The following is a 57,671-nucleotide window of genomic DNA, read 5'->3' as shown; positions in this document are numbered from 1 at the left end:
TATTTGTAGTCAAAACTTCGTTTATGCGCTTAGCACTCATTTCTAACAAGGGCATTTGTGGTTTTAAAATACCGGCGTTATTTATTAGTACATCAAGTTGGCTAAATTCTTTATCAATAAAATCAAACAACGCCAAAACATCTGCCTCTTTCGATACATCTGCTTTTATAACTTGAGCTCTAACGCCAAAGCTTCTTACTTGATCGGCTACTAGCTTCGCACTAGCTAAATCAGCTTTATAATTAATGCAAACATCATAACCATGCTTTGCAAAATATAGTGCGGTAGCTGCGCCAATACCTCGGCTAGAGCCTGTGATAAGTACAACGGGGGAGCGATTCATTAAAGCTATTATTCTTTTAAAGCTGCAACTACTGAAATTTCAACAAGTAGTGCATCACGTGCCATTTTAGCTTCTACGCAGGCACGTGCAGGCGCATAACCCTCGGGTACCCATGCATCCCATACTGCATTCATATCAGCAAAGTATTCCATGCTCTTCACATAAATAGTCGCGCTAAGCATATGTTCTTTTGAACTCCCTGCTTCATCAAGCAGCGCCTCTACTTTATCAAGCATAGTTTGAGTTTGCTCTTTAATACCTTTTTGCGCGTCGGCGCATACCTGCCCACATAAATACACAGTGCCGTTGTGTTTTACTATGCGGCTCATGCGCGCACCTGTTTGTAAGCGTTCTATCGTCATATTACTTTTCTCAATTATTTATATTAAAGGTTTTCTGGGGCATTTATACTTATATAACTACTACGCTGGGTTTGCTCATCATAACTAATAACAGCAACAGCACCTGTATTAAAAATTGGCATATTACCAGGGCTTAATTGGTCCACTAAATAACTTACAATAGGCATGTGTGCCACTATAAGCCATGTGTTGCATTGGGGATGAGTAGCAATAAGCGTTTCAAGATAGTCAGCAGCAATTTGAGGTTTGCCTTCGGGGATAATATCGGATGTGGTTTCGCTAAATTTAAATACGTTATTTTTAGCCACACCTGCAGCTGTTTGCTGTGCACGAATGTAAGGACTAACTAACAGTGCATCAGGGCAATGTGCTTTACTGAGCCAAAGGCCCATTTTTTCAGCTTCATCGTGCCCTGCTTGGGTTAAATTTCTACCTGCATCATCAGCCTGCATGGGTGTTGCTTCGCCGTGGCGCATTATTAGGATTGTTTTCATAAAAAATCAACCGATTAAAGAATATAAAACAGTAGCCAGTTTGCCCATTTGTCAGCTATATTAACAACATAAATCTATTTATTTCTAAATAATTCTTTCATGAGATTCAGGTAAATCTTTAAGCTGTATTTCGCTTTCCTGAAGCCATCATCTGTTGTTAACAAGTAAACGTTTAGTTTCAGGAGCATCATTTGAATATCAGCCGCAATGATAACAGAGCATACCGCGCCTTTACACTGGACAATGGTCTAAAAGTACTATTAGTGCAAGATAAAGATTCTACAAAAGCGGCAGCATCAATGGCAGTTAACGCCGGGCATTTTGACGATCCTCTTGATAGGCAAGGCCTAGCACACTTTTTAGAGCACATGCTTTTTTTAGGCACTGACCAATACCCAGATTCAGGCAGTTTTAATAATTTTGTTTCACAAGCTGGCGGGAACACTAATGCGTGGACTGGCACTGAGCATACCTGTTACTTTTTTGATATTAATAACCAAGAATTTGAACAGGCGCTTACCCAATTTAGCCGTTTTTTTATTGCGCCACTTTTAAATTCAGCCGAAACAGAAAAAGAACGCAACGCAATTGAAGCCGAGTTTAAACTAAAAATAAAAGACGATGGTCGCCGTATTTATCAAGCCCACAAAGAAACGGTAAATCCAGCTCATCCATTTGCTAAATTTTCTGTAGGAAACCTACAAACCTTAGCTGACAGAGAGCGCTGTATTAGTGATGAGCTTCGCGACTTTTTTAATAGTCAGTACCAAGCTCAGTGGATGACTTTAGTTATTTGCGCAAACGAAACATTAGACACACTACAAAGCTGGGCACAAACTTACTTTGGCGCAATTAAGGGTAATAAAAACCTCAAAAAGCCAGAGATCAGTGAGCCACTCTATCGCAAACAAGACATAGGAAAAATACTTCATATTGAGCCGCATAAGCATATGCAAAAACTTATCATAAGTTTTGCTATGCCTAATATTGACGACTTTTATCGCCACAAAACAGTAAGTTTTATTGCCCATTTACTTGGCTATGAAGGCGCGGGTTCTCTTTATTCTATTTTAAAAGAGCAAGGCTGGATAAACGCGCTTTCTGCTGGCGGTGGTATTAATGGCAGCAACTTTAAAGACTTTAATATTAGCTTAGCGCTTACCGATGAAGGTATTGAATACTTCGAAGACATTATTGAAATGGTGTTTGAATATATTTGCTTAATTAACGATAACACCGAAAAATTGCCGCGTTTATATCAAGATAAAAAAAATCTATTACAAATAGCATTCGATAACCAAGAAAAGTCACGCTTGATTGATTGGGTCAGTAATTTAAGCATTAATATGCAGCATTACGATGAAGCAAACTACGTGCAAGGCGACTATTTAATGGAAGGCTTTAAAAAAGCGACCCACGAAATGGCCATGCAATGGTTAACGCCACATAATATGCGCATCGTACTTATACATCCAGATGTAGAGCCTGAACATAAAACCGCATGGTACAACACACCATATAAAGTAGAACATATTTCACCTAGTTGGCTTGATGCACTTAGCGAGATAAATAAACCGCTGAGCGAAATGCTGCTGCCTACCGCTAATCCTTATTTAACAAAAGAAGTGGTGTTATTTGATGTCATAAAACCACAAACAAAACCCGAGTTATTAGTAAAAGAACCTGGTTTTGACTTTTGGTTTAAACAAGACAACACATTTCGTGTTGCTAAAGGTCATTTTTATTTGGCCATGGATTCTGATTTTGCCGTAAAAGATGTAAAGCATATGGCACTCACCCGCTTATTTACAGATTTATTTATGGATAGCGTAGGCGAGCAATTTTATCCTGCAGAACTTGCGGGGCTTAGCTATCACTTAACCTCGCATCAAGGTGGATTAACTCTACATACCGCAGGGCTTTCATCTAGCCAGTTAGAGCTTGTTGATCAATTAATAGATGCTTTATTTAATGTAGAAATTTGTGCAAAACGCTTTGCTGAATATAAAAAACAACTTGTAAGGCATTGGCGCAATAGCAACCAAAACAAACCAGTCAGTGAGTTGTTTAGTATTTTAGGCGCAAAAATAATGCCTTGGAACCCTCAACCTGGGGAGCTTGCATCGGCATTAAAAAACACTTGTTTTCAGCAATTTAATGAGTTCAGAACAGACTTTTTTAAAGCACTACATGTTGAATCATTTTTACATGGTAACTGGCAGCAAAGTGATGCATTAGCCTTTCAAAAAAAGGTCGCCGAACACCTAAAAAACGCAGCCACAATTGAAGATTTAAGACGCCCTCTTTTTGAAATTAAAAAAGTAACTCGCTACGAGTTAGAACTTCCTTGTAGCGACCATGCCATGGTAGTTTACTATCAAGCGCAAACGGATTGCGTGGCCGAAAAAGTAAAAATGATGGCGTTAAATCATTTAATTAATCAAGATTACTTTAACGAGTTACGAACAACACAACAGCTAGGTTATTTAGTTGGCGCAGGTTATGCACCTTTTAATACTCGTGCTGGAATAGCATTTTATGTGCAGTCACCTAAGTTTGATGCAAAAACATTATTGCATCGCCATAACAGCTTTATTAAAAAATACCTTGATAACATTGATGCACTTGATGAAAACGATTGGCAACAGCAAAAACATGGCCTTAGTACTCATATTGCAGAAAAAGATAAAAACTTGCGCCTGCGCTCACAACGGTTATGGCTTGCTATTGGTAACAGAGATCATGAATTTCATATGCAGCAGCGACTTTTAGATGCCCTAAACGCACTAACACTAAGAGAAGTAAAAGTTTATGCACTAAGCCTATTTGATGATAATAGACCAAGATATGAGCTTTTAAGCTCGGCGAAAGTCAGTAAATCTCAAAATATGCCCGTTTACTCTCAATCTCTTTGACTCTAGGTTTAGCTTGTTTTAAATTATCATTTGTAAATTAGAAGTAATCAAAAAATGATAAAAACAATAATAAAACTAAGCATGCTTGTAGTACTTGCTTACTCATTTGAGCTTTTTGCCTTTGAGTCATCACTTAATTACAACTCAGACAATATACTTATACTAGCAAGCGCCATTATAGCGCTTGCTTTGCCCTACCTGTTATTTGTAATCCACAAACTTAGACGTTCACGCCGCCAACTTCGACTTTCGGAAAAACGCCTTAAAAGTACTGTAGAAGGTAGCGGCGATACACTTTGGGACTGGAACATAAAAACAGGCGAAGTTATTCGTATTAACGATAAGTATTTAATGGACTCAACTACGTTAATGGGGTTTCCACCAAATAAAGGCCTTATCCATCCTCACGATATTAATAACGTTGAGCACTTGCTAAAAGTGCACTTTGCAGAGCAGTCTGCTTTTTTTGAAGCCACCTACCGAATCAAAGATACTTTTGGTCGTTGGCACTGGGTGCTCGACCGCGGAAAAATAATTGAAAAAGACGCCAACTTATCACCCCTTAGAATGACAGGTACCGTTCGCGATATATCACAGTTAAAATCAACTGAAGAGCGCTTAAACCTTTTTGCAAAATGTGTTGAGTCGCTTACTGACGCCTTAGCAATTTACGATAAAAACTTTAAACTGGTTGATATAAACCCTAGCTTTTTAACCTTGTTTGGTGGCGTACGCGAACAATACTTAGGAAAAGATTTTAGCCTATCTGGGTATGAGCCAAGCTACACAAACAGAATTATTGAAATAGTAAAAGAGCGCGAACATATTCAACAAGAAGTGAAGCTTCGTAATAGTGAGCGTATTTTATTACCGATAGAAATATCCATAGATGAAATTAAAAACGATCAAAATCAAATAACTAATTATGTCGTTGTATATTCAGATTTAACAGAGCGTAAAAAAGCAGAATCGCAATTACATAACTTATCGAATCGAGATCGCACAACCAGTCTGCCTAACCGAAATTTATTTTTTACTGATTTGCATAAACTAGTAAAACTCAATTCGCATCACGCCTTGCTTGTATTCGATTTAGATAACTTTAAAAAAATAAATGACTCGTTAGGACATCAGCTAGGTGACAGCTTATTAGCTAAACTAGCAATGCGCTTAAATAAACTAACCCGCGAAAATGATGTGTTTTATCGTTTAGGCGGCGATGAGTTTGCTCTGGTAATGTCTGACACTAACGACATACATGTAATTACACGCATGGCTAAACAGTTTTTAGCAGCCATTGCTACACCATTTAAAATGGCAGGCCACGAACTGGCAATCACCTCAAGTGTAGGTATTGTATTATTCCCAGAAGACGGTAATACACCTGAACTGCTTTTAAAAAATGCAGATACCGCGATGTATCATGCTAAAAAGAAAGGTAACAGCTACTTATTTTTTAACGACACGATGAACCGTCAAGCCGTTAAACGACTGCAAATTGAAAACCTCATGCGCTTTGGTTTAAAAGAAGACCATTTTGAAGTGTACTACCAACCAAAAATGAATATTCGCACAGGCAAGCTAACCGGAATGGAAGCATTAGTGCGCTTTATTACACCCAAAAAAGGCATTATTAGTCCGGGAGTTTTTATACCTATCGCCGAGGAAACGGGCCAAATAATTGAAATTGGTGAGGTGGTATTAAACAAAGCCTGCAGAGACGTAAAAGAATGGCTAGATAACGGTTTATTTAGCGGCCGAGTAGCTGTCAACTTATCAGCAAAGCAATTTAGCCTCCCCGATTTAACCTCTCGTATTGACGTTATTTTGCAAAAAAATGAATTACCTTCTTACTTTTTAGAGCTTGAAATAACAGAAGGTACTGTAATGGATGACCCTAAAGAAGCCATTGCAATTATGCGTTCGTTAAGTGCCCGAGGTATTCATTTAGCAATGGATGATTTTGGTACTGGTTATTCATCATTAGCGTATTTAAAGCAATTTCCGCTTAATACACTTAAAGTAGATAAAGCATTTATAGATGACATGACCAACGAACGTGGCCGTAATATGGTCGACTCAATAGTCACTATTGCGCATAACCTTGATTTACATGTAGTGGCTGAAGGTGTAGAACAAGCCCATCAAATTGATATACTCAAAAAGCTTAATTGCGAAACAGTACAAGGTTATTACTATTCTAAGCCACTATCAAAAAGTGAATTTACTGAATTTTTAAAGCAGCAACAAACTAAAGCGGCCCCAAGTTTAATTAGAAAAAATAAAAATGTGGCGTCGATAAATTAAGGACGCCATATACACGCATTTATTCCTACATTTCTAACTAAAGCGCGACGATAATGTAGATTAAACAAGCACCAGGCTACAGGTCCAAGTAAACCGCCTAAAATCAGCCATCGCTTAATTGGCATGCCTTTTTTAATGGTTTCTAAATACATTAAAGCTATAAATGCACTGCTTAGTAAAACTATAAACAAAGCTACCCCTTAAAGTTGCTCAAAAATACGGCGCTTATTCTAACGCTAACGTGATTAAATTTAAAGCAACAAATCCCCGCGCACAAAAAAGCCGAATCTGTTAAATACAGATTCGGCTTTTAAAATTATAATTTACGCGTTACTTTTCAGCACGACCCATAAATTTGTGTTCAACAGTATTAATACGGATACGGTCACCTGTTGAAATATGCTCTGGCACAGAAATATTTAAGCCAGTAGACATACGTGCAGGTTTTGAACGAGCACTTGCAGATGCACCTTTAATAGATGGGTCTGTTTCTTCAACAACAAGTTCAACACTTGACGGTAAATCAAGTCCTACTGGCGCGCCATCAATAACAATGACGTGTACGCCTTGCGTTTCTTCATTAACAAATAAAATCTCTTCGCTAATAGCATCTTTGTTTAAGTTGTAAGGCGTGTAATCTTCATTATCCATGAACACATACTCGTCGCCATCAATGTACGATAGCATTACTTCACGGCGTGTTAAATCAGCCAGCGTTAGCATGTCACTGTCTTTGAATGTTTCGTCAACTTTGCCACCGGTTACCACATCGTATAAACGCATACGGTATAAACTACCACCAGCACGACCTTGCGGCACAGAGCGCACAATATCTTTTACAACTAAAACGCGGCCATTGAAGTCAATAGCAGTACCTTTTTTAACATCACTCGCCTTTGGCATGTGTGAATTCCTATTATTTTTTGATTGGCAGAAACATACCACGAACTGGATTTTGTTCAACTAAAATTACGTTGGTTTTACGCTACATGTTGTATTAGCTTGTAAAATTTTAATTTATACTAAAATACATATAATCAAATGTGAAAAAAACTGCTATGGTAGCTTTACCGAGTATGACTTCAAGGAATGGATCATGGACCAGAAAAAAGTACATGAGTATTTAGTTAAAAAACCACTTGTTCAGGTTACAAAACCATTTGCGCAAGAGGTTGATGTATATAAAGTGAATCATAAAATGTTTGCGACTCTTGCTATTGTCAATGACGGTCAAACTAATGATGATGGTGAGGTTATTTGGTGGCTTAACTTAAAATGCGATCCTGATGAAGCAATATCATTGCGTGATACTTTCCCGGCAGTGATCCCTGGTTACCATATGAATAAACGCTTATGGAACACAGTAATTTTAGACGGCACAATTGCACAAAGTGAAATTGAGAGAATGATTGATAACTCATTTAATTTAGTCGTAGAAAACATGCCAGAAAAAGACCGCAAAGCTATCGCACTTCACTTGTAGCACTTTTTGGGCTAGGCTACTAGCCCATTAAAACCTTACACCTTAAGCGTATAAATTAAATCGTCGTATAACTTTTCGCCTATTGTATGTACTTTAAAAAGTGTATCGGTATGGGTTAAGCCGCACTTACTAAGCACCTTTTCAGAACCAATATTGCCACGCGTTACGACTGCTTTAAACTGCCTAATACCACATTCTTTCCAAGCCCAATCAATCACAGCTCTTAACGACTCTGTCGCGTAGCCTTTATTAAAATACTCTGGCAATAATAAATAACCGAGCTCTGCGGTTTCTCCGTCATAGGCAAAGCCTGTAACACCCACTGGTTGTTTTGTTTTATTATTAATAATGAGTAAGCACAGTGGATGGCGTGATTTAGTATTCCACTTAGGTAAGCGTACCTCAAAGCGGTTTCTTATCAGTGACTCCATTGGCATATCAAAACAATACTTAAGGACTTGAGGATCGCGATGAAGCGCTAGAAAAAGAGGCCAATCAGACTCTTCTATTTGGTACATGCTCAATCTTTGTGTAAATAATGTCATTAAGCTCCTCATTTAAATATTAAAAATCATAAAAAAACCGCATCTAAATGCGGTTTTTATAAACAGTAGAAACTTTATTCTTTTGTTTCAATCTCTTTAGTAACTTCAGGCTCAGTGACACTTTGCTCTTGTGGCTCAGTGCTTTGTACTTCAGGAGCTACAACCTCAACAGTTGCTGCATTATAAAAAGTAGTACCAGAGCTTGCCATTGTTACCAGTGACTCACAAGGAGCAAAATTAGCATCGCTGTTAGCCAATGTAGACATATCAGAGCTTATTTTACTTGCGCCTAATTTATCCATATAGCTAAACGGGCCACCTAAAAATGGTGGGAAACCAATACCAAATATTGCACCAATGTCGCCATCACGAGGGCTTGCAATAATACCATCATCTAAACAGCGTACTGCTTCGTTAAGCATTTTTGATACACATCGCTTAGCAATTTCGCTTTTGTTTAAACGTGGAGCAGGGGTAACACCCAATAGTTCGTAAACTGACTCATCAACCTTTTTGCCTTTTTTATCGTATTCATAAAAACCACGACCCGACTTACGGCCGAGGCGTTTTGAATCAATCATACGCACAAATGCATCAGGACCTTTAAAACGCTCACCTAATTCTTTTTCAAGAATTGGAGCAATTTTAGAGCCAATATCAATCCCTACTTCATCAAGTAGAGCCAGCGGTCCTACCGGAAAGCCAAACTCAACTAGGGCTGCATCAATCTTTTCAATTGGCTCACCCGCAAGCATTAAGTTAGCAGCTTCATTTAAGTAAGGCGCTAAAATACGATTTACGTAAAAACCGGCCATGTCTTTTACAACAATTGGCGTTTTACCTTGCTTACGTGCAAAGTTAACAACGCGAGCAATAGTCTCTTTAGATGTACCTTCGTGTGGAATAATTTCCACTAATGGCATTTTTTCTACTGGTGAAAAGTAATGTAATCCAATTACATTTTCAGGACGTGCTGCCTGCGCTGCAATTTGCGAAATTGGTAATGATGACGTGTTACTAGCAAAAATTGTATTTTCTTGGCATTGCTGCTCTACGTCGGCAACCATACCTTGCTTAAGCGCAAGATCTTCAAACACCGCTTCTATTACTAAATCAATGTGTTTAAAGCCACTGTAGTCTGTTGTACCTGTAATACGGTTCATTGTTAACTGCATATCAGCTTTAGACATAATACGGCGCTTAAGGCGCTTGTCTAAAATTTTGTAGGTGTAGCTCATTGCATTACTAATGCCCTGCTCTGCTACATCTTTAATACGTACCGGTACTTTAGCTTTAACAGCACTTACGTGCGCAATACCTGCGCCCATTAGTCCACCACCTAAAACAGCAGTTTTGCTAATTGCGGGGGCGTCATCATTGCGCCACTCTTTTTTCATTTCAGTGGTTGCAAAGAAAATACCGCGAAGCGCTTTCGATTCGTCACTCATTACAAGTGTTGCAAAGCTTTCAGCTTCTGTTTTATACGCTTTTAGCTCATCAAGCTCTACACTAGCACGCACAGCTTTAATAATAGCGAGTGGTGCTGGGTAGTGCCCGCCCGTTTTTTTAAGTACGTTTTCTTTGGCTTTTTTAAATATAAAGTTACGACCAAACGGGTTTGACTCTAATAATTTACTAATATTGTCGAGCTTTGGCTCTTTTGCTTGTGGCTTTTTCTTAGTCGCAAATTCTTTTGCAACTTTTAGCAGCACACTGTGTGGTACACAGTCATCAAGCACGCCTGCTTTTTTAGCTTGCTTAGGGCGAATTTGTTTACCTGTTAGCATCCACTCAAGTGCTTTTTGAATACCAACAATTTTAGTTAAGCGCTGCGTACCGCCGCCACCTGGTAGTAAACCTAGTTGCACTTCTGGTAAGCCAATTTTTGTTAAATCGCTGTCGGTACCAACACGGTAGTCACACGCTAAAGCAAACTCTAAACCACCACCTAATGCAGCGCCATGAATCGCGCTTACTGTTGTGTATGGCAGTTTTGTCATATCAAAAAATGCTTGATGACATAGTTCGCTAATAGCTAAAGCATCATCACGCTTTTGAACGCTATCGAGCATTTTTACATCGGCGCCCGCGATAAAGTTATCGCTTTTTCCGCTTATAAATACCATGCCTTTTACATTTTGCGACTTAGCGTCTTCTAATAATGCTTTTAAGTCATCGGCAAAACTACTGCGCAGGGTATTCATTTTCTCCCCTGGCACATCAATCGTTACTACGGCAATTTTGTTTTCATCTACCGCTAAATTAAATACTGAATCAGTCATTACGCGCTCTCCAATACAAAGGCTGCACCTAAACCACCAGCAGCACACGCTGTTGTTAATGCCAAACCGCCACCACGACGTTTAAGCTCGTGTAAGCTTTGCGTAATTAAGCGTGCACCTGTTGCTGCAAATGGGTGACCATATGCTAAAGAGCCGCCGTTAACGTTAAACTTATCCATGTTAATTTCGCCAATTGCTTTGCTGCGACCTAAATGCTCTTGTGCAAATTTGTCTGAGGCAAACATTTTCATATTGGCAAGTGTTTGCGATGCAAACGCTTCGTGCATTTCAATTAAATCTAAATCAGCAAGCGTAATACCCGCTCTATCTAGTGCAATAGGCGTTGAATGAGCTGGGCCCATTAACATGTCTTTTTCTACGCCAATTGCCGAAAATGCAAAGCTACGTACGTAACCTAGTATTTCATAGCCAAGTGCTTTTGCTTTGCTTTCGCTCATCATAAGTACGGCCGCTGCACCATCAGTCAATGGTGTTGCATTTGCAGCGGTAACAGTACCGTGCTGACGGTCAAAAACAGGTTTAAGCTTGGCGTAGCCTTCAACCGTTGAGTTTTTACGAATGTTGTTGTCTTCTGAAATAAAGCTTTTATATGGCGGTAAATGCGCCGTCATTACTTCATCTTTTAACTTACCATCAGCCCATGCTTGCGTTGCAAGTGAGTGAGAACGATGCGCTAATGCATCTTGATCTTCACGGCTAATATTATGTGTTTTAGCCATTTGCTCAGCAGTTTGCCCCATTGAAAGGCCTGTTGAGTACTCTGCAACTGCAGGAGGCACTGGTAATAAATCTTTTAAGCGCAGTTTTGAAAATATTTTTAAACGTTGACCAAGCGTACGCGCTTTATTTAAATCAACTAAGCTGCCTGCTAGCTTTTTACTAACACCAATCGGTAGTACTGATGACGAATCTGCGCCGCCTGCAATACCTACACTTACAGATCCCGCCATAATAGACTCAGCTACATTAGCAATAGCCTGAAAGCTGGTAGCGCATGCGCGCGATACAGAATATGCATCAACCGATACAGGCATACCTGTGCCCAATACAATTTCACGTGCAATATTTGGCGCTTCTGGCATTTGTACTACTTGACCAAATACAAGTTGATCAATTTCTGACTTATTGAAATTTAATCGTTCAAGCATTTCGTTAACCACCAATTTACCCATATCAAGTGCTGGTACATGGTGAAACGCTGTTGCTTGTTTTGCAAAAGGTGTACGTAAGCCGCTAACTATGGCAATACGGTCGCCCTTTGGTGTTTTTAGTATGTTTTGCTCAGACATTTATGCTCTCCCGCTGACAGGTCTGACCTGTTTGTTTTCCTCGATTCTAAACAACCCGTGCCCTAAAGCCAATAGATAAACACAAATTTATATAAACAGTGTTTAATTACGACTATCACAATAGGCTTTTTTAGACGCATTTACAAAGTTTTGTGGTACGCTAAAAATCGTTAAAAAATAACGAACTATTTTAAAAAATACAGTCTAACTCTTGAGTTACCCAATTATAAACCTTATAAATAGGTCAGTATTTATCACCTAACACTATTAGGTACAAACCCAGCTGACGAGGACAGTCCACTTATTATGGCAGCTAACGCATTTTCACAATTAAAAACGTACTTAGATACACAAATCATTGGCCAGCCAGAGCTTACACAAGCGCTACTTATTGCTATTTTAGCTGATGGTCACTTATTAGTAGAAGGCCCTCCTGGGCTTGCAAAAACACGTGCAGTTAATGCACTTGCTAAAGGCATTGAAGGCTCATTTCAGCGCGTACAGTTTACGCCAGATTTATTACCAGCTGATGTAACAGGTACCGATATTTACCGCCAACAAACTAGCGAGTTTGTATTTGAAAAAGGCCCTCTTTTTCACAACCTAATTTTAGCTGACGAAATTAACCGCGCACCAGCCAAAGTACAATCAGCACTATTAGAAGCCATGGCAGAGCGACAAGTTACCGTGGGTAAAAATACCTATCCGCTTAGCGAACTGTTCTTAGTTATGGCAACACAAAACCCGCTAGAGCAAGAAGGGACTTACCCGTTACCAGAAGCCCAGCTGGATCGCTTTTTACTGCACCTAAGTATTGGCTACCCTGGCGCAGAGCATGAGCTTGATATACTGCGTTTAACACGCGGCGAAGCGCTTAACGAGCAACAACCAGTAATGCAAAAAATTAGTCAAAGCGACTTATTTGCAGCTCGTAAAGAAATATTAGGCCTTTATTTAGCAGAGCCGCTTGAGCAATATTTAGTACAACTTATTATTGCCACTCGTGAAGGCGCTAAATTAGATGCGCAACTAGGTAGCTGGATTGAGTTCGGTGCAAGTCCGCGTGCAACAATAGCACTTGATAAATGTGCTCGTGCTCATGCATGGCTTCAAGGCCGTGACTTTGTAGCACCTGATGACATTCAAGCTGTTGTGCATAACGTACTGCGTCATCGCATTATCTTAAGTTACGAAGCCCAAGCCGATGGCATTACTAAAGATCAAGTAATAAGCCGTATAGTTGAACTTGTAGCCGTACCATAAGTTATGCAAAAACAATTAGAAACCCAAGCATGGCTCAAACAGAGCCATAGCCACGGTGTTAATTTAGCACTCAAAGAGCTGATGTATTACAAAGCCAAAGCGCAATTGCTTGAACTTGCCCCTAAGGTAAAAATAAAAAATACCTTAACAGGGCAATACCTTGCACCGCACAAAGGCCGAGGAATGGAATTTGCCGAAGTGCGACATTATCAGCAAGGTGACGATATTCGCTCTATTGATTGGCGAGTTACTGCGCGTACCGGCGAGACTCACACAAAGCTCTTTCAAGAAGAAAAAGAGCGTCCTGTATTTGTATTTACTGATTTTTCTAACTCAATGCTGTTTGGCTCAAAGTTACTGTTAAAGTCGGTGCAAGCTGCGCATATAAGCGCTCTTGTTGCATGGTCGGCGTGTCAGCGCGGCGATAGAATTGGCGGTATTGTGTTTAATCAGCACTCGCATTTAGAGCTAAAACCCAGCGCCCGTGAAAAAGCCGTGCTTAAGCTTTGTCATAATTTATGCGATAACCACCAGCAAGCGCTTAACAATATTGATAAAACAGCCACTAACAACTTTAGCGATAACCTAAAGCGCCTTAACCATTTAGCAAAACCAGGCAGCTTAGTGTATTTAGTGTCTGATTTTAATGCTCTGGATGATGCGAGCTTTAAGCAACTTGAAATATTAAGCCGCCACTGCGAGCTGATTGGTTGCCACATAAGCGATCCGTTTGAGCATCAGTTACCTGCGTTTAAGCAAGCCGTTATCGTTAATGCAAATGGTCAAGACTTTGCCCTACCATTAATGGATAACAGCTTTAGAGAACGTTTTGCTAAAAATGCTGAGCAAGCATTTAGCGCGCGCTTTAATCGCCTAACTAAATCGGGTCTTAATTTAATATCATTCAATGCAGCAACACCGCTTGAGCTGCAATTAGTGAGAAAATAACCATGCAAACCAATCCACTCGATGGCCTGCACGATATAATAGCGCCAAGCCAAGTTAATTGGTGGCCACTCGCCCCTGCTTGGTGGGTTATTATTGCACTGCTGTTTTTAGCACTGTGCGCAGCTATTTATATATTTTATAAAAAACATAAATTTAAAAAGCCTAAACGCTACGCAATACAATTGAGTCAAAGTGAGCAAAACCCTCAGCAACTGCATATTATTTTAAAACGTTTAGTGATTGAATATTACGACAAGCGACTTGCTGCGCAATCTACCTCTAAATGGTGCACAACACTTAATACACTCACCGGTTTAAGCTTTACAGAACAAGAAATACTAAGCTTGTATAACCCCAGTCAAAAAGATACAACACTGTGCGAAAAATTTCGCCAAGGTATTAAGCAATTTAAAATAAAGGAGTCAGTAAATGTTTGAATTTAGCTGGCCATGGTTATTTTTATTACTACCCTTGCCTTTATTACTTTTACTATTAAAACCCGCAGCAAGTAATGCCAGTACGCGTTTACGTATACCCAGTTTTGCAAAGCACAATTTAACCAGCCAAAGCATCGAGCCACACGCACGACGTTTAAATCCCCTCGAGTGGGTAATTTGGTTATTACTTGTTACTGCTGCTGCCAATCCAACATGGTTAGATGAGCCAATTTCATTACCAAATGAAGGACGCGATATAATGTTAGCAGTTGACTTATCAGGCTCGATGACCGAACAAGACATGGCTTATAATGGCCAATATGTTGACCGCCTTACCATGGTAAAAGCTGTACTCAGTGATTTTATAGAGCAACGTCAAGGCGACAGGCTTGGGCTAATATTATTTGGCGACACCGCGTTTTTACAAACCCCGCTCACCCGCGACGTCAAAACAGTAAGTAAAATGCTCAGCGAAGCGCAAATTGGTTTAGTGGGGCGCGCAACAGCCATTGGTGATGCATTGGGTCTTTCGGTAAAACGCTTTGCCAATAAAGATGAAAGTAACCGAATTGTGGTGCTATTAACCGACGGACAAAACACCGCGGGCAATCTAAACCCAGAAGATGCCCTACTGCTAGCTCGCGAAGAAGGTATTAAAGTGTACACCATTGGTGTTGGCTCAGATAATCCGCGCGGCTTTAGTCTCTTTAATGTGGGAGGCTCTAGTGGCAGTAATTTAGATGAAAGATTACTTAAAAAGATTGCCGAGCAAACTGGCGGATTATACTTTAGAGCCAAAGATGTAGCTGGCCTTCAACAAATTTACGCAGAGCTTGATAAGCTTGAACCTATTAGCGCTGATGAACAAACATTTCGCCCACAAAGCTCATTATTTTACTACCCGTTACTTATCGCTATTTTACTTATTAGCTTAAAAGTAATGCTTAGTACACTGCGTGCATTAAAGGAGCCAAACTAATGGATTTTGAATTTATTCGCCCCGCTCTTTTATGGTTACTCATACCTGCTGTGGCATTATTTTTTGTTGCCTTAATTAAGCATAAAAAAACCACCAGTGAGCAGCTAATTGCACCGCATTTAGCACAATTTATAATGAGCGAAGCAAACACTAAAGCCAGCCAGCCACTTTGGCTAGTTGCTTTATTTTGCAGCCTTGGCATTTTATTTAGTGCTGGGCCTAGCTTTGAGAAAAAACAAGTTCCTGTATTTCAAAGTAAAAGTGCCCGTGTAATTGTTATGGATATGTCGTACTCAATGTACAGCACCGATATTCTGCCAAATCGTTTAATGCAATCACGCTTTAAAGCGCTTGATATGATTGAGCTATTTAAAGAAGGTGATACCGCGCTTGTAGCTTACGCAGGCACGGCCTATGTAATTTCGCCACTAACAAACGATGCCACAACACTCAGTAATTTAATTCCAAGCTTGAGCCCTGAAATAATGCCAGACAAAGGCTCAAACGTTTTAGCGGGTCTTGATATGGCCAAAGAGCTATTAACGCAAGCGGGTTATATTGATGGCGACATTATTTTAGTGACCGACGGTATTGACCAACAAGAACAAAGCGACGTGAGTAGCTTTACCAGTAACACCCAATATAGATTAAATATATATGGTGTAGGTACCGCTCAAGGCGCACCAATTAAGTTACCTGAAGGCGGATTTTTGAAAGACAGATACGGCCAAATTGTAGTACCTACAATTAATGCCTCTCAGCTTAAAAATTTAGCATCAAGCAGCGGTGGTAAATTTGCTAGTTACCAACCTAGCAATAACGACATAAATACGTTTGCCCCAAATGCACAGAGTGAATTATTGAAAGACGAAAAACAAAGCCATGCGCTTTGGCGAATAGATGCAGGTATTTACGGACTCTTGTTATTACTGCCATTTGGTTTGTATTTATTTAGACGCGCTGCCTTGTTAGGCGCATTTTTAGCTTTTGGTTTTTTACCGCAACAAAATGCGTATGCCGTAGAGCTCCCTACTCTTTTGCAAAATGCAGATCAACGTGCATTAGAGGCTTACAATAATAAAGAATACGATGCAGCAACACAGGCGCAATCGAGTGAGTTGAAAGGCGCGGCGCTTTACCAGCAAGGTAATTTTGATGCTGCACTTAATGAGTTTAGTAATGATAAGTCGGCTACCGGATTATACAACTACGGTAATGCCCTTGCCAAAGCTGGCAAACTTGAGGACGCAATTGAGGCGTACAAACAGGCCCAAAGCTTACAAGATGACTTTACACAAGCAGCCGATAACCAAGCCTTAGTTGAGCAATTACTAAATCAACAAGAGCAACAAAACCAGCAAGATCAGCAAAGCGACGGCGACGACTCTCAAGACCAAGATGATAGTCAGAAAAAAGATGAGCAAAACCAAGGGCAAAATTCTGATGAGTCAAAACAGGATCAGCAACAAAATGGTGATAAAAGCGATTCTGAAAAAGGCGAAAACGAAAGTCAAAGCTCAAGCGATGAAAAATCAGATAAAGAATCTGAACAATCAAAAGATCAACAAGGTGAGCCTGGCGAGCAATCAGATAAGCAAAATGAACCTGATATGCAAGCCCAGCCACAAAGCGAACAAGGGCAAAATAAAGACGCTGATCAGCCTAAAGAGGATGAGCAGCAACAAAGTAAGCCACAAGCAATAAGTGAGCAACCTGCCACTGATGAGCAAAAACAAAATGCTCAGCAACAAGCGATGCAAGCCCAAGCAAGTGAGCTCACTAATGAAGAAAAAGAAAAAGCACAACAGCTTAATCAACTACTTAGAAAAGTCCCGGACGATCCGGCTATTTTATTACGGAATAAAATGCAATTAGAAGCCCAAAAAAGACAATACAAACGTCGCCCTGCAGGAGTCGAAAAATCATGGTAATGCGATTATTTTGCTGTTTATTGCTATTAAGTGCGATGCCTTCGTGGGCTGCCACCAAATTAGAAGCCAGCGTAGATAAAAACCCTGTATTAGCGGGTGAATTTTTTATGCTTAATATATCGGTAGACGATACAGTTAAAGGCGAGCAACCAGACACCTCATCGCTGTTAAAAGACTTTGTTGTAGGCCCGACGAGCTTAAGCTCTCGTACCAACATTATTAATGGCAGCATTAATAAACAAACTACGTGGTCAGTTAAACTAATGACCCGTACAGAGGGTGATTACACTATACCGGCATTTAGCGTTGCAGGGTTAACCTCACAACCTATTAAATTAAAAGTGGCAAAACGCTCAGTTGATGCAGATAAAAATAACGAAATATTTTTAAAAACGTCGCTCTCAAGTAATTCATTATTTGTGCAAGAAGCCGGTGTTTACACTGTTAAGCTCTACCTTGCCAAAGAACTGCTTGATGGCAGCTTAAGCACACCAAGTATGGAAGATGCTCAGCTAACCCAACTAGGTAAACAAACTGAGAGTTATGAGCTAGTTGATGGCAAACGCTACCTTGTTATTACTCGTGAGTATTTGATTCAGCCACAAAAAAGTGGTGCCTACACGATTGCAGGCCCTGCGTTTCAAGGGCGAGTACAGCAAAATTACCGCCAACTGGAGGTATCTGCTCTTGGCGATGATCAGCAAGTAGAAATAAAACCAATCCCGAGTGACTATAAAGGTGCATGGTTACCAAGCGAATTGGTTAACCTTGATGAAGAATGGCAACCTAATGACAACACAGTAGAAGTAGGTACGCCTATAACTCGTACTATTACACTTACCGCGCTTGGAGTTACAAAAGAGCAATTACCTGAAATCTCTATGCCTACTATTGATGGCATACGCAGTTACCCTGATAAAAAAGAAAATAACAATGCAGTGCGAGACGGACGCGTTGTGTCGCAGCAAACGGCATCATATGCCTTACTGCCGCAAAAACCAGGTACTTATACTTTGCCTGAAATAAAGCTGCCTTGGTTTAATACCAAAATGAACCGTATTAGCTTAGCCACATTACCAAAGCGTACTATTACAGTAACGCCAAGTACTACCGCGCCTAATACAGCCATAGCAAACCCACAACCCAGCACAAATAATTCACCTACTCTTGAAAATATTTCGAATCGAGCAACTGGCACACAACCTATTGAAACTAAAAGTGATACTCCTCTTTGGTTAATAGTTGTTGCCGCTTTAGGGTATATTTTATGGATTGGTACTGTAATTTTTTGCTTAATAAGCCGTTCTACTAAAAATACGACTGAAAAATTACAGCTAAACACCCGTGGTACTTCTCAGCCAAGCTTAAATGAGCTTAAAGCATTAGCCAAAACACACGATGTGAAAGCCTTTTACACCGCATTAAATAACTTTTCTGTAAAGGTGACCCATAAAAATGTTGGCGCGATTGATGAGCTCTGCATCCACGTAAACAGCAGCGAGCTTAACGGTCTCATTAGCCAATTGCAGGCACAACTTTATAGTAATAAAGGCGCAAACACGGATCTTAATGCTATTATTAAAATTCTTGAGATCTATCAAACTCAGGCATCAAAGTCGCAACAAGCTGTATTAAAAGACCTTTATGATTAATAACTACGAACCTTAGGTCTTTTTTTGCAATAACTAATAATTTTTAATTAAAAAAGTGCTTATGCTTGGAAAGAAAAAATCAAACAATCAGGTCTTAATCGATATGGCAGAGAAACAAAAGCGTTATGAAGCCTTGGTCCACGTTTACAATAAAGAGCTTTATCGCTTTGCTTATTGGTTATGCCGTGATCCGCACATAGCAGATGATTTAGTACAGGAAACGTTTTTACGCGCATGGCGTTCACTCGACTCTTTACTTGATCAAAAGGCAGCTAAACCTTGGCTGCTTACTATATTACGAAGAGAAAACGCACGCCGATTTGAACGTAAACAGTTTGATTACAGCGACGTAGAAAACGATACGCTTGTTGATGAAACCAGCCATTCATTAGACGATGAAATGGAACAAACGGTAATTCAACGCCAGATTGCACTGCTATCTGATGAATACCGAGAGCCATTATTACTGCAAGTTGTAATGGGCTGCTCTGGTGAAGAAATTGCAGGCATACTTAATTTAAATAAAAACACGGTAATGACTCGTTTATACCGTGCCAGAAATCAACTTAAAGAGGCTTTAAGCCGTGATGATGAACAACTTAAAGGGGCATCAAAATAATGGATGAACTTGAGTTTCGTCGCCGCACTATTGCGCAGCCAAACGACATTGACAAGGAGCTTATGGAGTTTGCTGACAATAACCCAGAGCGACAAAGTTTTATTAACGATATGAAAGATTTTGATAAATTCATTCAAGATTCTTTAGATATACCTGTGCCTGAAAATCTTGCAGACCGCATTCTTTTAAACACATCGTTAAAAGAAAAAGCACTCCAAGAAGAACAAGCAAAAGGCAAAAATGTGGTTGATGCTCGATCGCGTTTTAAGTTTGATCGTGTACATCTTGCGTTAGCAGCATCTTTTGTAGTGGCGATTAGTGCCTTCTTTTTTAGTACAGAGCAAAATATTGCACACGAAGCCGGTGAGCATGCGCTTGCCCATGTGTACTACGAAATTAATGCGCTTGATAAAAAAGAGCCCATTAGCCTACAAAGCGTCAACGACAAGCTTGCAGTATTAGGTGGTCATCTTGATGAACTTCCTGGCGCTGTAACTTATGCCATGTTTTGTGATTTTAAAGGCGAAAAAGGACTGCATTTAATATTTGAGTCTGACTTTGGTCCTATGACGGTATTTATAGTGCCTTCTGAAAATAAATCATTTGGTTTTGGGGATGACAACTTCCGCGATGAGCGCTTTGAAGGTCACATTAATCGTGGCTCACAAGCTGATACTATTTTAGTGGCAAGTCTTGGAGCACCTCTAGATACATATAACGAACGCGTTACTGGCGCAATCCGTTGGCTTTAAAATAGACAAATTTACCGCTTAGTTTCTACTGAGCGGTTTTTTTATTAAATACCCTCTAATAAACCCTCCCTTTATACCCAAAACCTCTGATTTTTAAAGTAATTAATTAAATTTCTAAAGAAAGTAAATTATAATCGCGGCTCGATTTTAATTAGGGTATTTCATGAAGAACATCATCGTTATTTTTTCATTATTGGCATTATTATGTACTGCCAGTTTTGATGCACACGCACGTAAAAAGTTTGGCAGTAGTAAACGCGGACAGACACCTGCAACACAACAAACAGCGCAAAAACAACAAACAGATACAACAACACCTAACGCTGCACCTAAAGCAAAATCAAATAAAAAAGGCATTATGGCAGGCGTTTTTGGGGGACTTTTAGCGGGTGGCTTAATTGCAGCAATGTTAGGCGACGATTTTGAAGGTTTTCAGCTATTAGAAATGATTTTATTAGCTGGCGGACTCTTTATTTTATTTAAGCTAGTAACGGGCTTTTTACGTGCTAATCGTGCCCCACAACTTGCCAGTGCAAATACAAGTGCTCAGCAAAATGCTCTTAAACAAGCACCTATCGAGCAACCAACAAGTACAGGCTTTGCAAGCAGCGCCCCGCAAGGTGAAAGTGTGCCTTTTAATTTACCACCTAACTTTGACGTTAATGGCTTTTTGCAAGGTGCCCGTAGTCATTACCATACGCTACAAACTGCATGGAACAATGCCGATTACACCACAATGGCTGAATACTCAAGCCCTGCACTTGTTGCCGAGTTTAAAGCTGAACGTGAAGCTATACAAAGCGTAGAAACAGAAGTGATGTTTATTGATGCCGAACTTGTGCGCGCAGATACAAACGCGCAATCGTGGCAAGTTAGTGTTCGCTTTAAAGGTAAGTACCGTGATTTAGACGATAAAAAAGAAGAGCCTATTTTAGAAATTTGGCACTTAGAGCGTCTAATTTCAGACGACGCTCCATGGCTAATAGTGGGTGTTGAAGATTTAATTGATACTCAATAATTTTGTATTGTTTAAAGCACCGCGCTTTTAGCGCGGTGTTTTTTTATTTAAAAAACAATTGATTTACCACGTCCTGATGCTTCAGAAGCGGCATCTAATTGGCCCTCTTTATTAATAATAACGTGTAAGTCACCAAAGTGGTTCTCATCTATGGTGTAACCCATTTTTGTAAGCTCTGCTTTTACGCTATCGGTTAAACCTATGTGTGTTCTAATTATATTTTTAGGCCACAATTGATGATGAAAACGAGGGCTATTTACAACCTGCTCTGCAGTCATATCAAACTCTACCGCATTTAAAATAGATTCGTACACAGAGCTAATAATAGTTGTGCCACCAGGCGAGCCTGTCACCATTTTAACCGTGTTGTCTTTAAGGAGTATTGTAGGCGTCATAGAGCTAAGCATACGCTTGTGCGGCTGTATTTCGTTAGCTTTACCGCCTATTGCACCAAACACATTCATAACGCCAGGTTTAGCACTAAAGTCGTCCATTTCATCATTTAAAATAAACCCTGCACCTTCAACAACTACACCGCTACCAAACCCTAAGTTTATTGTGGTGGTATTTGCGACAGCGTTACCCATTTTATCAACGATTGAAAAGTGCGTAGTTTGCTCACTTTCTTTAAGGCCCGGTTTAATATTTTCGGTAGTCGAGATAGCGGTTAATGAAATGCCATTACTTCGCTCTTTGAGGTAGTTAATATTAGTTAATGCGTTGACTGGTACATCAAAAAAGTCAGGATCGCCTAAATACTCCGCCCTATCTGCAAATACACGTTTACCTATTTCAGAAAGTAAGTGTACATATTGAGTAGAGTTATGCGCTAAGCCCGCATCTGGTTTTTGTAACTCATACATTTTAAGCCACTGTAAAATAGCAATACCACCTGAACTCGGCGGTGGAGAAGTAAGTACTTCATAACCATTCCAACTCGCTTTAATAGGTGTACGTGATTTAGCGGTGTAACCTTTTAAATCATCTTGATTAATTATACCGCCATGTTGGTGCATAAATTTAGCAATAATATTTGCAGTTTCGCCTTTATAAAACCCATCTTGGCCGCTATCACGGATACGCTTTAGCGTCGCCGCTAACTCGGGTTGCTTAAATACTTTATTAGCTTTTACATCAGCAAAGTATTTTTCGAAGTTTACATTTATTTTTTGCTCTTTTAGGTGGGCTATATAATTGCTCACACCTTTTGCTAACTTAGGCGGAACTACAAACCCTTGCTCAGCCAACGTTACCGCAGGTTGTACTAATTCTTCCCACTTTAAAGTGCCATGTTTTTGATGGGCAAGCCACATGCCCGCTACACTGCCAGGTACACCGCTTGCGTGAATACCATATATTGATTTGTTTGCAATAACATTACCTTGCTCATCTAAATACATATCACGATGAGCCGCTGTTGGCGCTGTTTCGCGATAATCTATAAAATCGCCCTTGCCATCTTTTTGAATAAGCATAAATCCCCCGCCGCCAATATTACCGGCTTCAGGAAGCGTTACTGCAAGTACAAATTGTGCCGTAATAGCCGCATCAACAGCATTACCGCCTTGCTCTAATATACTTTTAGCAGCATCGGCACTGAACGAGTCAGGCATTGCTACCGCGCTTTGCGATAAAGGCTGCGCTAAAACACTAAAAGCAGCGAACTGTAAAACCAGCACACTTTTGACAATTAATTTATTTGGTGAAAAAAGCAATCCCATACAACATCCTTAATTTATTATTTTTTAGTTACGTATTCTTATTAATGCACGTCACTTAAGGACAGGTCAATCTTTATACTGTTGATATTTAATCATCTTTAAACACTTTTTGAATAAAGCACCGCAGGTAAGTCGCCTTGCTCGTCTGTATGTGTATAATTTTTTATAAATTGCAGACCTAGCTTTTTCATTATATTTATAGAGGCCGTATTATCTTTTAGTGCCGTTGCACTTATCGCCTTAACGTCATCTTGCTTTATAAGTTCATCACATAATGCTAAAGCCGCCTCGGTTGCATAACCATGCCCCCAACTTGCTTGCTTAAAGCGCCAGCCTATTTCAATATCACTGTAGTTTGGTGCATCAGTAAAAAAGCCCATAGGCCTTATTAATACCCAACCTATAAATGTATTGGTTTGCTTTATAGTGACACTCCACAGCCCCCAGCCTTTAAGCTCATTTCGATATGCGAGCATACGAGGCACTCCCTCATTTTTTATTTGCTCTAAAGAGGTAGGTTCACCTCGTGTTAAATACTGCATTACAGCTGGGTCTTGGTCGAGTTCAAATAATTGAGGCCAATCATGCTCATTCATTAATTTAAAATTTAATCGTTTTGTTACGGGGGCGTTCATTTTCATTGTTGTATAGTCTGCCTCGAATTAATTATCAGTCTCTAAAGGAGATAGCACATGAATAAATTAGCAGGTTTAGCTTTACTAGGCACTTTAATTACATTAACTGGTTGTGAAGATGCCAACGAAGTAAAAGAAGATGCAAAAGATAAAAGCGCACAAATGCAAGAAAAGCTTGGTGATGCATGGAACGACGTTAAAGAGACAACTAACGATCTTAAAAATGATGAGTCTTTAAACGAGCTATTAGAGCAAAGTAAAACAATGGGCTTAGACATGTACGACGACGGCAAAGAGATTGCGGTTGATGCATGGATTAAAAGCAAAGAAGCTGCTGGCGAGTTAACTGAAAAAACTAAGCAAAAAGCGCAAGAAATTGCAGACGAAATTGAGCAAGCACGTCAAGAACATAACGAAGGTTAATTAAACTTTCGATAATAAAAAAGGAAAGCCTCGGCTTTCCTTTTTTGTTTTGGGCTATTTAGCCCAGATATGCGTTTGCATATAGGGCTTATAAGCTCAAATTAACCTTTGTACTTACTCATAACTAAAGTCGCGTTTGTGCCACCAAAGCCAAAGCTATTAGACATTACAGTATTTAACTCAACATCACGACGCTCAGTAATAATATCTAAACCTGTCGCTTGCTCATCTAGCTCATCAATATTAATTGAAGGTGCTACAAAGCTGTGCTCTAGCATTAATAATGAGAAGATAGCTTCGTGAACACCTGCAGCACCTAGGGCATGACCCGTCATTGCTTTAGTTGCGCTGATCATTGGTGATTTACCACCAAACACTTCTTGTATCGCACCTAACTCTTTAACATCGCCTACAGGCGTTGATGTGCCGTGCGTATTTAGGTAATCAATACTATCTACATCTTGCATAGCTTGGCGCATACAACGTGCTGCACCTTCGCCAGATGGAGCAACCATGTCGTAGCCATCTGATGTTGCACCGTAGCCAACAATTTCAGCGTAAATGTGCGCGCCACGTGCAAGTGCATGTTCAAGTTCTTCAACTACAACAATACCACCGCCGCCAGAAATAACAAAACCATCGCGATTTGCATCATATGTACGAGACGCTTTTTCAGGTGTTTCATTGTATTTAGTAGAAAGTGCGCCCATAGCGTCAAATTCCATTGCCAATGTCCAGTGTAGCTCTTCACCACCACCAGCAAACACAACGTCTTGCTTGCCAAGCTGGATTTGCTCTACTGCATTACCAATACAATGCGCAGATGTTGCACATGCAGAGCTAATTGAATAGTTAACACCTTTAATTTTAAATGGTGTTGCTAAACAAGCAGATGTAGTGCTCGCCATAGTGCGTGGCACCATATAAGGCCCTACACGTTTTACGCCTTTTTCACGTAAAATATCAGCAGCTTCTACTTGCCATTTAGACGAACCACCGCCAGAGCCAACAATAATACCCGTGCGCTCATTTGATACTTGGTCGTCAGACAAACCTGAGTCTTCAATTGCTTGCGTCATTGAAATATAAGAGTAAGCGGCAGCATCTCCCATAAAGCGCATTGCTTTGCGGTCAACGTGTGCTTTAACGTCAATATCAATTTTACCCGATACGTTACTACGTAACTTATAATCGGCAAATTCTTGATTAAAAGCGATGCCGCTTTTGCCCGTTTTTAACGATTCTAATACTTCTTCTTTGTTGTTACCTATACTTGATACAACACCGATACCTGTAATTACAGCTCTTCTCATGGGTAATTCCCTTAGCTTAATACTTAATTGCATTCTATTTTACGCGAATTTAATCACCTAAGTGGTCAGCTTTCTAGCGTACACTTGTACTCTGAACTGCTAGCTTATAAATAACGCCAGACTATTTCAAAGAAAACCCGTAAAATAATTAAAAAATATATCTATAAAATTAAAAAATCATGATCAAAAATGCACATATACACTTTAATAATTTAGGTACACCTTTCGCTAATGACTTCGGTGATATTTATTTTTCTAATGACGATGGCTTAGCTGAATCGCATTATGTGTATTATGAGCAAAATAATATAGATGCACGATTACAAAATCATGACCAGCCACATTTTGTTATTGCCGAAACCGGCTTTGGTACAGGTTTAAACTTTTTAAATACATGGCAACGCTTTACTGACCACCTTGCACGTCAACAAGTTCAAAATCAATTAGATAATGGTGTTAAACGCTTACACTTTATTTCATTTGAAAAATATCCACTGCACATAGACGATTTAAACAAAGCACTACAGGCATGGCCATCATTAAGTGCCTTTAGTAACAAATTATCTAAACAATACCCAATTAATTTAGAAGGATGCCACAGACTCGAATTTGACAATGGACTGGTTGTTCTCGATTTATACTTTGGTGATGCACTTGAATCAATACAAGCTATGAGCTATCCGCAAACAGGAATTGTTGACGCTTGGTATTTAGATGGTTTTGCGCCAAGTAAAAACCCCGAAATGTGGCAGCAAAGTTTATTTAATTCTATGGTCAATATATCAAGGGCAAGTGCAACCTTATCAACATTTACTTCAGCAGGTTTTGTTCGCCGTGGATTAATTGATGCAGGCTTTAATACTAAAAAAGCCAAAGGCTTTGGCCAAAAAAGAGATATGCTTGTTGGCCAACTAGAGTGCGTAAATGATGCTCAATCAGCTCCTGCATATTTTCATCAAGATAGCAGCGCTTTAAAAAATGTAGCGGTCATTGGCGGTGGTATAGCCAGTAGCTGCATTTTATATAGTTTGGCTAAACGAGGCATAGCAAGCCAATTATTCTGCCAAGATGAAAAACCAGCTATGGGGGCATCGCACAATGTTCAAGGCGCTATTTACCCTCACCTACAAGCAAAAAACTCGCCGCACAGCGAATTGTTTGCACATAGCTTTTTATACGCAAAGCGCCTATATAACAACTTACTTAGCAGTGGTTTTAATTTTGATTACGATTGGTGCGGCGTATTACAACACGCAGTAAAAAAGCCTCTGGCCGATAAACATGAAAACTTAGCACAAAAACAACTGTGGCCAACCCAGCTAATGCACAACGTAACCGCAGAGCAAGGCGACGAAATAGCCGGCGTAGAAACAGGTTATTCGGGCGTGTTCTTTGAACAAGGCGGCTGGGTTAACCCTCCGCAATTAGTAAACGCCATGTTAAGCGCTGCAAATAGCATAAACCCATTTAAAAGCGTATTTAACTGCAATATAAAACAGCTTAAAAAAACTGACAGCGGTTGGTTTTTATTAACGAATGATGAGCAGTTAGGTCCTTTTAGTGATGTAATTATTTGTGCAGGCGAGCACAGTGATGCATTTGAGCAAACAAAAGCGCTACCAATAGTAGGCGTACGCGGGCAAGTTTCACATATTGAGGCAAGTGAACAATCACGCAAACTTAAAACAGTGCTATGCCATAAAGGGTATTTTACCCCAGCCTATTTAGATCATCACTGTATGGGTGCAACATTTGAAAAAAATACTAAAAGCCGTCAAGTTACAGCGCTCGACAACCAATTAAACCAAGAGCAACTACTTAGCTTTTATCAGCAAAGTGAATTTGCCTCTACCCTTGGCAATATTACCTCGGCAAAAGCAGCTGTACGATGCACATTTATAGATCACCTACCAATGGCAGGGCAATGGTGCGAACAAAGTGATTATACAATGGCCTTTGCTAACTTACGCTTAGGAAAACGCTATCAATATGAGAAACTTAATAAGCCACAACAAGGCCTACATATTTTTACCGGCTTTGGCGCCCGCGCTTTATGTAGCGCACCGCTAAGCGCAGAACATCTCGTAAGCTGTTTAAATAACGAGCCTCGCCCATTAAGCGAACGTGTAAGCCAAGCTATTCACCCTGCCCGGTTTATAGTGCGAGACTTAATTCGTAATAAAATTTAAATGAGGTATGCACATTAAAACAATAGGTCTAATGTGCATATAAATTAAAAACATAAATTATTTCGAACTAGACAACCTTTCAACTAATTCAACACGGCGATTTAGTTCACGACCTAAATCATTTTTATTAGTTGCAACGGGTGAATAAGGACCCGCTCCTTGAGCTAATAACCTTGCTTTAGCTACCCCATAATCAGCAATTAATGCGTTAACAACCGCATCAGCACGGCGCTTTGAAAGCTTTAAATTATAATCAAACGAGCCTTTATCATCGGTATGACCAACAACATATAAACTCAATTTTTTATTTTTTTCCATAACTTGAGCAATAACATCTAACGCCTCTTTAGATTCAGCTTTAATAGTGGCTTTATCATAATCAAATAAAACACCGTAAATAGACGCTTTTCCTTTTTGCTCTAACTGCTCAAGAATTTTATCACTATTCGTTTCTATTAAGCCTGTTACTAAGGGCTCTGTACGAGCAACAACAAGCTGAATACGAGAATCGCCATTATAATTACCTATAAAAAAGGCAACGTAGGTAGTTTGCTCATTTAGAGTGTTTTTCATAACTTGATATCTAGGTTGGTGAAAGTAGTTATAAACAGATTTGATTGCCAGCTTATCGCCTAATGCTTGAATCTCTTTTCTTTTTGTACCGCATTCATTTTTTTGACAAGAAAATACGGTTTCAAAACCTTCTTTAGTCAAAGCACTCACATAGTTATGATAAATTTTTAACGTCGATACTTTATTCGCAATATAAGTAATTCGCGTTAAATCTCCTGTAACATCAAGCATAGGTGAAGTACTCGTTTTTTTATCAGACTTGCCAATTGGGATACTAAACTCCTCATAATCAACATTTTGATAATCCTCGATATAGCTACCAGGGTAACGACTTAATAAAAGATGATCAGCAGAACCTTTAAGATCTTCATGTGTAGATTTTTTTATTTTATTACTAACTTTTTTCTTGAATGCTTCAAAATCAGCTTTTATCAGCCCAGTTTCAATTTCTTTAATATTAACTGTCGTCAAAAGTGCTTGTGTCATATTTTTATATTGTCCAACAAATAACGAAATGGCAGCTTCAGGAAGATCTCCTTTTGTTGCATAAATATAATGTGGTTGCCCGTAATAACTAGAAACGTTGAAATAGCTCGACTCTTCAGCCAGCAATTTATCCTCTCGCTTTTCATAACAATCGTTTAAAGAACATATATACAAAACTTTAAATCCAGCATCATTTAAAGCGTCTTTGTAGTTTTCTATTACCTTTAAAGAAGCAACATTCTTTATTAGATAAGAAAAATGACTTACATCACCAATAAATGTCTTATATTCAAATTTTTGAGATTTTTTTAGCGCAGGATTAAAGGCTGATACAAACTGTGCTTCTTCACCTGATAAAGTGACTTTTCTCTCTAATTTCGCATCGGGGTAAGCCGTTAATAATGGCTTTGCTTGCAGGTTAAATATGCAGCACAGGTAGGTAGTACAAATTAAAAGTACTTTGATAATACTATTTTTCATGGAAATTCCTTTTAAAGTATTAGTTTACATTAGCACTATGCCTAATGAGCAAACTTAATTCAACGATCCTTATTTGCGTAACTTTTTCAAACTTCAACGTGTAACTGGAGTGCAGCCATATTAAGAGTTGTATAATGCGTCGGTTAATAAGTTGTTTAAATAACGAGCCCCGCCCATTAAGCGAACGTGTAAGCCAAGCTATTCACCCTGCTCGGTTTATAGTACGAGATTTAATTCGTAATAAAATTTAAATGACAAAGGTGCTTATTGAGGTAAAATGAGTACCAATAAATGGAATTTATTATTTAAAGGACTTTAATGAAAACTTTAGCATTTTTAATAATACTGCTATGCACTCTATCGTTTAATGTACTTAGCCAAAACGTCACTGAAATCCCACTTCCTGAAGAGTTTGTTACAACAATGGATGTAGCCGGCGAATACCCAATGGTTCGCACTGGTTATTTAACAGATTCAATTTCTGATATCGCTCGCTTTTATCAGCAAAAATTAGGTGAGCCGTTAAAAACAAACGGCAATAATACATATCGCACTTTGTTTTATAATTACCAAGAACATAAGGTTCGTATTAGTCTATATCGCCGTAGTTATGTGACCGAAGTGAGTATAATGGTTGAATAAAAAGTTCTAAAAAACACGCCAAAAGCAGCTAATTTTAATACTCAGTTAAGTATTGAATTTTAATTAAAGTATTTTTTGAAATTAGCTCATTTAAACTCTTTTTTACCCTTTAAAAATTATCCCCTACCCCAAGGTCTGTTTGTAAGCACATTACTTTTACTATTTATTGGAAGGAGTTAATTATGAGTAAGACCCTAATTATTGGCGCAAGCGGACAAATAGGTAAAATGGCAACTGAGCTACTTTTAAAAAATGAGCAAAATGTTGTGGCATTAGTGCGCGACAAGAATAAGCTAAGCGATTTAAACAGCTCTTTTTTAACTATTGTTGAGCAAGATCTTGAAGGCGATTTTGGTGATGCAATGAAAGGCTGTGACCAAGTGATTTTTGCTGCAGGTTCTGGCGGAAGTACGGGCGATGATAAAACTGTACTTATTGATTTATGGGCTGCAACTAAAGCAGCTACCTTTGCAAAAGAGCATGGCGTTAAACACTTTATTATGGTCAGCTCAATCGGTGCAGACGACCCAGATTCGATTCAAGGTGATTTAAAACCTTACTTAGTTGCCAAGCACATGGCTGACGAGCACTTAATCAATAGTGGTTTAAATTACACCATTGTTCGCCCTGGTACACTGACTGATGATAGCGCTTCAATGCAAGTAACGACGCAGCGACCAAGTGATCGTTCTGAGGCTAAAATTAGCCGCGAAAACGTAGCCAATGCATTATTACATATTGCGACTAACTCATTTATTAGTAACCGCATTTTTGAGTTATTTGATGGCGACAAACCAATTAAAGCCGCTGTTAAATAAGCTTTAATACCAATTTAATTAAACGTATGAACAATTATTGCAAATTAGTATAGTTCATTGATAAGCCAAAAAATTACAGTGTAGTCGCTCTATATCAGTAACTTTTTGGCGCAATGAATTATTTAATCCGCTTAAGTGATTTATGTTTAATAAAATTAAATTTACTCCACTAAGTAAATTAGTGGAGTAATACTTTAATACCTTGCCAACCGAGTTGTAGCGTTAATAACGTTAAAACGACTCTAAAAATACGCTTAAATTTATCCCCAGACATACTTTTAAGTAATTTAATTCCAAACCAAGTACCTACAGCACCACTTATTACCATAGCAATTACAAGCGGCATCCATTGCCAAAAGCTAAAGCCAACTGCACCATAAATTACCGCTTTTAACAAATGCTGCACACTCATAATGCTCGAAAACGTTGCCGTAAATTTTAACTTTTCGTAATTATTTATATATAAACAGCTACCAACTAATGGCCCGCTCGCTCCCACAAACATAGAAATAAAAGTCGTTATGCCACCGGCGACCATACGCCATAACTTAGAGGTTAATTTTACTGGCGGTGTTTTACCCCACAGTAAATAAATAACAAAAATAGCGACCACTAACTTCATAGCATCAAGCGATATATCATCAATAACAAAACTTGATAACCCCGCCCCTACTAAGCCGCCTAACGCAAAATATACAAACATGCTTTTATCAATATGCTTAAAGCTGAGTAATAACCTATTTGCATTAGAGCCAAGCTGTACTAAACCATGCACAGGCACAACAACTGCCATAGGCATAAACGACGCCATAACAACAAGCAACATTAGCCCGCCACCCGCACCAAATGCAGCAGATATAAAAGAAGTAAAGCCAGCGGTGATCATCATTAATAAAAACAAAAATAAAGACATACTGTCGGGAAGTAAAAAGTCCATAAAACTCCACTGCCTATTTAGGTACTTTAAAGTCGCAGTATTTTAAACAATAAAAGGTACAACATACACTTATAGCAAGCGTTATAAGCCTCTATTTCAGGCAATGTATTATGTTGCGTTGTTTTTGCACTTTGTTTGCACATTTAACAAATATTATACATTCAACTTCATTACCGGATATTTCTGATGAGAAAACTTAACGCACCAATTTTAGCACCGCTTGCTGTTTGTATACTTGCACTGAGTTTAGCTGCCTGTAACGGTAGCGATACTCAAAGTAGCGTCGTAACTGAAACAACCACCGATGAGGGAACTACAACAGATACTTCAACCGATTTTGTTGTAGAAGTTGACCCTTTTAACTTTGAAAGCGATGCACTCATTTCATCTATTACCACTCAAACATGTACGCTAAGTAATGGCGATGAAGCATCATGCTACAAAATTGATATTGCCGGTGCACCTTCAAATTACGAGATTGGTGTATTCTGCCCTCAAAATATCACCTCAACAGCAGACGAAGCCGGTATTTGGTTTGATGGCACCGGTGAGGTTTACGATATAACTGGCGACTTTATTTTAAATCTACCAACATTATATAACGATAACCATTGGCAGCTATACGACGAAGGTACAGGCCTTGTAAATGTAACCGACACACAAGAATCGTGTGATGGCGCTGCACGTCCAAACGTAGAAGAACAATACCAAAACCACTGCGTAGAATGCTCTATTGATTATGTTGATGGCGGTATATCAGAATCATTTTTAATACCAATAACGCCCGTTGCAACCACTCAAAACAGCAGTATTGGTAACGCTAATGTAGGTGTTGCTCTCAATGGTGTTGTACTTGCTGCACCCGCCCCTGTTGAGGCTATTTTAGGCGCATACACTATTGCAGCCTTTGATGATTGCGCTGGCCATATTAACTTAGTAGCAGGTTATCACTACCACGGTGAAGCAGGTTGTAGCCAAACACAAATTCAATCAGACGGTCATGCCGCCATGATGGGTTATGCACTCGATGGATTTGGTATATTTGGCATGCTTAACGAAGATGGATTAGAACCCACTGATTTAGACGAATGTAGAGGCCACACCGACGATACACGCGGTTACCACTACCATGCAGCCGACGTATCTGAAAACATGTTTATTGGTTGCTTTAAAGGTGCTACCGCAAGATAACGCACATTTTGGCCAAATAATTAACTGAGATACTAATGAAAATATTTAACGTAATAAAAGCACTAACCACTGGCTTATTACTTGCTGCCTCATGCTCTGCGCTAAGTCATGCAGGCCACGGCTCAAATGCGCCTTGGGAAGCATGTGAAGCAAAAGCCATTAATGAAGATTGCAGCTACACAAGCCATGATAAAAAAGCGACAGGCACATGCCAAGCAATGAACAAAGTACTTATGTGCGTTCGAAATAAACCACTTGAAACATTAATAGACAAAGCAACCCAACCAGCAAGTGACCAAAAGCAATCTGTAAAATCACTCGCTAAACGATAAAGTAACAGCTACACGCCAAAGCCTTAACGCTGTTTGTTAAGGCTTTTTTAATCGCAAATCATTAGAAAGCATACCCTTTATCTGTTAAGTTAGCTTTGTGTATCAAATAATAAAAATAAAATTCCACAAATGGAATTACACAAGCAAGGTACTAACGTGAGCGCCACATTTAAAATTGTTTTTAATGGTCAGTTATATCAAAATACTGACCTTACCTCTGCCCAAGAACAACTCAGCCAACTTCTTAATATTCCTCATAATATTGTTGTTCAGTTATTTGATGGAAAAGCTTACGCTTTAAAAAAAGACTTATCGAGTATTGATGCTGTTAAAACAGAATCCTCACTAAAAAAGCTAGGATTAATTACTAAAGTAGAACCTCAACTCATTACTGTAATCCCTCAATCTCAAAATAATCAAATAGCACTCACTGAGCACAGTAAAAATACAGATAAACACATTAGTGAAAGCACTAGCGGCAAAAATATCTCAATACAAAATGAACGCCTAGATACAGGTGAAGCCCCAAATACAGCTGCAGCTATTAAGCAAAGTTATAATAAATATAAATTACTGTGTAACACTTTAAAAAGCGCATTGTACTTTTGCTATTGCGCACTTTGTATTATTACCATAATAGGCGTAGTGATCAGTGTTAATGCACTTAAAAATAACTTTGGCACCCTAAATAACACAACAACAAATAACTTAAGTTACCAAAACTATAAACAATATTTGATTGATCAAAATAGCCTAAACAAACCAACACAAAAAGTAACAAACGAGCGAACAGCTAACCCTACACAGCAAAAAAGTAATGAATACTTTAGTCGCTTTTCATCGCTAATAAATAGCTACGCGCAAAGTACAGGACAAGCTGATATAAAAACGATGGGGGGCGATAAATTACAACAGCACCTGCAAGAAATAGATGACCTAGGCCCTAAAAATAAATTTTGGCAGCAACTGGTACAACTTTCAAAAGGCTTAGATAACGATAAACATGCAATAGGGATGCTAAACAATACTGATCCCGGCAAAGTACAATGGATAAATGCGGTAGATTGGATCAGCCAAAGCTATATTAGGCAATATCAAAACTCGCAAACTACAAACAACTCCCCTGTCACTACCTACGAGCCAAGTATCCCCATACTTAACCTAACGTTATTAATAAGTATGCTGTCGTTATTCAGCCTGCTTGTGATTGCAATAAAAATGAAGCTACGCGCAATAAGACATTCTTAAACTTTATTTTATAAATTCCATAAAAAAACCCGCAAATTTGGATTAACAAATTTGCGGGTTTCTTATGGTTTTCGAATAACGAGTTCAAAAACCTTTATTGGTGGAGCTGGGGGGATTTGAACCCCCGTCCGAAAAGCCTCGACCGTCGGTACTACATGTTTAGTATTGTCATTTAATTAACCTTTAAGTCCCGGACAAACACGGTAAATAAAGGCGAGGCCGCTTAGTTTTAACGCTTCAACCCCGGCCAGGGTTTCCGTCGCGATCAGGTGTTAGGGTGACACTCCAAAATCCAGTCCACAAGAATACATGGAAGGAGCGCTAGCCAGCCTAAGCTGCTAGAGAGTAGTTATCGTCGTTTGCGATTACTTTAGGTTGCGGCTGTTTAACGAGGCAAACCGCACCTCGACATGCACCTTGGGCTTCTTGAATTCCGTCGAATCCTAATCAGCCCCTGAATTAGTAACTCAATTCAGAGCGTGCAGACAGTATAACTGAGTAAAGTACTGATACTCAAGGCCTAGTAACGCTTTATTTTAATTGCGTGCACTAACCGAGCATTAAGTAACCAAAATTTAGTTTATGCAAGCCCATATAAACATTTGCTTAACAATGTGTTTAACCTGTGTTCAAATAAGGAGTTAAGGTTTTTGTCATTTCTAAACCTTTAGTTGTAAAAAACAAAAATAATAACAGGCATAGAGTAGGGAATTAATAAATGTCGGTTTTTTCATTTGATCAAAATACAGGGTTTGTCTCTTTAGTTAGTCACCCTATTGATAGTGGCTTTCCTGTTACAAGTACTCAGCTTACGCAAATGCTCGAACAATCTGAGTTTAGTGAGTACGAAGCTGTCATTGCCAATATTGGAAAGCTTTTTGCGCCAACTAAAAACTATCAGGAAGTATCACTTGTCGTTGCTAAAGCGGTAGATGCGTCGCTTGTCATTAATATTGATGAAAAAAACATGGTCGCAGAAGCAACATTAACTACCGCTAAAGGTGGTGCGCTTTTGTCTATGGAAGGTGCGCAAAAAGCGCTTGCTAATGCAGGTGTTAAAAAAGGAATAAGCCCACGCGCGCTTGATACCTTTTTAGGCCAGCAGTTTGAAAAACCAGCAGGAAGCTCTTATAGCGCCATAATTGCACATGGGCGTAATCCTAAAAAAGGCAGCGATGCTAAATTTGTGCGTTTATGCTCAACAGCCCAAGACCGTGTGCTTAGCCCACAAGCTAAAGAAGGCGGTAAGGTTGATATGAAAAATCTTGGCGCTATTATCACCGTAAAACCTGGTACTCCCTTAATGCAGCGTATTGCCGCTACCCCTGGAGAAGATGGCTATACGGTATTTGGCGATTCAATTAGTGCAAAACCAGGTACAGATCACCAACTCCAGCCTTTCGAAGGTACAAAAGTAGATCCTAATAACCCTAATATGCTTATTGCCGACTGCAAAGGTGTGCCCGTTGCCCTACCCCGAGGTATGCGTGTAGATGACGTTTTGTGCTTTGATAACGTAGATGTAAGTACAGGCCACGTTGATTTTGATGGTAGCGTAATTATTACTGGCGATATTAAAGACGGCATGCGTGTAAAAGCCAATGGTGATATTACGGTACTGGGTTTTGTAGAATCCGGAGCTGTTGAAAGTAAAAGTGCGGTAACCATTATGCTTGGCGCAATTGGTAGAAAACGTGAATGCGAGGAAGCATTTACATGTTCTATAGCCGCTCAACGAACTATTTCTATTGGTTATGCTCAGTACTGCAATATTAAATCAGAACAAGATTTATTTATTGAACGCCAAGCGCTACATTGTGATTTGAGTGCTAGGCGGTTAATACGTGTAGGCAAAGCAAATGATCCGCGAGGTAAAATTATTGGCGGTAATATTTTAGATGCTATGCGCATTGAAACGGGTGAGCTAGGCGCGCCAGCCGGTACTAAAACGCGCGTATTTTTAGCGCAACTCTGGTTTGAGCTTCGCCAAAAGCAAACACAAATAACCGATTTTGAAAAAGTACTTGCGACTAAAGTAACCGCTTTACAACAGGCTCGTGAAAAAGCGAGTAAAATTGCGGGGGCTGCTCAGCGCCAGCAATTCATGAATAAAATAACTGAAAATGAAAAGCATATAAAAATACGCTCTGCGCATATTCATCGTCAAAAACTACTTATTAAGCAAAAAATAGTGCAATTACTTGCCAGTAGTCGTTTAAAAGTAAATGAATTAATGCACCCTGGTGTGGAGCTTAAAATAGCGAAAGATTCTAAACAATTTTCGCGTATTTACCCGCCCCACCTAGTTAAGCTAACTGAGGGTAAAATTACTCAGACGTTTTAGTTTCTTCGTTATTTTGTGTCTCAGTTTCAACTTCGCCATTTGCGTCGCAATCATCGATTGGCGCTAATGGCCAACCACCTAATTGCTGCCAGCGATTTACTATTAAGCAATAAAGCTCAGCTGTACGTTCTGTGTCGTAAAGCGCTGAGTGTGCTTGGCTGTTATCAAACTCGATACCTGCCGCTCTACATGCTTTTGCTAATACAGTCTGCCCTAACGCTAAACCCGCTAAAGATGTTGTATCAAAGCTTACGAACGGATGAAATGGCGTACGCTTAATGTTATTACGCTCTATTGCTGCATTTAAAAAGCCATGATCGAATGCGGCATTATGCGCCACAATAACTGAGCGTTGGCACCCAGCGGCCTTTTGCGCTTTGCGTACTACTTTACATATTTCTTTAATTACTTCGTCTTCAGGTACTGCGCCACGTAATGGTGAAAACGGATCTATACCGTTAAAGTCGATGGCTGCTTGTTCAATATTAGCGCCTTCGAATGGCTGAACATGAAAATGAACAGTATGATCTATGCTGAGCAGTCCTTCGTCATCCATTTTTAAAACAGAAGCTGCTATTTCTAACAAGGCATCTGTCTCTTTGTTAAAACCTGCAGTTTCAACATCAATAACAACAGGAAAAAATCCACGAAAGCGTTTTGCGAAAGGTGTTTGCTCAGTATTTGCCATAGTCTTCTTTGTTTATACGTGTAAGCTGACTATTATGTCAAAATTGATGCCCCCTAGGCTAGGGGATTTAAGTATTTATTGCTTTAAAATTGTAGGCACATAACTTGCTTTAACTTATAAGTTAGTTACGTAGAGAACAAACTAATCATTGCAGTCGTTAATTTGCCAAATTATTGGCATTCCCGGATAGCTGGAGAGCACCATGAAGTATAAGTTGTTATTTATTAGCCTTAGTATAAGTGCAGTGCTTTGCAGTACTCACTCGCAAGCTGCTATGCGCCAATACGCAGCAACCCAAGACAACTCCAACTGGGAAGTCGTTAAAACAACGCGCTTACAATGCCAATTAAATCATGAAGTTCCTTATTATGGGGAAGCTATTTTTAAAGCTTCAGCAAGTAAAAATAAAAACTTAACGTTTAATTTAGATATGGTTGTACGCCCAGATAACTACGCAATTGCTGGTTTAAAAGCCGTGCCACCGTCTTGGCGTGCAGGTTTACCGGCTCGCGATATTGCAAATATGAAATTACTTAAAAAGTTTGATGGCGAGCTGGGCAATAAAACCGCATGGGAGATGCTTAGCGAGCTTGAAAAAGGCTACTACCCTACTTTTTATTATCAAGACTGGCAAAACAGTGCCGATAAAATTGCCGTTGGTATATCGAGTGTAAACTTTAAACAAGCTTACTGGGCTTTTTTACAATGCCGCGATGAGCTACTCCCTTACAGCTTTGAAGATATTTCGTTTACTGTAATGAACTATCAATCTAACAGCAGTAAATTAACTAAATCCTCGCAACAACGCCTTGATAAGATTGCTGAGTATTTAAAAAATGATGCAAGCATAGAGTCCATTAGCATTGACTCATACACCGATAGTTATGGCGGCCGCTGGAATAACTTAGATTTATCGCGCAAGCGCGCCAAAACTATAAAAGATTATATGGTGAGCTTGGGTGTTGATGAAGCAAAAGTGCAAACCACCGGTTTAGGCGAAAAACGCTTTGTTGATAATAACGATAACATTTTAGGCCGAGACAAAAACCGTCGTTTAATTATTCAAATAGAGAAAATGTAGTAAAACTAATATGCGCTTACTCTCTTTCGCTTTAAAAATTTATCACCAAATTGGAAAAAACCTAGGCTAATTAAAATAATAACCGCACCAATGATTAGCTCTTGGCTTAATGGCTCATTGTTTAGCCAAGCTCCTAAGCCTAACGCAAAGCTAGGAGTTATGAGCGTAGTAAGTGATACCGTACTCGCATTTAGGTTTTGCAGTACATGAAAATACGCCAAAGCCCCAACTAAAGATCCAAACACACCTAGATAACCAATTGCCCACAATGATTTAGCACTCCAGTTCTGTATAAGCAACTGACCATCTAATAACCACCAAGCAATAAAAAAGAGTGGGGTTACAAAAACTAAGGCACCAAATGTTGTCGCCATAGGATGAATCGCAATCTGTACACGCTTGATCATCACACCACTTAAGCTAAAAAAGCAGACAGCCATAAACACATAAAGTAACCCGAGCCCTTGAGTTTGCGAGTTTTGTACTTGGTTATAACTAACAAAATATAAGCCGATTAAGGCGCACGCTAACGCCACTAATTTAATCGGGCTAAATTTAGGTTCATTTAATAACTGCTGAGCAAGCAACCCCGACAAGATAGGTGCAAGGCCAAACATAAGCGAAATAATACCCGAAGGGACTGTTTTAGCTGCCATATAGCTCAGTAACATACCGCCAAAAATACCTATACTCGAATAAAAATAAAGTAAGCATGCATTTTTGCTCCAAGGTACTCTAATGTTTGTTATGGCAACAATTAAACCACCTAAAAACAACCCCACCAGCATACGCATTAATACAGCAAGCGTTGGCGATACTGTTTCACTGCTCCACACAATCCCCAGAGGTGTAGTAGACCAAATGAGAACCATAAAAAAATACGATACTTTTACCGGCACATGCCAATCCTTAGCGTTTTATAACGCAATCCAACGTACATAAAATTATACCCTCACCACCCTATTTTAATACTTTTAAATGCATACAAGTCCTTAATAAATACAGTTGTAAATTGTAAGTTACATTTTAATACAGCTCTTTTATTACAAAACTATTTGAGATTTGAGTAACTAGTTATATCGTGCAAGTATATTAATAATAATTAAGGTAATTAAGTGCTTAAAAATAAAACAACTGGAAGCATGTTAATTGTTGCAGGCACAACTATTGGTGCAGGTATGTTGGCACTGCCAATTGCATCTGCCGGGCTTGGGTTTAGTACTGCGCTTGCATTGATAATTGCTAGCTGGTTACTAATGACCTACACCGCACTACTCATGCTAGAGCTACACCAATATGCACCACGCGATGCAACGTTAAATACGTTGGCTAAATTATGGCTTGGAAAGCGCGGACAATACATCGCGAATTTTTCGATGGTTTTTTTATTTTACGCTTTATGCGCTGCTTATATTGCAGGTGGTGGTGCACAACTTCAAGCGCGTATAAATATAGGCTTTGATGTAAATATAGCCCCACAGTTTGGCTCTGTGATCCTCGCTGTTATTATTGCAAGTGTGGTAACGCTGGGCACTAGCAAGGTAGATAAACTAAACAGAGTGTTATTTACAATAAAAATTATTGTATTAGCTAGTTTGTTTTACATGCTAACCCCTTATGTACAAGGTAAGCACTTATTAGAGATGCCTGTAAAGCAAGGATTAATCCTTTCGGCTATACCGGTTATATTTACTTCGTTTGGCTTTCATGGCTCCATTCCTTCTATTGTTAAATATGTTGGTGTAGAAATAAAAGTACTGCGCAAAGTAATGATTGCTGGTGCCGCCCTGCCTTTAGTCATTTATATTTTTTGGCAACTACTTAGCCAAGGTATTATGAGCCAAGCTGACTTACTCAACAGCCAAGGCCTTAGTGGCTTTGTATCAAGCGTGGCAAGTATTGCGCATAACCCAAATGTGGCAACGGCCGTTAAGTTATTTGCTGATTTAGCACTTGCGACATCATTTTTAGGGGTGAGTTTAGGGTTATTCGATTTTTTTGCTGATACATTTAAAAAAGGTGACAATAAAACGGACCGAATTAAAACGGCCTTTATTACGTTTATTCCGCCGCTTGGCTTTGCATTATTTTATCCTCAAGGCTTTATTATGGCTTTAGGTTACGCTGCAATAGCACTTGTCGTACTTGCAATATTTTTGCCTGTAGCAATGGTTTATAAACAGCGTACAACATCAAGTAAAACAGGCTACAAAGTTAAAAGTGGGAATGTTGGGCTTGGCATAGCAGCTATATGTGGCATAACGATTATTGCTGCGCAGTTTATGCAAATGGCGGGGCTAATTCCTGCTATCGGTTAAAGCTTTTTGTTTTAATTTAGATAATAAAAAACCGCACATCATTAGATGTGCAGTTTTTTTATATTAACTGCGTTTATTTACAAACGTCAGCTACAGCATTTGAAAAGTATTCAATATTTGACTGGCTAACACCTGCAACATTTACGCGGCTAGAACCTACAATGTAAATACCATATTCTTTTTGTAGGCGAGCAATTTGCTCTTTATTAATACCTAAGAAAGAAAACATACCGTTTTGGCGTTCAATAAATGAGAAGTCTTGCGCAATATCTTTAGTTGCTAAGCTTTCTTTAATTAAGCTACGTAAGCCATTTATGCGGCTACGCATTTCATCAAGCTCAGAGTGCCATAATTGTGTAAGCTCTGTACTGCTTAAAATAGTATTAACAATATCAGCACCATGCGCTGGCGGCATTGAGTAAATACTACGTACAACGCTTAGCATTACAGAGTTTGAAATATCTGCTGTTGCGCTATCTTTTGCAATTAGTGAACATGCACCAATACGCTCGCGGTATAAGCCAAAGTTTTTAGAACATGAAGAACAAATAATTAGCTCTTCTACTGCATCAGCTAAAATACGTAAGCCACGTGCATCTTCTTCAAGTGAAGCTCCAAAGCCTTGGTATGCAATATCAACAAGTGGTGTAAAGCCAACTTCTTTTGCAAGTTCGGCAACTGTGTTCCACTGTGTTTCGTTTAAGTCCATACCGCTTGGGTTATGACAACATGCATGCACTAAAACCACATCACCTTTAGGCACTTGTTTAAGTGTGTTGATCATTTCATCAAACAGTAAGTCTTTATTTTCGTAATCGTAATACGGGTATTCTTTTACTGTTAAGCCTGCAGCTTCAAACAAGCTAATATGGTTTGCCCATGTTGGATTAGTTACCCATACTGTTGCATCTGCATTGCAACGCTTAATAAATTCAGCTGCAACGCGAAGTGCACCCGTACCACCTGGCGCTTGCGCAGTACGTACGCGATTTGCTAGCAATGCTTGATGTTCGCCTAGTAGTAACTGCTCCATCTTTTGGCAGTAATCTAAGTTACCCGCTAAACCAATGTAAGATTTGCTCATTTCGTTTTCAAGACGAAACGCTTCAGCTTTTTTAACCGCTTTAAGAACCGGTGTATTGCCTTGCTCATCTTTGTAGACACCTACACCTAAATCAATTTTATTAGGGTTTGTATCTTGTTTATAGGCCGCCATAAGGCCAAGAATAGGATCTGTTGGTAATGGTTTTAATACTGAGAACATTGGCTATCTCTTATCGTTATTTAGGGGTTAGCTGTTAAGCTAAGCTTAACATAAAAGCACATCATGTTGACTAGCGTTATTTACACTAGAAAGTGAGGAATTTTAATACAACATGCAATTAAAACGGCAAGCGTCTTTTCATCAAAAAAATCATTTTTAAAAGCTTCAGCATCTACAATACCAACACATTCATTTTGTGTATTAAATAAAGGTAAGCAGGTTTCTGATTTAACTTTAGGATCGCATGTGTAGTATTCACCACCTTGTGATAAGTACTCTTCAACGTTATTAATAATACGGCCCTTGTGAGATAGCGCAACCTGCACGTTATTACTACCTGCCGCAAATGCTTGCGTTAAAGGGAACAACGGACGACTAGGCACACCATGATAAGCCAATTTTAATAGTTGCTTACCTTCACTAGTATTAGTTGATTGATAAATACCATACCAATCAACACTTGTTTGGTGCTCAATGTAGCTCACAATACTTTGTAAATTAGCTAGCTTGAACTGGGTTTGCTCATCATTTTCAAGATAATCAGTTAATTTGAATGGCTCATCTTGTAGGTAACCAAATAAACTACACGCACCGCCCTCGCCAAGCTCAGGTATTTGATACTCCCAACATACATCAGGCAAAGCTGTGTTTGCTAAATGTAGCTCAAGCTTTTCAAGCTCTGTTGAAATCAAAGCTGGATTAGCACTTAGTTGTGCTTTTTTTAGGTAAGAAGAAATCATTTGGCCATCCATACATCTAAAGTTTCGAGAATAATAGCATGGATATTTTTGCAGAGCTAGCTCAACTTGTAGCACATTTCAACTTGGTTACCGCTGGCGTTATAAGTTACCTTTTCGGCTATTTCTTCTAGTAAAGACACCCCTCTACCAAATTCATTATTAACCTTTGCCAACTCATCGTTCTTACTACTAAACCCTCGGCCTGAGTCACAAATAATGAAATATAAACTGAGCGTGTCGGGGCAATAGCGCATATCAATAATAATCATCGCATCTGTAAGTTTAGCAAGAGCTGCCTCTCTTAATTCATAATATCGAAAAAAGCCGTCTTCTTGTTTTTTAATCTCTGAGTTAAGCCCTAGTACACCATGATCAAGCGCATTGTTATAAGCCTCAGACAACAGTAAAAATATATTAGAACGATGGGCATTTAGCCCCCCAACACTGCTTAAAATATTAACAACGTCGTAAACGGGGTCTGTTTTTTTTATTTGTTCTGAGTTTAAACTCAAAGATAAATTAAACGCTAAAGTAGAGAATGCTTCTCGCTCTTGCTCCTCAGGAACTAAAGGCAGGCAGTTTAGTAAAACAATGCTTAAATCATCTTGCTGTTTAGTGCCATCTGCAAACTTAGTAACGTCACCCACTATATCTTCGCTACTAATCATCGATTTACTTTTTAAAGTTTGTAAAAAACGCTCTTCCCCAAAAAATGTATCTTCTTTGTTTGCTGTTTCTATAATACCGTCGGTTGCTAATACTAGGCGTGTATTACTATTTGTTTCAAAGTGAATAACTTCATATTCAAATTCTTGATCGTCTAAAATCCCCAGCGCCATATGTTGCGACTCTAATGTTTGTTTTACATTACCGTCTTTATCTATTAGATACGCATCTGGCAGGCCGCCCATCCATGCAGAAATACTTTTACCGGATGCACTAAGCTCGATAATGGTTGCAGCACAAAACATGTGTCCAGGTAGGAGATTGTAAAGCAGTGTATTTAGCTCACAGGCAATGTCATTAATCGCCATGCCTTTTTGTACCATAGTATAAAAAACACGAGAGATAGGTAATGCACCAATAGCTGCCGCTAAGCCGTGCCCTGTAAAGTCTCCCAACATGCAATACAGATTGCCTATTGGACTTTGCGCCACTAAAAACATATCGCCGTTAAACATAGACGCCGGCGATAAATTAAAATCGAGGTACTCTTTAAACTTGCCTTGATTCTCTAATGAGTTATTAAAAATATGCTCAATTATTTCGTGTTCACGTTCAATTTGATTGTGATGATATTCAAGCAGTTTTTTTTGTTGATTTGATTTTTTACTTAGCTCTCTGGTGCGGCTATGTGCTTTAATTTTTGCATGCAAAATAACTTTTTCAAATGGTTTATGAATAAAGTCATCGCCACCTACCGCGAGGCACCGCTCAAAACTTGCTTGATCTTCTAAGGAGGTTATAAAAATAATCGGTAAGTAAACTTCACTATACTGCTGCTTTATTTTTTCAGCTGCTTCAAAACCATCCATTACCGGCATTAATACATCGAGTAAAACAATGTCTATTTGCTCTCTTTTAAGTACATTAAGTGCATCTAGTCCATTGTAAGCCACTGAAATTTTGTAACCTTCCTGCTCAAGCATTTTACTTAGTAAAATGCGATTGAGCGCCTGATCGTCAACAATCAACACATGTATCATTAGCTAATATCAAACTTTTTATCAAAACGTGAAATTTGTAGGATTTTTCTAAGCTGAGGCTGGCAATTACTTATTTCGATGGTTTTTACTTGGCTATCAATGGTTTTTTTCATGTTAAGTAACATGCCAAGTGCTGAACTATCCATATAATCAGTCTCTCTTAAATCGATAATAACCTTTACTGTTTTTTCGCTCATTTGAGCATAAGCTTGGCGAAAAGATTGCACTAAATTAAAATCAAACTTACCTTTAATTTGTATTGTTAATGTAGTGCCATCGACTGATTCATTCTTAGTTAAACTCATAGTAAACTCCAATAATATTTCCTTTGAACTAAATATAACCTGTTAAAAGTATTTAGCAAAAAGAAAAACACACAACTTCAAATTTGCTATCATTTACACCAGCATTTAATTCATTTTTATCCACAAAGGTAAGGTATGAGTGATAGTCACTTAGTATATTCAACCAGTACGGGTCGCATTGACCAGCCGAAACCAGAAAAAGAGTTGCACGCTAAACTTTTTAAAGATGGTTTTATTCGCATTGAGCGTCAAACAAAAGGGCGTAAAGGCAAAGGCGTAATGCTAGTTGTTGGCATTGATCCAAAAGATCACGATTTAAAAAAGTTAGCTAAAACTATAAAAAGCAAAATGGGCCAAGGCGGCGCAGTAAAAGAAGGAATTATTGAAGTACAAGGTAATGACCGAGATAAACTAAAAGGCATTTTAGAAGCGTTAAAATTTAAAGTTAAAATTGCGGGTGGTTAACCCGCAATTTTATTAACTAGTTACTTCGCTATTTGCGAGATCATTTAACCTTTCATACAAATTCGGTAGTTCGTGCTCAGCAATTGGCTTACTAAAATAATAGCCTTGTACAACGAAGCAATTATTATTTTGTAAAAACTGCATCTGCTCTATTGTCTCAACCCCTTCTGCGACCACGTCTAGCTTTAACTTTTGCGCCATGGCAATAATAGCTGCAGTGATTTCCATATCATTTGTATCCTCTGGGATATCTTTTACAAATGAACGGTCAATTTTCAATATATCAACCGGGAATCGTTTTAAGTAACTGAGCGACGAATAACCTGTACCAAAGTCATCAATAGAAATAGATATACCTAATGCTTTAAGCTCGTGCAATTGTGTAATGGCTGCCTCTACATTACCCATTAGCATGCTTTCGGTCAGCTCTAAATGAAGGCGCTTTGCTGAAACACCCGACTTAATTATCATTTTGCTCAGTGTTGTAACTAAGCTTGAGTCTTTAAACTGGCGGGCCGATAAGTTTATCGATATATTATTTTCTAGACCTTGTTCTGCCAATCTTACGGCAAAATCACAAGACTCTTGAAGCACCCATTCACCTAATTCAACTATAAGGCCTGTCGCTTCTGCAATAGGAATAAATTTATCTGGAGGGATTGCGCCTTCAGTTGGGTGGAACCATCTTAATAACGCTTCATAACCAACGACCTGATGAGTACGGCTATCAACTTGAGGTTGGTAGTAAACTACAAATTGCTTTTCTTTGAGCCCTATACGTAACTCATTTTCAATAAATAAACGCTCATTTGCGGCCGCATTTAATTCTTGGCTATAAAAGTGGAAGGTATTACGTCCTTTTGCTTTTGCCTCATACATTGCCAAATCAGCATGTTTGAGTAACTGATCTTCCTCTAAGCTATCGTAAGGAGCCATAGTTATACCAATACTTGCACTGACAATAACTTCATTGCTACCTAGTTTTATAGGCACATTCAGTGTTTTTTGAATTGTATTGGCAACATCAGCCGCGTGAGCTTGGCTTTCTATACCACTGAGCAACACTGCAAATTCATCACCACCTAAGCGCGCTATAGTGTCCTCGGCTCGTAAACGTTTTTTAAGTCTGTTTGCCACTTCAATTAATAATTGATCGCCAGCATCGTGGCCTAATGTGTCGTTAATACGCTTAAATTCGTCTAAATCAAAGTAAAACAAAGCAAATGCATAATGCCCGCGCTCTGCTAATGCCATTGATTTTCGCAATTGCATTCTAAAAAATGTTCTGTTGGCAAGTCCCGTAAGGGTGTCAAAGTAAGCCAATTGTTCCATTTTACGCTGGCTTTCTTTTACAAACGAAATATCTTGTGCTGATGCTACATAACTGGTTATTTCACCGCCCTCTTCACGAATTGGCGAAACACTTAAAGACACCCAAATTGGCTCTTTGTTTAAACCAGCTATTAATGTGTCCCCGCGCCAGTAATTACGGCTGCGTAAATCTATGTCTATATCTTCAATTAAAATAGACATTTCTGAGGCAATAATATTAAGTAATGGTGCTCTATTAAAATGGCTTTCTGGATAGCCTGTCATTTCGAGCATTTTGGGGTTTACGTACTCAATGACAAAATTTTCATCGGTGATCACAACCCCAGTGCCCGAGAACGCGACCGCTTTAGATAAACGATTAGCTGCTTTTTCAGCAATTTCTTTTTCTGTAATTCTTTGGTTTAAACCATCAATAAGTTTGCGGATTTCTACCGTCATGTCTCTAAATGAGCCATTAAGGGTACCAATTTCATCTTTGTTTTCTGGCGGAAACTCTGTTGTTAGCTGACCTTTACCAAAGCTTGTTACTGCATAAACTAGAGTATGTAAACGGCGAAGCACTAGTTGATAAAGCGCCTGATGCAGCAATAAGGCAACTAATATTGCGTATAAAATAAAGAGTCCAAAAAACTTCAGTTTTAAATCTTGTAACGCAGATAACGTTGATGAACGTTTTTTATAAACCCCTATGTACCAATCTAAATCATCAATTTTACGGATATTAATAATGTGAGCTTCATCATTTTGTTCAAATGAATTGGCGTATTCTGGTAACTTCACCGCAATTGCATCGTCAATAATTGACTGCAGTTCTGGGTTTACAAATTCGTTAGTAGCGAGTGCTTTATTGTCACTACCGTAGTCAGCTAATAATGCGGGGTTTAGATTGGGATGGGCTAACAATTGCCCTTTACTATCAAATACAAGTAAGTGTTTTTCTTTATCGCCAACAGGTAAAAATGAAATAAGTTTGTTAAGGGAAATATCGCTTCCCGTTACACCTAAAAACTCGTTATCAACATACACCGGCACTAGTAAGCTAATAACCCACTTTCGCCATACTGTATCGTAATAAACTTTTGACCATGCAGGCTCTCGCTCTGACCCCAACATACTTTTAATATATTTATACGTTGTACCTTGCGTAACTCTAAACTCGGCTGGTGCATTTAATGCCCAGTTTGGAGGAGAAACACGAATGAAATCGTCATCGGTAATTAAATAAAAGTTAAAAAAGTCGTGTACCAGAGTCGGAGAAATTATACGCCATAACATTTCGGAATCATTAAATAGGCGTTTATAAAAAGGAGAGTAATTTTGCTGTGGTAAAAATGCTGCTGATAATCCATCAGCCGAGGCACTTCGAATCGTACCATCGCTATTAAACTGTAACTGTGATTTATTACTTAAATTAATTGGTAAATTAGATTGAAATAGCTGCTCTGTCACTACGTTATTGGCTTGCTGAGCTATATTTATTTTTGTTTTAATACGTTCATTAAACTGCTTCACTAATAAATCTGTAGAGCTTTTTAACACCTCATGCTCTTCAAAAACAAGTTGCTTCTCTTCAGATTTAAGCATTAAGGCAGCCGCACACACCCCTGCTATTAAACAAATAGCAGATATAAGCAGTGAAAGTTTTACACTTAAAGAATTAAATCCAAAACGCGATGGAGGGCGTCTGTAAACCACAGGTCAACCTTAATTATTAATAATTGTTATTATTTGAACCAGTTTACGAAATATATCAGATCTGACTTAATATTTATAAATTATTTGTTAAATATCACTAAAAACTAATTATGACCAAATAAATAGCGCTTTGCGCTTATTTAGCAACGTATCGTTATTGACATTGTTAGTAACTCTCCATACATTAACTGCATGAAACTATTTATCTCTCGCACTTTTTTTTCGTTTTTTAGCTTCTTTATATAAAAGAGGCTTCCCTGTTTGTGAGATAAAATCAATCGAATAGTAAAGCCTCCCAACTGGGAGGCTTTTTTGTTTTGCTGTGTAGTAACAGCCTACTTTTGGAATGAGGATACCAAAATGACAAATGATGTATTAAATGCACTAAGACACGATATAAATGAAATAGACTCCGACTTACTGGTGTTATTAGCTAAACGCCGTCGCATTAGCCACGGCGTGGTTGAATACAAAATCGCGAACAATAAGCCAATTCGCGATGAAGCACGTGAACTCGCGCTTCTAGAAAAATTGATTGGTTATGGTAAGTCACTGGGGTTAGATGCTTACTACGTAAATAATGTGTTTCAAACTATTTTGGAAGATTCAGTTTTACACCAACAAGCAATGCTGCAAAAAAACCTTAATCCAGATGCACTGAGTGAAACACACCGTGTAACTTACTTAGGTGGTCAAGGTTCTTATAGCCAGCTTGCATGTCATAAATACTTTAGCCGCCGCCCTGGTAAATTAATTGAAATTGGCTGTACATCGTTTGACGAAATAACAGGTAAAGTAGAAAACGGCCAAGCTGATTTTGGTTTATTACCGATTGAAAACACAAGCTCTGGTAGCATTAACGAAGTATTTGACTTATTACAGCACGCACAAGTCTCTATTGTTGGAGAAGTCACTCACAGTGTAGAGCATTGCTTACTCGCAAACCCTGATACTGAACTTAGCCAACTAACAAAAGTATTTGCACATCCACAACCATTTGCACAGTGCAGCCGTTTTTTACAGGGCTTAGGTGATTTACAACACGAAACTTGTGACTCTACATCAAGCGCATTACAATCAGCTCTAAACACACCAAATAGCGCTGCAATTGGCTCTGCACAAGCAGGAAAAAATGTCGGCCTTGAAGTCATCAAATCAAATCTTGCTAATCAAAGCGAAAACCATAGCCGCTTTATTGTTGTTGCGCGTAAACCTCTGCAAGTGTCTAACCAAATTCCAACTAAAACTAGCTTAATCATGTCGACAAAACAGCAAGCGGGCTCACTAGCCGATGCGTTGATGATTTTTAAGCAGCATAAGATTAATTTAGTAAAACTTGAGTCGCGCCCAACTCCGGGCAATCCGTGGGAAGAAGTATTTTATGTAGATCTTGAAGCAAACTTAGCTGATAGCCAAGTAAAAGAAGCACTAGAAGAGCTTAAAGAACACACCCAATATGTGCGTATTTTAGGCTGCTATCAAAGCGAGTCATTACAGGCTGTAAGCGTTAATACCTAATACACACTTTCATAATTAAAAAGGGCCGATATCGGCCCTTTTTAGTAAAAAGTGACAAGTATTAGTCTAAAACTTTTGAATCATTTGCTTTATTTAATAAGCTTCGGCTTTGTGTTAAAAAGTGCTCTGTTGAGTCAGAAAAGTAAACTTTCGCCTGCGCAAAAGAATCAATAAGCGCTGCTTTATCTCCTGCTTTTAATTTTTCCAATGTACTTGCAAAAGTGTCTTGGTACTGTGCGAGTAGGCTCTCTACATCATCAAATTGCGCTAACATAATATCTGAGTACAACTCCGGCGACTGCGCAAATAAACGCCCTACCATCATCAGCTCTAATTGATATATAGGTGACGAGCAACTACGTAACTCTTCTAGTGTATGACTTTGTTTTGCTAAAAACTGTCCGTACACAAATGTTGTTAAATGGCGCATTACCTGAATAATTTGCATTGCTTCGTCGTGCTTTTTAGCATCAAGCTCAACAAGCTGACAACCCCATACTTGTAACTGTTGTAACAAGCCTTTTGCCGCTTGGTGCTCTCGCCCTTCACATACAACGACTGTTTGTTTCACCCAGTGTGATATGTCAGGGCCAAACATAGGATGCAAACCAACCACAGGGCCACTGTGCGCAGCTTTTAGTGCTTTAATAGGCGATTGCTTTACCGATGTAATATCAACTAGTAAACAGTCATCATCTAGTTTAGGTAACTTAGCAACTACTGCGTCCAATGCATTAATTGGTACGCTAATCATTACCAGCTTGGCACCTTTTAAAATATTTTGCGCATCGTTTTGCTGATCTTTATCTAAAACTTTAACTTCGTAACCTGAGCGAATAAACTGCTGAGCAAATAGCTGCCCCATAGCACCTTGGCCACCTACAATAACAATTGGCGAAAGACCTGGCGCTGCACATGCAAGTTTTGCTTGTTGGTTTTGATAGGCTTCTCGCATCATGCGTCTTAGTATATCTTCAACGAGATCGGGGCTTACATTTTGATTTATTGCTTCTTGTCTTCTTGCCGCTAATAGCTCTGCTTCACGATTAGGTGCATGTAAAGGCGCGCCTGTTTGTTGTTTTATCTCACCAATTTTTTGCGTAATACCATTACGTTTAGCAAGTAAGGCAACAAGTTGTGCGTCGCATTCATCTATACCTTCTCTCAGCTGTGCTAAATCACTTATGTCAGCCACGTTCATACCACCTTAAAAAACAAATAACGTAAATATAAATTTACATAAAAGTAAACTAATCAATACGATAAATACTAACAGGATCAGCTAACTGATAAAAGGCTAAAGCTTAAATTTTACTAATGAGGAAATAAGAATTGAGAATTGAGAATTGTGAATTGAGAATTGAGAAAATAATAGTCTAAAACCAAAACGGGTTGCAACCCGAAGGATGCAACCCGTTTTTTTGCGTTGATAAACAGCGCGTATTAGTTAAGTTTTTCTCTAATACGTGCAGATTTACCAGAACGCTCACGTAGGTAGTAAAGCTTAGCACGGCGAACTGCACCGCGACGCTTAACTGCTACGCTATCAATAAGAGGGCTGTGCGTTTGGAATACACGCTCAACACCTTCACCGTTCGAAATTTTACGAACTGTGAATGCTGAGTGAAGACCACGATTACGCTTAGCGATTACAACACCTTCAAAGGCCTGTAGACGCTCTTTAGCACCTTCTTTTACTTTTACCTGTACAACCACTGTATCACCAGGGCCAAATGCAGGTACGTCTGTTTTAAGCTGCTCATCTTCAAGCGCTTTAATAATATTTTGGTTTACTTTTGCCATTATGTTTCTCACTTTCCTAGGTGTAACTGTCTTCTAGCCACAAGCTTTTTGGTACTCTTGCTGAAATTCTGCGAGTAATACCGCTTGCTCCTCAGTCAGAGCTAGGTTATGCAACAAGTCAGGACGTCGTAACCAAGTTCTACCTAATGACTGCTTAAGCCGCCACTTTGCTATCTCTTGGTGGTTTCCACTGAGTAATACAGCAGGAACCTGTTTGTCGTCCAATGTTTCTGGTCGTGTATAGTGTGGACAATCTAACAAGCCATCCGAAAACGAATCTTGTTCTGCTGACTGGTTATGACCTAACACACCTGGCACTAATCGCGCTACTGCGTCAATTAATGTCATGGCAGGTAGTTCACCACCACTCAAAATAAAATCACCAATTGACCATTCTTCGTCAACATATGATTCTATTATTCTCTCATCTATACCTTCATAGCGACCGGCAATCAAAATCAGTTTATTAGAGTTAGCGAGTTCGCTAGCGCCCTGCTGATCAAGTTTGCGCCCTTGCGGGGACATATAAATTACTTTAGCGCCATCACCAGCTGCTTTTTTAGCTTCGGCAATCGCTTTTTTTAATGGCTCAACCATCATTAACATACCTGGTCCGCCCCCGTAAGGACGGTCATCTACGGTTCTATGCTTATCTAAAGCGTAGTCTCGCGGATTCCAACAGTTAAAATCAATTAAACCATTTTTTACTGCGCGACCGGTAACACCTTGGTCTGTAATAGCGTCAAACATGTCTGGAAAAAGGCTTATCACCCCTACCCATAATGAACTAGTTTGCGTCATTAAAACCCTGGATCCCAATCTACGGTAATTTCTCTTGCGTCGTATTTAACTTCTTTAATAACTGAATCAGTTAAAAAAGGAATCAAACGTTCAGCTTGACCAAATGCGTCTTTACTGTTTGCTTTCACAACTAGTACGTCATTTGACCCTGTCTCCATAAGGTCATCAACAATGCCTAAGCTATAACCTTTATCGGTTACAACAGACATGCCAATGAGATCTCGCCAATAGAACTCACCTTGCGGAAGTTCTGGTAAATGCGCTGCATCCATTGAGATTTCAGCATGGGTATAAGCCATTGCTTCGTCTCGGTCGTTTATCTGCGCAAATTTAGCGATAAAGCCTTTGTTGTGGCGACGCCAGTCGACCACTTCTAAGGACTGCCATTTACCTTGCTGCCCTATCAACCACGGGCTGAAATCGAAGATCCCTACGGGATCATCAGTAAATGAATGTACCTTAAGCCAGCCCTTTATACCATATGGGGCACCGAGCTTTCCTACGACAATTATTGATGAGGTGTTCTCTTGACTCATGGTTACACTTACGCCTATTAAGCCGCTTTACGAGCGTCTTTTACTAACTTAGCTACGCGATCTGAAAGAGATGCGCCCTGACCTACCCAGTGTTCAACACGTGGTAAATCTAAACGAATTTTTTCTTCTTGACCTGAAGCAATTGGGTTAAAAAAGCCTACTTTCTCGATGAAGCGACCGTCACGCGAGAAACGGCTATCCGCAACCACAATTTGATAGAAAGGGCGTTTTTTAGCGCCACCACGTTGCAAACGAATAGTTACCATACCGTCCTCTATAAAGATTGACTGTTTTCATTAATAAGATTTACTCCCCAGAATGGGGAGCTGGGGAATTGTACGAGTTTTTGGCAATAACGCAAGTAAGAAGTGAAGCAAAAAGACAGTTTAGTAGGTTAAACCGTGATCTCAACGACAAAATAGGGTTAAAGGTGTATTACATGCATAATTTATTCAACAAAAAAGGAGCTATTTGCTCCTTTAAATATGATTCGCTATTATTTTAAAAAATAACTCAAAAGTATTTTTTAAAACTTAGGGCCACCGCCACCCATCATCCCAGGTGGTAACATGCCTTTCATACCGCGCATCATTTTAGTCATGCCGCCTTTACCTTTCATCTTTTTCATCATTTTTTGCATTTGCGTAAACTGCTTAAGCAACTTATTAATCTCTTGTACTTGTGTACCAGAGCCAGCTGCTATGCGTTTTTTACGCGAACCTTTAATGATTTCTGGACGTGCGCGCTCTTTTTTAGTCATTGAGCTAATAATAGCTTCCATTTGGATAAATGTTTTGTCACCCATTTGGCCTTTAACAGCATCTGGTAAGTTAGACATACCAGGGAGCTTATCAAGCATCGACATCATGCCACCCATATTTTTCATTTGCTTTAATTGATCAGCAAAGTCGTCAAGGGTAAAACCTGCACCTTTAAATACTTTTTCAGCAACTTTGGCAGCTTGCTCTTTATCTACTTTCATTTCGACTTCTTCGATTAATGAAAGTACATCACCCATACCTAAAATACGCGACGCTATACGGTCTGGATGAAAAGGCTCTAGTGCGTCAGTACGCTCACCCACACCCATAAATTTAATTGGTTTGCCTGTGATATGACGAATAGATAAAGCAGCACCACCACGTGCATCACCATCGGTTTTTGTTAATATTACACCGGTTAGTGGCAGGGCTTCGTCAAATGCTTTAGCTGTATTTGCCGCATCTTGACCCGTCATTGCATCAACAACGAATAAAGTTTCAATTGGGTTGATTGCTTTGTGAAGATCTTTAATCTCGTCCATCATGTTGCTGTCAACATGTAAACGACCTGCGGTATCAACAAGTACTACATCTATAAATTTCTTTTTAGCATGAGAAATTGCAGCGTTTGCAATATCCACTGGCTTTTGCGAAATATCACTTGGAAAGAAATCAACGTCAACTTCTGTAGCAAGCGTTTCTAGCTGTTTAATCGCAGCAGGGCGATAAACATCGGCACTTACTACAAGCACTGATTTCTTTTTGCGTTCTTTTAAAAACTTAGCAAGCTTAGCTACACTGGTGGTTTTACCCGCACCTTGCAGACCCGCTACCATAACAACGGCTGGCGGTTGTGCATTTAGGCTTAGCTCTTCATTGGCCTCACCCATTGCTTTTTCTAGTTCTTCACGCACTATTTTTATAAATACTTGGCCTGGGCTTAAGCTTTTTGTAACTTCAACCCCAACTGCACGTTCTTTAACTTGTTTTACAAACTCGCGAACAACAGGCAGTGCCACATCGGCTTCTAAAAATGCCATACGCACTTCGCGAAGTGTGTCTTTTATGTTGTCTTCAGTCAGACGGCCACGGCCACTGATATTTTTTAAGGTTTTACCTAATCGTTCTTGGAGGTTCTCAAACATGTAACGGTTCCGATAAGACGTTTATATCAATCCATTAAAATTTTGCGGTTAGTTTGATTTTCAATTAACCAGGATTGACTTATTAAGTTTCAATTAAAAGTAGTATACCGTATATGGCGTCTTACAATACAGTGTTCAAGTGCACCTTGTTGAGTTTCTTTTTTTAAGGTCTATGCATTTGCTTTGCTATAAAATACAATGGCTATATAACAACAAGGATTATTTTGTCTCAAATTAAGTGGCCCAAGCACAATGCTGATTATTAGTTTAACTATTATTGCCAGTTTATTTTATGTGTTAGCAACGTCTCACGTGCTCTCACGCCTGTTTCATCAACAAGGCCCTAGCCAAAAGGTAACCGTCATATTGAGCACGGTTGCTATAGTGGCGCATATGCTGCTGTTAGTTAACTCTGTTTTTAGATCCGACGGTCAAGACTTAAGTATTGTAAACGTCTCCCTTTTAACATGCTGGGTTATTGTAGTTTCAGTAACAGCTGTGTCGCTAAAGTTCCCTGCCACTTTATTATTGCCCGTTGTTTATGGTTTTGGTGCTTTACTTACAATTGCCAGTTTATTTATTCCTCATCATATTTTACTGCAAAGCATTAATATTGAGGTTGGCTTAGTAACACACATTTCCTTATCCCTATTGGCCTACTGTATTTTAATTATTGCTACTTTATATGGTGTACAGTTCTACTTTATTGATAAACGTTTAAAACGTAAAGATTTAGCAATTGTGCATAGTCACCTTCCGCCTTTGATGGTTGTTGAGCGCCAGCTTTACCAACTCCTTAATTTAGGCACCATATTACTCACGTTCGCATTACTCTCGGGATTTGTATTTCTTGATGGGATGTTTGCTAAAGAGTTCATTCATAAAACGATATTGTCGTTAGTTGCGTGGGCTATTTTTGCCATTGTAGCCATCGGGCATATGAAAAAGGGTTGGCGCGGTAAACCTGTGGTTATTACGATCATGGTCGCTGCATTTGTCCTCACACTCGCATATTTTGGCAGCCGTTTCATACAAGAAGTGATACTAAATAAGTTTTAACTTGACTCTGCTTGCTCACTCTAGCTTAATACGCATTGATTTATAAGAAAAGGATCCATCGTTGGACGACATATCGACAAGTACCCTATTTATCATTTTAGGTTTTTTGGTGCTTTTTTCTGCTTATTTTTCTGGTTCAGAAACCGGAATTATGTCAATCAATCGTATACGCCTGCGACATCTCGCTAAAGAGGATCATCGTGCAGCTAAACGAGTCAGTAAATTACTTAGCCGTCCAGATAGGCTCATCGGTTTAATCTTAATTGGCAATAATCTTGTCAATATAGCTGCAGCTCAAGTTGCTACCATTATAGGTATTCGCCTTTACGGTGACCTTGGTATTGCTATCGCTACGGGTGTGTTAACTTTAGTCGTGCTTATATTTGCCGAAGTAACACCTAAAACTCTTGCTGCCCTCTATCCTGAAAAAGTTGCCTTTCCAAGCTCAATAATACTTAAAGGGTTACTAAAAATTCTTTTTCCTTTTGTTGTTATCGTTAACTGGATGACCAACGGGATATTGCGATTATTTGGTATTAGTGCCGCTCAAATCGACGAGCACAGCATGAGCAAAGAAGAATTAAAAACAGTGCTCAATGAGTCAGGCGCACTTATCCCTGCTCGCCATCAAAGTATGCTGACCTCAATTTTAGATTTAGAGCAAGTAACCGTTGAAGATATCATGATCCCACGTAACGAAATTGTGGCTATTGATATTAATGATGATTGGAAACTAATTAGTCGCCAGCTTACCCATGCACAACATACTCGCGTGTTGTTGTATCGCGACAATATAGATGACGCAGTAGGCTTTATTCACTCTCGAGATGCACTTCGTCTACTTACAAAAGAGCAATTTGATAAACCATCTTTGCTGCGTGCTGTACGCGAAATTTACTTTATCCCAGAGGGAACATCACTTAACACTCAGCTGTTAAAGTTTCAGCAGTCTAAAGAGCGTATTGGCTTAGTAGTAGACGAGTATGGCGATATTCAAGGTTTAGTAACGCTTGAAGATATTTTAGAAGAAGTTGTTGGCGATTTTACAACTACACAAACTCGTACGCCAAGCGAAGAAGTAGAAACACAAACAGATGGCTCTTGTATTGTAGATGGCGGCGCTAACGTACGCGATTTAAATAAAGAGATGGGTTGGGATTTCCCACTAGACGGCCCAAAAACTTTGAGTGGTTTAATTGTTGAATACTTGGAAGATATTCCCGATGCAAATATTAGTCTACGTATTGCGGGCTACCCTATTGAAGTACTCGAAGTAAAAGAGAATATGATTAAACAGGTGAAGATTCAGCCTAACAAGCGTTCTCGCTAGTTCTCACTAAGTAAAAAGGAGCCGATTGGCTAATGCCAGTCAGTTAAGCTGACTGGCATCTTTCTTTTTATGAGGATACTTAGATGGTTTTGGCTTAACCCATCGGGGATATCTTCTATCCTCTCGTCTAGCTGGAAGCTTAAATAAGAGCA

52 protein-coding genes and 1 other RNA gene (1 of these 53 running past the window's edge) are annotated in these 57,671 nt (G+C 39.2%); 26 read left to right on the top strand and 27 right to left on the bottom strand.

Translation table 11 applies throughout. The features are described from left to right. The 3 genes in view from H5087_RS04205 to sixA are tightly spaced (at most 23 nt apart) and all read right to left on the bottom strand, a layout consistent with a single transcriptional unit that may run on beyond the window. Window positions 1-343: the 5' portion of an SDR family oxidoreductase gene (locus tag H5087_RS04205; RefSeq protein ID WP_182671290.1), read on the bottom strand. Its footprint begins 395 nt before the window's first position; only the first 343 of its 738 coding nucleotides appear in the window; its start codon is at window positions 341-343; its stop codon lies beyond the left edge, outside the window. Between the two features lie 8 nt (window positions 344-351). After that, complete coding sequence (locus H5087_RS04200) at window positions 352-705, bottom strand: RidA family protein (RefSeq protein WP_002962161.1); 354 nt, start codon at window positions 703-705, stop codon at window positions 352-354. Window positions 706-728: 23 nt separating this feature from the next. Beyond that, on the bottom strand, window positions 729-1,199 hold the full coding sequence (sixA, locus tag H5087_RS04195) for a phosphohistidine phosphatase SixA (protein ID WP_024593905.1): 471 nt from the start codon (window positions 1,197-1,199) through the stop codon (window positions 729-731). A 191-nt stretch (window positions 1,200-1,390) separates the two neighbouring features. Here sixA and H5087_RS04190 point away from each other — a divergent pair, with 191 nt between their 5' ends. Both H5087_RS04190 and H5087_RS04185 read left to right on the top strand, forming a co-directional pair. Continuing rightward, a complete protein-coding gene (locus H5087_RS04190) occupies window positions 1,391-4,114 on the top strand; it encodes an insulinase family protein (protein ID WP_182671288.1) in 2,724 nt (907 codons plus the stop codon). A gap of 54 nt (window positions 4,115-4,168) precedes the next feature. Then, the gene (locus H5087_RS04185) at window positions 4,169-6,421 is read left to right on the top strand and encodes an EAL domain-containing protein (protein ID WP_182671286.1); all 2,253 of its coding nucleotides are present in this window, start codon (window positions 4,169-4,171) and stop codon (window positions 6,419-6,421) included. On the opposite strand, the gene H5087_RS04180 is transcribed toward H5087_RS04185, so the two are convergent. Then, complete coding sequence (locus H5087_RS04180; protein ID WP_024604473.1) at window positions 6,418-6,612, bottom strand: hypothetical protein; 195 nt, start codon at window positions 6,610-6,612, stop codon at window positions 6,418-6,420. The two genes, H5087_RS04185 and H5087_RS04180, sit on opposite strands and share 4 nt — an antisense overlap. 139 nt (window positions 6,613-6,751) lie before the next feature. Next, a complete protein-coding gene (gene yeiP, locus H5087_RS04175; RefSeq protein WP_002962153.1) occupies window positions 6,752-7,324 on the bottom strand; it encodes an elongation factor P-like protein YeiP in 573 nt (190 codons plus the stop codon). Window positions 7,325-7,517: 193 nt separating this feature from the next. Here yeiP and H5087_RS04170 point away from each other — a divergent pair, with 193 nt between their 5' ends. Beyond that, on the top strand, window positions 7,518-7,904 hold the full coding sequence (locus H5087_RS04170) for an MmcQ/YjbR family DNA-binding protein (RefSeq protein ID WP_182671284.1): 387 nt from the start codon (window positions 7,518-7,520) through the stop codon (window positions 7,902-7,904). Window positions 7,905-7,939: 35 nt separating this feature from the next. On the opposite strand, the gene H5087_RS04165 is transcribed toward H5087_RS04170, so the two are convergent. The 3 genes from H5087_RS04165 to fadI form a co-directional block, all read right to left on the bottom strand. After that, window positions 7,940-8,449 carry a GNAT family N-acetyltransferase gene (locus tag H5087_RS04165; protein ID WP_182671282.1) on the bottom strand — a complete coding sequence of 170 codons (510 nt, stop codon included), beginning with the start codon at window positions 8,447-8,449 and terminating at the stop codon, window positions 7,940-7,942. Window positions 8,450-8,523: 74 nt separating this feature from the next. Continuing rightward, window positions 8,524-10,731, bottom strand: a complete 2,208-nt coding sequence (fadJ, locus tag H5087_RS04160; RefSeq protein ID WP_182671281.1) for a fatty acid oxidation complex subunit alpha FadJ — start codon at window positions 10,729-10,731, stop codon at window positions 8,524-8,526. After that, the gene (gene fadI / locus H5087_RS04155) at window positions 10,731-12,041 is read right to left on the bottom strand and encodes an acetyl-CoA C-acyltransferase FadI (RefSeq protein WP_004335629.1); all 1,311 of its coding nucleotides are present in this window, start codon (window positions 12,039-12,041) and stop codon (window positions 10,731-10,733) included. The genes fadJ and fadI overlap by 1 nt, the downstream gene beginning before the upstream one ends. Window positions 12,042-12,347: 306 nt before the next feature. Between fadI and H5087_RS04150 the strand changes: the two genes are divergently transcribed. From H5087_RS04150 to H5087_RS04110, 9 genes are all read left to right on the top strand, one after another. Next, window positions 12,348-13,304, top strand: coding sequence for a MoxR family ATPase (locus H5087_RS04150; RefSeq protein ID WP_004335627.1), 957 nt, complete (start codon window positions 12,348-12,350; stop codon window positions 13,302-13,304). Between the two features lie 3 nt (window positions 13,305-13,307). After that, complete coding sequence (locus H5087_RS04145) at window positions 13,308-14,252, top strand: DUF58 domain-containing protein (protein WP_182671279.1); 945 nt, start codon at window positions 13,308-13,310, stop codon at window positions 14,250-14,252. Between the two features lie 2 nt (window positions 14,253-14,254). Then, window positions 14,255-14,689: a DUF4381 domain-containing protein gene (locus H5087_RS04140; protein WP_004335624.1), complete on the top strand. Its 435-nt coding sequence runs from the start codon at window positions 14,255-14,257 to the stop codon at window positions 14,687-14,689. Beyond that, window positions 14,682-15,668, top strand: a complete 987-nt coding sequence (locus tag H5087_RS04135; RefSeq protein WP_182671277.1) for a VWA domain-containing protein — start codon at window positions 14,682-14,684, stop codon at window positions 15,666-15,668. Before H5087_RS04140 ends, H5087_RS04135 begins: the two co-directional genes overlap by 8 nt. After that, window positions 15,668-17,599 carry a VWA domain-containing protein gene (locus H5087_RS04130; RefSeq protein ID WP_182671275.1) on the top strand — a complete coding sequence of 644 codons (1,932 nt, stop codon included), beginning with the start codon at window positions 15,668-15,670 and terminating at the stop codon, window positions 17,597-17,599. The genes H5087_RS04135 and H5087_RS04130 overlap by 1 nt, the downstream gene beginning before the upstream one ends. Further along, window positions 17,593-19,251 (top strand): BatD family protein, encoded by a 1,659-nt coding sequence (locus H5087_RS04125; RefSeq protein ID WP_182671274.1) that lies wholly within the window; start codon window positions 17,593-17,595, stop codon window positions 19,249-19,251. The genes H5087_RS04130 and H5087_RS04125 overlap by 7 nt, the downstream gene beginning before the upstream one ends. Window positions 19,252-19,312: 61 nt before the next feature. Then, window positions 19,313-19,870: a sigma-70 family RNA polymerase sigma factor gene (locus H5087_RS04120; protein ID WP_032827217.1), complete on the top strand. Its 558-nt coding sequence runs from the start codon at window positions 19,313-19,315 to the stop codon at window positions 19,868-19,870. Next, window positions 19,870-20,622: a DUF3379 family protein gene (locus H5087_RS04115; protein ID WP_004335615.1), complete on the top strand. Its 753-nt coding sequence runs from the start codon at window positions 19,870-19,872 to the stop codon at window positions 20,620-20,622. The genes H5087_RS04120 and H5087_RS04115 overlap by 1 nt, the downstream gene beginning before the upstream one ends. Before the next feature lie 163 nt (window positions 20,623-20,785). Further along, on the top strand, window positions 20,786-21,640 hold the full coding sequence (locus H5087_RS04110) for a Tim44 domain-containing protein (RefSeq protein WP_182671271.1): 855 nt from the start codon (window positions 20,786-20,788) through the stop codon (window positions 21,638-21,640). 47 nt (window positions 21,641-21,687) lie between these two features. Here the strand turns inward: H5087_RS04110 and ggt are convergent, their stop codons facing one another. Together ggt and H5087_RS04100 are read right to left on the bottom strand one after the other, a co-directional pair. After that, window positions 21,688-23,361 (bottom strand): gamma-glutamyltransferase, encoded by a 1,674-nt coding sequence (gene ggt, locus H5087_RS04105; protein ID WP_182671270.1) that lies wholly within the window; start codon window positions 23,359-23,361, stop codon window positions 21,688-21,690. A 98-nt stretch (window positions 23,362-23,459) separates the two neighbouring features. After that, window positions 23,460-24,002: a GNAT family N-acetyltransferase gene (locus H5087_RS04100; protein WP_182671268.1), complete on the bottom strand. Its 543-nt coding sequence runs from the start codon at window positions 24,000-24,002 to the stop codon at window positions 23,460-23,462. Window positions 24,003-24,053: 51 nt separating this feature from the next. On the opposite strand from H5087_RS04100, the gene H5087_RS04095 reads away from it, so the two are divergent. Beyond that, entirely contained in the window at window positions 24,054-24,419 is a 366-nt protein-coding gene (locus H5087_RS04095; RefSeq protein WP_182671266.1) for a hypothetical protein, read from the top strand. A 101-nt stretch (window positions 24,420-24,520) separates the two neighbouring features. On the opposite strand, the gene fabB is transcribed toward H5087_RS04095, so the two are convergent. After that, the gene (gene fabB / locus H5087_RS04090; RefSeq protein WP_004335606.1) at window positions 24,521-25,732 is read right to left on the bottom strand and encodes a beta-ketoacyl-ACP synthase I; all 1,212 of its coding nucleotides are present in this window, start codon (window positions 25,730-25,732) and stop codon (window positions 24,521-24,523) included. A gap of 179 nt (window positions 25,733-25,911) precedes the next feature. Between fabB and mnmC the strand changes: the two genes are divergently transcribed. After that, window positions 25,912-27,921, top strand: a complete 2,010-nt coding sequence (gene mnmC, locus H5087_RS04085; RefSeq protein WP_182671264.1) for a bifunctional tRNA (5-methylaminomethyl-2-thiouridine)(34)-methyltransferase MnmD/FAD-dependent 5-carboxymethylaminomethyl-2-thiouridine(34) oxidoreductase MnmC — start codon at window positions 25,912-25,914, stop codon at window positions 27,919-27,921. Between the two features lie 57 nt (window positions 27,922-27,978). Here the strand turns inward: mnmC and H5087_RS04080 are convergent, their stop codons facing one another. Continuing rightward, window positions 27,979-29,460, bottom strand: a complete 1,482-nt coding sequence (locus tag H5087_RS04080) for an OmpA family protein (RefSeq protein WP_182671263.1) — start codon at window positions 29,458-29,460, stop codon at window positions 27,979-27,981. Between the two features lie 318 nt (window positions 29,461-29,778). Here H5087_RS04080 and H5087_RS04075 point away from each other — a divergent pair, with 318 nt between their 5' ends. Both H5087_RS04075 and H5087_RS04070 read left to right on the top strand, forming a co-directional pair. Beyond that, window positions 29,779-30,102 carry a hypothetical protein gene (locus H5087_RS04075; protein WP_004335602.1) on the top strand — a complete coding sequence of 108 codons (324 nt, stop codon included), beginning with the start codon at window positions 29,779-29,781 and terminating at the stop codon, window positions 30,100-30,102. 182 nt (window positions 30,103-30,284) lie between these two features. After that, window positions 30,285-30,920 carry an NAD(P)-binding oxidoreductase gene (locus H5087_RS04070; protein ID WP_149602990.1) on the top strand — a complete coding sequence of 212 codons (636 nt, stop codon included), beginning with the start codon at window positions 30,285-30,287 and terminating at the stop codon, window positions 30,918-30,920. Between the two features lie 178 nt (window positions 30,921-31,098). Here the strand turns inward: H5087_RS04070 and H5087_RS04065 are convergent, their stop codons facing one another. Further along, window positions 31,099-31,857, bottom strand: a complete 759-nt coding sequence (locus H5087_RS04065) for a sulfite exporter TauE/SafE family protein (RefSeq protein WP_182671261.1) — start codon at window positions 31,855-31,857, stop codon at window positions 31,099-31,101. 186 nt (window positions 31,858-32,043) lie between these two features. Between H5087_RS04065 and H5087_RS04060 the strand changes: the two genes are divergently transcribed. The 3 genes from H5087_RS04060 to H5087_RS04050 all read left to right on the top strand — a co-directional run bounded on the left by H5087_RS04060 (window position 32,044) and on the right by H5087_RS04050 (window position 34,628). Then, window positions 32,044-33,048, top strand: coding sequence for a YHYH protein (locus H5087_RS04060; RefSeq protein ID WP_182671259.1), 1,005 nt, complete (start codon window positions 32,044-32,046; stop codon window positions 33,046-33,048). Window positions 33,049-33,083: 35 nt separating this feature from the next. Continuing rightward, window positions 33,084-33,380: a hypothetical protein gene (locus H5087_RS04055; protein ID WP_182671257.1), complete on the top strand. Its 297-nt coding sequence runs from the start codon at window positions 33,084-33,086 to the stop codon at window positions 33,378-33,380. A gap of 156 nt (window positions 33,381-33,536) precedes the next feature. Continuing rightward, window positions 33,537-34,628, top strand: a complete 1,092-nt coding sequence (locus H5087_RS04050) for a hypothetical protein (protein WP_310736460.1) — start codon at window positions 33,537-33,539, stop codon at window positions 34,626-34,628. A 98-nt stretch (window positions 34,629-34,726) separates the two neighbouring features. Here H5087_RS04050 and ssrA read toward each other — a convergent pair. Then, window positions 34,727-35,083, bottom strand: a transfer-messenger RNA (tmRNA) gene (gene ssrA / locus H5087_RS04045). A gap of 263 nt (window positions 35,084-35,346) precedes the next feature. On the opposite strand from ssrA, the gene H5087_RS04040 reads away from it, so the two are divergent. Beyond that, window positions 35,347-36,972: a DUF342 domain-containing protein gene (locus H5087_RS04040; RefSeq protein WP_182671254.1), complete on the top strand. Its 1,626-nt coding sequence runs from the start codon at window positions 35,347-35,349 to the stop codon at window positions 36,970-36,972. Here the strand turns inward: H5087_RS04040 and rnt are convergent. Continuing rightward, window positions 36,956-37,660 (bottom strand): ribonuclease T, encoded by a 705-nt coding sequence (gene rnt, locus H5087_RS04035; protein WP_182671252.1) that lies wholly within the window; start codon window positions 37,658-37,660, stop codon window positions 36,956-36,958. The two genes, H5087_RS04040 and rnt, sit on opposite strands and share 17 nt — an antisense overlap. 202 nt (window positions 37,661-37,862) lie before the next feature. Between rnt and H5087_RS04030 the strand changes: the two genes are divergently transcribed. Next, a complete protein-coding gene (locus H5087_RS04030; protein WP_182671250.1) occupies window positions 37,863-38,741 on the top strand; it encodes an OmpA family protein in 879 nt (292 codons plus the stop codon). 5 nt (window positions 38,742-38,746) lie between these two features. Here the strand turns inward: H5087_RS04030 and H5087_RS04025 are convergent, their stop codons facing one another. Beyond that, a complete protein-coding gene (locus H5087_RS04025) occupies window positions 38,747-39,640 on the bottom strand; it encodes a DMT family transporter (protein ID WP_182671249.1) in 894 nt (297 codons plus the stop codon). A gap of 216 nt (window positions 39,641-39,856) precedes the next feature. Here H5087_RS04025 and H5087_RS04020 point away from each other — a divergent pair, with 216 nt between their 5' ends. After that, a complete protein-coding gene (locus H5087_RS04020) occupies window positions 39,857-41,059 on the top strand; it encodes an aromatic amino acid transport family protein (protein ID WP_182671248.1) in 1,203 nt (400 codons plus the stop codon). A 73-nt stretch (window positions 41,060-41,132) separates the two neighbouring features. On the opposite strand, the gene H5087_RS04015 is transcribed toward H5087_RS04020, so the two are convergent. From H5087_RS04015 to H5087_RS04000, 4 genes are all read right to left on the bottom strand, one after another. Beyond that, window positions 41,133-42,323 (bottom strand): amino acid aminotransferase, encoded by a 1,191-nt coding sequence (locus tag H5087_RS04015; RefSeq protein WP_002962951.1) that lies wholly within the window; start codon window positions 42,321-42,323, stop codon window positions 41,133-41,135. An 80-nt stretch (window positions 42,324-42,403) separates the two neighbouring features. Continuing rightward, window positions 42,404-43,063 carry a GAF domain-containing protein gene (locus H5087_RS04010; protein WP_182671246.1) on the bottom strand — a complete coding sequence of 220 codons (660 nt, stop codon included), beginning with the start codon at window positions 43,061-43,063 and terminating at the stop codon, window positions 42,404-42,406. A gap of 56 nt (window positions 43,064-43,119) precedes the next feature. Then, window positions 43,120-44,769 (bottom strand): SpoIIE family protein phosphatase, encoded by a 1,650-nt coding sequence (locus H5087_RS04005; RefSeq protein WP_182671245.1) that lies wholly within the window; start codon window positions 44,767-44,769, stop codon window positions 43,120-43,122. Beyond that, window positions 44,769-45,074 (bottom strand): STAS domain-containing protein, encoded by a 306-nt coding sequence (locus H5087_RS04000; RefSeq protein WP_002962948.1) that lies wholly within the window; start codon window positions 45,072-45,074, stop codon window positions 44,769-44,771. The genes H5087_RS04005 and H5087_RS04000 overlap by 1 nt, the downstream gene beginning before the upstream one ends. A 135-nt stretch (window positions 45,075-45,209) precedes the next feature. Here H5087_RS04000 and H5087_RS03995 point away from each other — a divergent pair, with 135 nt between their 5' ends. Next, the gene (locus H5087_RS03995; RefSeq protein ID WP_182671244.1) at window positions 45,210-45,539 is read left to right on the top strand and encodes a stress response translation initiation inhibitor YciH; all 330 of its coding nucleotides are present in this window, start codon (window positions 45,210-45,212) and stop codon (window positions 45,537-45,539) included. Between the two features lie 12 nt (window positions 45,540-45,551). On the opposite strand, the gene H5087_RS03990 is transcribed toward H5087_RS03995, so the two are convergent. Further along, window positions 45,552-48,566, bottom strand: coding sequence for an EAL domain-containing protein (locus H5087_RS03990; RefSeq protein ID WP_182671243.1), 3,015 nt, complete (start codon window positions 48,564-48,566; stop codon window positions 45,552-45,554). 360 nt (window positions 48,567-48,926) lie between these two features. On the opposite strand from H5087_RS03990, the gene H5087_RS03985 reads away from it, so the two are divergent. Beyond that, window positions 48,927-50,084 (top strand): chorismate mutase, encoded by a 1,158-nt coding sequence (locus H5087_RS03985; protein WP_002962945.1) that lies wholly within the window; start codon window positions 48,927-48,929, stop codon window positions 50,082-50,084. A 61-nt stretch (window positions 50,085-50,145) separates the two neighbouring features. Here the strand turns inward: H5087_RS03985 and tyrA are convergent, their stop codons facing one another. The 6 genes from tyrA to ffh form a co-directional block, all read right to left on the bottom strand. Further along, the gene (gene tyrA / locus H5087_RS03980) at window positions 50,146-51,279 is read right to left on the bottom strand and encodes a bifunctional chorismate mutase/prephenate dehydrogenase (protein WP_182671242.1); all 1,134 of its coding nucleotides are present in this window, start codon (window positions 51,277-51,279) and stop codon (window positions 50,146-50,148) included. A 248-nt stretch (window positions 51,280-51,527) separates the two neighbouring features. Then, on the bottom strand, window positions 51,528-51,887 hold the full coding sequence (gene rplS / locus H5087_RS03975) for a 50S ribosomal protein L19 (protein ID WP_002962189.1): 360 nt from the start codon (window positions 51,885-51,887) through the stop codon (window positions 51,528-51,530). Window positions 51,888-51,920: 33 nt separating this feature from the next. Continuing rightward, window positions 51,921-52,688 (bottom strand): tRNA (guanosine(37)-N1)-methyltransferase TrmD, encoded by a 768-nt coding sequence (gene trmD, locus H5087_RS03970; protein WP_002962190.1) that lies wholly within the window; start codon window positions 52,686-52,688, stop codon window positions 51,921-51,923. Then, window positions 52,688-53,224 carry a ribosome maturation factor RimM gene (rimM, locus tag H5087_RS03965; RefSeq protein WP_024596584.1) on the bottom strand — a complete coding sequence of 179 codons (537 nt, stop codon included), beginning with the start codon at window positions 53,222-53,224 and terminating at the stop codon, window positions 52,688-52,690. Before rimM ends, trmD begins: the two co-directional genes overlap by 1 nt. 17 nt (window positions 53,225-53,241) lie before the next feature. After that, window positions 53,242-53,490: a 30S ribosomal protein S16 gene (gene rpsP, locus H5087_RS03960; protein WP_002962192.1), complete on the bottom strand. Its 249-nt coding sequence runs from the start codon at window positions 53,488-53,490 to the stop codon at window positions 53,242-53,244. Between the two features lie 260 nt (window positions 53,491-53,750). Beyond that, a complete protein-coding gene (gene ffh, locus H5087_RS03955; protein WP_002962194.1) occupies window positions 53,751-55,130 on the bottom strand; it encodes a signal recognition particle protein in 1,380 nt (459 codons plus the stop codon). A 252-nt stretch (window positions 55,131-55,382) separates the two neighbouring features. Here ffh and H5087_RS03950 point away from each other — a divergent pair, with 252 nt between their 5' ends. Both H5087_RS03950 and H5087_RS03945 read left to right on the top strand, forming a co-directional pair. Next, complete coding sequence (locus H5087_RS03950; RefSeq protein ID WP_002962197.1) at window positions 55,383-56,189, top strand: inner membrane protein YpjD; 807 nt, start codon at window positions 55,383-55,385, stop codon at window positions 56,187-56,189. A gap of 61 nt (window positions 56,190-56,250) precedes the next feature. Continuing rightward, window positions 56,251-57,519 (top strand): HlyC/CorC family transporter, encoded by a 1,269-nt coding sequence (locus H5087_RS03945; protein ID WP_002962198.1) that lies wholly within the window; start codon window positions 56,251-56,253, stop codon window positions 57,517-57,519. The last annotated feature ends 152 nt before the right edge of the window (window positions 57,520-57,671 follow it).

It is taken from the genome of Pseudoalteromonas sp. SR43-7 (genome assembly GCF_014163785.1).
Taxonomy (GTDB): Bacteria; Pseudomonadota; Gammaproteobacteria; order Enterobacterales; family Alteromonadaceae; genus Pseudoalteromonas; species Pseudoalteromonas distincta.
Note: the sequence above shows the minus strand (reverse complement) of the source record. Positions and strands in the feature narration are given on the sequence as shown.

What these genes read in the sequence shown, in the direction of transcription:
- H5087_RS04200 (WP_002962161.1), bottom strand. Translation starts at nt 705, where the DNA reads ATGACGATAGAACGCTTACAAACAGGTGCGCGCATGAGCCGCATAGTA.
- sixA (WP_024593905.1), bottom strand. Translation starts at nt 1,199, where the DNA reads ATGAAAACAATCCTAATAATGCGCCACGGCGAAGCAACACCCATGCAG.
- H5087_RS04185 (WP_182671286.1), top strand. Translation starts at nt 4,169, where the DNA reads ATGATAAAAACAATAATAAAACTAAGCATGCTTGTAGTACTTGCTTAC.
- yeiP (WP_002962153.1), bottom strand. Translation starts at nt 7,324, where the DNA reads ATGCCAAAGGCGAGTGATGTTAAAAAAGGTACTGCTATTGACTTCAAT.
- H5087_RS04170 (WP_182671284.1), top strand. Translation starts at nt 7,518, where the DNA reads ATGGACCAGAAAAAAGTACATGAGTATTTAGTTAAAAAACCACTTGTT.
- H5087_RS04165 (WP_182671282.1), bottom strand. Translation starts at nt 8,449, where the DNA reads ATGACATTATTTACACAAAGATTGAGCATGTACCAAATAGAAGAGTCT.
- fadJ (WP_182671281.1), bottom strand. Translation starts at nt 10,731, where the DNA reads ATGACTGATTCAGTATTTAATTTAGCGGTAGATGAAAACAAAATTGCC.
- fadI (WP_004335629.1), bottom strand. Translation starts at nt 12,041, where the DNA reads ATGTCTGAGCAAAACATACTAAAAACACCAAAGGGCGACCGTATTGCC.
- H5087_RS04150 (WP_004335627.1), top strand. Translation starts at nt 12,348, where the DNA reads ATGGCAGCTAACGCATTTTCACAATTAAAAACGTACTTAGATACACAA.
- H5087_RS04145 (WP_182671279.1), top strand. Translation starts at nt 13,308, where the DNA reads ATGCAAAAACAATTAGAAACCCAAGCATGGCTCAAACAGAGCCATAGC.
- H5087_RS04140 (WP_004335624.1), top strand. Translation starts at nt 14,255, where the DNA reads ATGCAAACCAATCCACTCGATGGCCTGCACGATATAATAGCGCCAAGC.
- H5087_RS04135 (WP_182671277.1), top strand. Translation starts at nt 14,682, where the DNA reads ATGTTTGAATTTAGCTGGCCATGGTTATTTTTATTACTACCCTTGCCT.
- H5087_RS04130 (WP_182671275.1), top strand. Translation starts at nt 15,668, where the DNA reads ATGGATTTTGAATTTATTCGCCCCGCTCTTTTATGGTTACTCATACCT.
- H5087_RS04125 (WP_182671274.1), top strand. Translation starts at nt 17,593, where the DNA reads ATGGTAATGCGATTATTTTGCTGTTTATTGCTATTAAGTGCGATGCCT.
- H5087_RS04120 (WP_032827217.1), top strand. Translation starts at nt 19,313, where the DNA reads ATGCTTGGAAAGAAAAAATCAAACAATCAGGTCTTAATCGATATGGCA.
- H5087_RS04115 (WP_004335615.1), top strand. Translation starts at nt 19,870, where the DNA reads ATGGATGAACTTGAGTTTCGTCGCCGCACTATTGCGCAGCCAAACGAC.
- H5087_RS04110 (WP_182671271.1), top strand. Translation starts at nt 20,786, where the DNA reads ATGAAGAACATCATCGTTATTTTTTCATTATTGGCATTATTATGTACT.
- ggt (WP_182671270.1), bottom strand. Translation starts at nt 23,361, where the DNA reads ATGGGATTGCTTTTTTCACCAAATAAATTAATTGTCAAAAGTGTGCTG.
- H5087_RS04100 (WP_182671268.1), bottom strand. Translation starts at nt 24,002, where the DNA reads ATGAAAATGAACGCCCCCGTAACAAAACGATTAAATTTTAAATTAATG.
- H5087_RS04095 (WP_182671266.1), top strand. Translation starts at nt 24,054, where the DNA reads ATGAATAAATTAGCAGGTTTAGCTTTACTAGGCACTTTAATTACATTA.
- fabB (WP_004335606.1), bottom strand. Translation starts at nt 25,732, where the DNA reads ATGAGAAGAGCTGTAATTACAGGTATCGGTGTTGTATCAAGTATAGGT.
- mnmC (WP_182671264.1), top strand. Translation starts at nt 25,912, where the DNA reads ATGATCAAAAATGCACATATACACTTTAATAATTTAGGTACACCTTTC.
- H5087_RS04080 (WP_182671263.1), bottom strand. Translation starts at nt 29,460, where the DNA reads ATGAAAAATAGTATTATCAAAGTACTTTTAATTTGTACTACCTACCTG.
- H5087_RS04075 (WP_004335602.1), top strand. Translation starts at nt 29,779, where the DNA reads ATGAAAACTTTAGCATTTTTAATAATACTGCTATGCACTCTATCGTTT.
- H5087_RS04070 (WP_149602990.1), top strand. Translation starts at nt 30,285, where the DNA reads ATGAGTAAGACCCTAATTATTGGCGCAAGCGGACAAATAGGTAAAATG.
- H5087_RS04065 (WP_182671261.1), bottom strand. Translation starts at nt 31,857, where the DNA reads ATGGACTTTTTACTTCCCGACAGTATGTCTTTATTTTTGTTTTTATTA.
- H5087_RS04060 (WP_182671259.1), top strand. Translation starts at nt 32,044, where the DNA reads ATGAGAAAACTTAACGCACCAATTTTAGCACCGCTTGCTGTTTGTATA.
- H5087_RS04055 (WP_182671257.1), top strand. Translation starts at nt 33,084, where the DNA reads ATGAAAATATTTAACGTAATAAAAGCACTAACCACTGGCTTATTACTT.
- H5087_RS04040 (WP_182671254.1), top strand. Translation starts at nt 35,347, where the DNA reads ATGTCGGTTTTTTCATTTGATCAAAATACAGGGTTTGTCTCTTTAGTT.
- rnt (WP_182671252.1), bottom strand. Translation starts at nt 37,660, where the DNA reads ATGGCAAATACTGAGCAAACACCTTTCGCAAAACGCTTTCGTGGATTT.
- H5087_RS04030 (WP_182671250.1), top strand. Translation starts at nt 37,863, where the DNA reads ATGAAGTATAAGTTGTTATTTATTAGCCTTAGTATAAGTGCAGTGCTT.
- H5087_RS04015 (WP_002962951.1), bottom strand. Translation starts at nt 42,323, where the DNA reads ATGTTCTCAGTATTAAAACCATTACCAACAGATCCTATTCTTGGCCTT.
- H5087_RS04010 (WP_182671246.1), bottom strand. Translation starts at nt 43,063, where the DNA reads ATGATTTCTTCTTACCTAAAAAAAGCACAACTAAGTGCTAATCCAGCT.
- H5087_RS04005 (WP_182671245.1), bottom strand. Translation starts at nt 44,769, where the DNA reads ATGATACATGTGTTGATTGTTGACGATCAGGCGCTCAATCGCATTTTA.
- H5087_RS04000 (WP_002962948.1), bottom strand. Translation starts at nt 45,074, where the DNA reads ATGAGTTTAACTAAGAATGAATCAGTCGATGGCACTACATTAACAATA.
- H5087_RS03995 (WP_182671244.1), top strand. Translation starts at nt 45,210, where the DNA reads ATGAGTGATAGTCACTTAGTATATTCAACCAGTACGGGTCGCATTGAC.
- H5087_RS03985 (WP_002962945.1), top strand. Translation starts at nt 48,927, where the DNA reads ATGACAAATGATGTATTAAATGCACTAAGACACGATATAAATGAAATA.
- rplS (WP_002962189.1), bottom strand. Translation starts at nt 51,887, where the DNA reads ATGGCAAAAGTAAACCAAAATATTATTAAAGCGCTTGAAGATGAGCAG.
- trmD (WP_002962190.1), bottom strand. Translation starts at nt 52,688, where the DNA reads ATGACGCAAACTAGTTCATTATGGGTAGGGGTGATAAGCCTTTTTCCA.
- rimM (WP_024596584.1), bottom strand. Translation starts at nt 53,224, where the DNA reads ATGAGTCAAGAGAACACCTCATCAATAATTGTCGTAGGAAAGCTCGGT.
- rpsP (WP_002962192.1), bottom strand. Translation starts at nt 53,490, where the DNA reads ATGGTAACTATTCGTTTGCAACGTGGTGGCGCTAAAAAACGCCCTTTC.
- ffh (WP_002962194.1), bottom strand. Translation starts at nt 55,130, where the DNA reads ATGTTTGAGAACCTCCAAGAACGATTAGGTAAAACCTTAAAAAATATC.
- H5087_RS03950 (WP_002962197.1), top strand. Translation starts at nt 55,383, where the DNA reads ATGCTGATTATTAGTTTAACTATTATTGCCAGTTTATTTTATGTGTTA.